44 protein-coding genes and 2 pseudogenes (2 of these 46 only partly in view) are annotated in these 57671 nt (G+C 66.3%); 20 read left to right on the top strand and 26 right to left on the bottom strand.

Going from position 1 to position 57671, the window contains the following annotated elements:
• From cheD to ICJ04_RS10105, 3 genes are all read left to right on the top strand, one after another.
• Positions 1–64: the 3' end of a chemoreceptor glutamine deamidase CheD gene (gene cheD / locus ICJ04_RS10095; RefSeq protein WP_188324143.1), read on the top strand. 536 nt of this gene lie to the left of the window's left edge; only the last 64 of its 600 coding nucleotides appear in the window; the start codon falls outside the window, past its left edge; the stop codon is at positions 62–64.
• Positions 61–1134 (top strand): chemotaxis response regulator protein-glutamate methylesterase, encoded by a 1074-nt coding sequence (locus ICJ04_RS10100; protein ID WP_188324144.1) that lies wholly within the window; start codon positions 61–63, stop codon positions 1132–1134. Before cheD ends, ICJ04_RS10100 begins: the two co-directional genes overlap by 4 nt.
• A 381-nt stretch (positions 1135–1515) precedes the next feature.
• On the top strand, positions 1516–2001 hold the full coding sequence (locus ICJ04_RS10105; protein WP_188324145.1) for a hypothetical protein: 486 nt from the start codon (positions 1516–1518) through the stop codon (positions 1999–2001).
• A gap of 67 nt (positions 2002–2068) precedes the next feature.
• Here the strand turns inward: ICJ04_RS10105 and ICJ04_RS10110 are convergent, their stop codons facing one another.
• From ICJ04_RS10110 to ICJ04_RS10125, 4 genes are all read right to left on the bottom strand, one after another.
• Positions 2069–2344, bottom strand: coding sequence for a hypothetical protein (locus ICJ04_RS10110; RefSeq protein WP_188324146.1), 276 nt, complete (start codon positions 2342–2344; stop codon positions 2069–2071).
• A 478-nt stretch (positions 2345–2822) separates the two neighbouring features.
• Entirely contained in the window at positions 2823–5414 is a 2592-nt protein-coding gene (gene acnB / locus ICJ04_RS10115) for a bifunctional aconitate hydratase 2/2-methylisocitrate dehydratase (protein ID WP_188324147.1), read from the bottom strand.
• A 61-nt stretch (positions 5415–5475) separates the two neighbouring features.
• On the bottom strand, positions 5476–5874 hold the full coding sequence (locus tag ICJ04_RS10120; RefSeq protein WP_188327288.1) for a type II toxin-antitoxin system VapC family toxin: 399 nt from the start codon (positions 5872–5874) through the stop codon (positions 5476–5478).
• Positions 5875–5881: 7 nt separating this feature from the next.
• Positions 5882–6106: an AbrB/MazE/SpoVT family DNA-binding domain-containing protein gene (locus ICJ04_RS10125; RefSeq protein WP_057687522.1), complete on the bottom strand. Its 225-nt coding sequence runs from the start codon at positions 6104–6106 to the stop codon at positions 5882–5884.
• A 230-nt stretch (positions 6107–6336) separates the two neighbouring features.
• On the opposite strand from ICJ04_RS10125, the gene acnA reads away from it, so the two are divergent.
• Complete coding sequence (acnA, locus tag ICJ04_RS10130) at positions 6337–9090, top strand: aconitate hydratase AcnA (protein ID WP_188324148.1); 2754 nt, start codon at positions 6337–6339, stop codon at positions 9088–9090.
• Between the two features lie 49 nt (positions 9091–9139).
• Here acnA and ICJ04_RS10135 read toward each other — a convergent pair whose 3' ends face one another.
• A complete protein-coding gene (locus ICJ04_RS10135) occupies positions 9140–10099 on the bottom strand; it encodes a Fic family protein (protein WP_223202849.1) in 960 nt (319 codons plus the stop codon).
• A gap of 530 nt (positions 10100–10629) precedes the next feature.
• On the opposite strand from ICJ04_RS10135, the gene ICJ04_RS10140 reads away from it, so the two are divergent.
• Both ICJ04_RS10140 and ICJ04_RS10145 read left to right on the top strand, forming a co-directional pair.
• Positions 10630–11004, top strand: a complete 375-nt coding sequence (locus ICJ04_RS10140) for a type II toxin-antitoxin system prevent-host-death family antitoxin (RefSeq protein WP_188324149.1) — start codon at positions 10630–10632, stop codon at positions 11002–11004.
• Positions 11004–11651: a hypothetical protein gene (locus tag ICJ04_RS10145; protein ID WP_188324150.1), complete on the top strand. Its 648-nt coding sequence runs from the start codon at positions 11004–11006 to the stop codon at positions 11649–11651. Before ICJ04_RS10140 ends, ICJ04_RS10145 begins: the two co-directional genes overlap by 1 nt.
• Positions 11652–11739: 88 nt before the next feature.
• On the opposite strand, the pseudogene ICJ04_RS10150 reads toward ICJ04_RS10145, so the two are convergent.
• Positions 11740–13293: pseudogene (locus ICJ04_RS10150) on the bottom strand (BCCT family transporter).
• 174 nt (positions 13294–13467) lie between these two features.
• On the opposite strand from ICJ04_RS10150, the gene betI reads away from it, so the two are divergent.
• From betI to ICJ04_RS10175, 5 genes are all read left to right on the top strand, one after another.
• Entirely contained in the window at positions 13468–14058 is a 591-nt protein-coding gene (betI, locus tag ICJ04_RS10155) for a transcriptional regulator BetI (RefSeq protein WP_188324151.1), read from the top strand.
• 46 nt (positions 14059–14104) lie between these two features.
• On the top strand, positions 14105–15577 hold the full coding sequence (gene betB, locus ICJ04_RS10160) for a betaine-aldehyde dehydrogenase (RefSeq protein WP_188324152.1): 1473 nt from the start codon (positions 14105–14107) through the stop codon (positions 15575–15577).
• A 108-nt stretch (positions 15578–15685) separates the two neighbouring features.
• Positions 15686–17365: a choline dehydrogenase gene (gene betA, locus ICJ04_RS10165; protein WP_188324153.1), complete on the top strand. Its 1680-nt coding sequence runs from the start codon at positions 15686–15688 to the stop codon at positions 17363–17365.
• 229 nt (positions 17366–17594) lie between these two features.
• Positions 17595–19271: a long-chain fatty acid--CoA ligase gene (locus tag ICJ04_RS10170; protein ID WP_188324154.1), complete on the top strand. Its 1677-nt coding sequence runs from the start codon at positions 17595–17597 to the stop codon at positions 19269–19271.
• A 282-nt stretch (positions 19272–19553) separates the two neighbouring features.
• The gene (locus ICJ04_RS10175; RefSeq protein ID WP_188324155.1) at positions 19554–20423 is read left to right on the top strand and encodes a crotonase/enoyl-CoA hydratase family protein; all 870 of its coding nucleotides are present in this window, start codon (positions 19554–19556) and stop codon (positions 20421–20423) included.
• Positions 20424–20546: 123 nt separating this feature from the next.
• On the opposite strand, the gene ICJ04_RS10180 is transcribed toward ICJ04_RS10175, so the two are convergent.
• From ICJ04_RS10180 to ICJ04_RS10200, 5 genes are all read right to left on the bottom strand, one after another.
• Positions 20547–22721 carry an ATP-binding protein gene (locus tag ICJ04_RS10180; protein ID WP_188324156.1) on the bottom strand — a complete coding sequence of 725 codons (2175 nt, stop codon included), beginning with the start codon at positions 22719–22721 and terminating at the stop codon, positions 20547–20549.
• Between the two features lie 2 nt (positions 22722–22723).
• The gene (locus ICJ04_RS10185) at positions 22724–23863 is read right to left on the bottom strand and encodes a two-component system response regulator (protein ID WP_188327289.1); all 1140 of its coding nucleotides are present in this window, start codon (positions 23861–23863) and stop codon (positions 22724–22726) included.
• Between the two features lie 190 nt (positions 23864–24053).
• The gene (lysS, locus tag ICJ04_RS10190) at positions 24054–25571 is read right to left on the bottom strand and encodes a lysine--tRNA ligase (protein WP_188324157.1); all 1518 of its coding nucleotides are present in this window, start codon (positions 25569–25571) and stop codon (positions 24054–24056) included.
• 123 nt (positions 25572–25694) lie between these two features.
• A protein-coding gene (gene prfB / locus ICJ04_RS10195; RefSeq protein ID WP_188324158.1) for a peptide chain release factor 2 occupies positions 25695–26820 on the bottom strand; the annotation gives its coding sequence in 2 pieces (ribosomal slippage) (positions 25695–26744 and positions 26746–26820; 1125 coding nt in all).
• A gap of 93 nt (positions 26821–26913) precedes the next feature.
• Positions 26914–27810 (bottom strand): LytTR family DNA-binding domain-containing protein, encoded by an 897-nt coding sequence (locus ICJ04_RS10200; RefSeq protein WP_188324159.1) that lies wholly within the window; start codon positions 27808–27810, stop codon positions 26914–26916.
• Positions 27811–27967: 157 nt separating this feature from the next.
• Here ICJ04_RS10200 and ICJ04_RS10205 point away from each other — a divergent pair, with 157 nt between their 5' ends.
• Positions 27968–29230, top strand: a complete 1263-nt coding sequence (locus ICJ04_RS10205) for an acyltransferase family protein (protein ID WP_188324160.1) — start codon at positions 27968–27970, stop codon at positions 29228–29230.
• On the opposite strand, the gene ICJ04_RS10210 is transcribed toward ICJ04_RS10205, so the two are convergent.
• Positions 29169–32081: a VIT domain-containing protein gene (locus tag ICJ04_RS10210; RefSeq protein WP_188324161.1), complete on the bottom strand. Its 2913-nt coding sequence runs from the start codon at positions 32079–32081 to the stop codon at positions 29169–29171. The genes ICJ04_RS10205 and ICJ04_RS10210 overlap by 62 nt on opposite strands.
• Before the next feature lie 135 nt (positions 32082–32216).
• Here ICJ04_RS10210 and ICJ04_RS10215 point away from each other — a divergent pair, with 135 nt between their 5' ends.
• Positions 32217–33272, top strand: coding sequence for a DUF1176 domain-containing protein (locus ICJ04_RS10215; protein WP_188324162.1), 1056 nt, complete (start codon positions 32217–32219; stop codon positions 33270–33272).
• Between the two features lie 69 nt (positions 33273–33341).
• Here the strand turns inward: ICJ04_RS10215 and recJ are convergent, their stop codons facing one another.
• The 7 genes from recJ to ICJ04_RS10250 form a co-directional block, all read right to left on the bottom strand.
• Positions 33342–35081, bottom strand: coding sequence for a single-stranded-DNA-specific exonuclease RecJ (recJ, locus tag ICJ04_RS10220; RefSeq protein ID WP_188324163.1), 1740 nt, complete (start codon positions 35079–35081; stop codon positions 33342–33344).
• A gap of 199 nt (positions 35082–35280) precedes the next feature.
• Entirely contained in the window at positions 35281–36204 is a 924-nt protein-coding gene (locus tag ICJ04_RS10225) for a phosphoglycerate mutase (RefSeq protein ID WP_223203065.1), read from the bottom strand.
• 18 nt (positions 36205–36222) lie between these two features.
• A complete protein-coding gene (gene greA, locus ICJ04_RS10230; protein WP_188327290.1) occupies positions 36223–36687 on the bottom strand; it encodes a transcription elongation factor GreA in 465 nt (154 codons plus the stop codon).
• An 8-nt stretch (positions 36688–36695) separates the two neighbouring features.
• Positions 36696–39938: a carbamoyl-phosphate synthase large subunit gene (carB, locus tag ICJ04_RS10235; RefSeq protein WP_188324165.1), complete on the bottom strand. Its 3243-nt coding sequence runs from the start codon at positions 39936–39938 to the stop codon at positions 36696–36698.
• Positions 39939–39992: 54 nt separating this feature from the next.
• A complete protein-coding gene (locus ICJ04_RS10240) occupies positions 39993–40547 on the bottom strand; it encodes a hypothetical protein (protein ID WP_188324166.1) in 555 nt (184 codons plus the stop codon).
• Positions 40547–41677, bottom strand: a complete 1131-nt coding sequence (gene carA / locus ICJ04_RS10245; protein ID WP_188324167.1) for a glutamine-hydrolyzing carbamoyl-phosphate synthase small subunit — start codon at positions 41675–41677, stop codon at positions 40547–40549. The genes ICJ04_RS10240 and carA overlap by 1 nt, the downstream gene beginning before the upstream one ends.
• A gap of 280 nt (positions 41678–41957) precedes the next feature.
• Positions 41958–42680: a dihydrodipicolinate reductase C-terminal domain-containing protein gene (locus ICJ04_RS10250; protein ID WP_188324168.1), complete on the bottom strand. Its 723-nt coding sequence runs from the start codon at positions 42678–42680 to the stop codon at positions 41958–41960.
• 125 nt (positions 42681–42805) lie between these two features.
• Between ICJ04_RS10250 and ICJ04_RS10255 the strand changes: the two genes are divergently transcribed.
• Complete coding sequence (locus ICJ04_RS10255; RefSeq protein ID WP_188324169.1) at positions 42806–43567, top strand: 3-oxoacyl-ACP reductase; 762 nt, start codon at positions 42806–42808, stop codon at positions 43565–43567.
• Between the two features lie 134 nt (positions 43568–43701).
• Here the strand turns inward: ICJ04_RS10255 and ICJ04_RS10260 are convergent, their stop codons facing one another.
• Genes ICJ04_RS10260 through ICJ04_RS10270 form a run of 3 tightly spaced genes read right to left on the bottom strand, consistent with a single transcriptional unit; the run spans position 43702 to position 46066 of the window.
• Positions 43702–43956, bottom strand: coding sequence for a DUF6587 family protein (locus ICJ04_RS10260; RefSeq protein WP_188324170.1), 255 nt, complete (start codon positions 43954–43956; stop codon positions 43702–43704).
• Complete coding sequence (locus ICJ04_RS10265; protein ID WP_188324171.1) at positions 43956–45818, bottom strand: ferrous iron transporter B; 1863 nt, start codon at positions 45816–45818, stop codon at positions 43956–43958. Before ICJ04_RS10265 ends, ICJ04_RS10260 begins: the two co-directional genes overlap by 1 nt.
• Entirely contained in the window at positions 45815–46066 is a 252-nt protein-coding gene (locus ICJ04_RS10270) for a FeoA family protein (protein WP_188324172.1), read from the bottom strand. The genes ICJ04_RS10265 and ICJ04_RS10270 overlap by 4 nt, the downstream gene beginning before the upstream one ends.
• Positions 46067–46180: 114 nt before the next feature.
• Here ICJ04_RS10270 and ICJ04_RS10275 point away from each other — a divergent pair, with 114 nt between their 5' ends.
• The 5 genes from ICJ04_RS10275 to yeiP all read left to right on the top strand — a co-directional run bounded on the left by ICJ04_RS10275 (position 46181) and on the right by yeiP (position 52433).
• Positions 46181–46969: an enoyl-CoA hydratase/isomerase family protein gene (locus tag ICJ04_RS10275; protein ID WP_188324173.1), complete on the top strand. Its 789-nt coding sequence runs from the start codon at positions 46181–46183 to the stop codon at positions 46967–46969.
• Positions 46970–47211: 242 nt separating this feature from the next.
• Positions 47212–48105 (top strand): hydroxymethylglutaryl-CoA lyase, encoded by an 894-nt coding sequence (locus ICJ04_RS10280; protein WP_188324174.1) that lies wholly within the window; start codon positions 47212–47214, stop codon positions 48103–48105.
• Complete coding sequence (locus tag ICJ04_RS10285; protein ID WP_188324175.1) at positions 48102–50657, top strand: EAL domain-containing protein; 2556 nt, start codon at positions 48102–48104, stop codon at positions 50655–50657. Before ICJ04_RS10280 ends, ICJ04_RS10285 begins: the two co-directional genes overlap by 4 nt.
• 386 nt (positions 50658–51043) lie before the next feature.
• Complete coding sequence (locus tag ICJ04_RS10290) at positions 51044–51814, top strand: SDR family oxidoreductase (protein ID WP_188324176.1); 771 nt, start codon at positions 51044–51046, stop codon at positions 51812–51814.
• A 52-nt stretch (positions 51815–51866) separates the two neighbouring features.
• Positions 51867–52433, top strand: coding sequence for an elongation factor P-like protein YeiP (yeiP, locus tag ICJ04_RS10295; RefSeq protein ID WP_188324177.1), 567 nt, complete (start codon positions 51867–51869; stop codon positions 52431–52433).
• Between the two features lie 90 nt (positions 52434–52523).
• On the opposite strand, the pseudogene ICJ04_RS10300 reads toward yeiP, so the two are convergent.
• The 4 genes and pseudogenes from ICJ04_RS10300 to ICJ04_RS10315 all read right to left on the bottom strand — a co-directional run.
• A pseudogene (locus ICJ04_RS10300) lies at positions 52524–52841 on the bottom strand (hypothetical protein); the annotation flags it as partial.
• A 187-nt stretch (positions 52842–53028) separates the two neighbouring features.
• Complete coding sequence (locus ICJ04_RS10305) at positions 53029–54840, bottom strand: DUF4105 domain-containing protein (protein WP_188324179.1); 1812 nt, start codon at positions 54838–54840, stop codon at positions 53029–53031.
• Positions 54840–55145, bottom strand: a complete 306-nt coding sequence (locus tag ICJ04_RS10310) for a DUF2388 domain-containing protein (RefSeq protein WP_188327291.1) — start codon at positions 55143–55145, stop codon at positions 54840–54842. Before ICJ04_RS10310 ends, ICJ04_RS10305 begins: the two co-directional genes overlap by 1 nt.
• Before the next feature lie 70 nt (positions 55146–55215).
• Complete coding sequence (locus ICJ04_RS10315) at positions 55216–56604, bottom strand: FAD-binding oxidoreductase (protein WP_188324180.1); 1389 nt, start codon at positions 56602–56604, stop codon at positions 55216–55218.
• A 171-nt stretch (positions 56605–56775) separates the two neighbouring features.
• Here ICJ04_RS10315 and serA point away from each other — a divergent pair, with 171 nt between their 5' ends.
• A protein-coding gene (gene serA, locus ICJ04_RS10320) for a phosphoglycerate dehydrogenase (protein ID WP_188324181.1) crosses the window boundary here: on the top strand, positions 56776–57671 show its 5' portion. The gene runs 346 nt beyond the window's last position; the window shows 896 of its 1242 coding nt (coding positions 1–896); the start codon lies at positions 56776–56778; its stop codon lies off the right edge, out of view.

A 57671-nucleotide genomic window follows, 5' to 3' on the forward strand; every position in this document is an offset into this window, starting at 1 on the left:
ATCGGCGGTGCGTGCCCGTCTGTCGAAGGCACCGGTCACCGGTGGTGTGGAGCTGTTCGAATGAGCTTGGAACAACCGTGCCGCGTGTTGATCGTGGACGACTCTGCGGTGGTGCGGCAGATACTGACTGAGATCCTCGCCAGCGATCCGGGCATCGAAGTGGTGGGCACCGCGGCCGATCCGCTGCTGGCGCGCGAGAAGATCAAGCGGCTGGCGCCGGACGTGATTACGCTGGACGTGGAAATGCCGCGCATGGACGGCCTGGCCTTCCTGGAAAACCTGATGCGTCTGCACCCGCTGCCGGTGGTGATGATCTCATCGCTGACCGAACGCGGCGCGGACACCACTCTGCAGGCCCTGGCGCTGGGCGCAGTGGATTTCGTGTCCAAACCGAAACTCGACGTCACCCGCGGTCTGCAGGGGTATGCGGATGAAATCATCGAGAAGGTGAAGACCGCCTCGCGCTCGCGGGTGCGCGCACTGGTGCGTGCACCGGTGGCGCCGAAACTCACGTTGGCGTCCACGGGCACGCCCACCGCGCCGCGGCCGTCACAGTTCCGCACCACGGACCGGCTGATCGCCATCGGTGCCTCCGCCGGCGGCACCGAGGCACTGCGCGTGGTGCTGGAAGGCCTGCCCGCCGATGCCCCGGCCGTGGTGATGACCCAGCACCTGCCGGCTACGTTCAGCACCGCATTCGCCGAACGGCTGGACCGCCACTCGGCCATGGCCGTGCGCGAGGCCACCGACGGCGAAGCGGTACTGCCGGGCCACGCCTACCTGCCGCCGGGCGGCAAGCACCTGCGGGTGATCCGCGACGGTGCCCGCTGGCGCTGCCGCATCGACGACGGCCCGCCCGTGAACCGGCACAAGCCGGCGGTGGACGTGCTGTTCCAGTCGGTGGCACAGAGCGCCGGCGCCAATGCGATCGGGGTGATCCTGACCGGCATGGGCGATGACGGCGCACGTGGCCTGCTGCAGCTGCGGCAGGCCGGCGCGCCGACATTGGTGCAGGACGAAGCCACGTCCGTGGTCTGGGGCATGCCGGGCGCCGCGTTCAAGCTCGGCGCGGCCGAAGAGCAGCTGCCGCTGGAGAAGATCGCCGAACGCCTGCTGGCGCTGTCGCGCACGTGATCCGGTAGCGCCGACCCATGGTCGGCGGCTGTTTGAGGATGCGCCCGGACAGATTCCCGGCTTCGGAAAGGTAGTGACGGCCGCTGGCCGTCCGCGCCCTGTAGCGCCGATCCATGGTCGGCGGCTCTTTGCCGAAGCACCCGGATGCTTTCCGCCGAGCACGGCTCGGCGCTATCCGTACCTGCATTCCTCACAGGTCCGCACTGCTTTGGCCCAACCGGTCTCGCGTTACGAAACAGCCGGGCCATACACAATCGGCTCGCCAGTGAACCGCGTGCCGCCAACCAGCGTTCGCAAAGTGGATGGCGGAGGGGTGAGAATGCTCCGTGGTCACGACGTGGCCGCTGCACCTTACACACCGCCACAGACAGGAGCAGGCACATGCATGGCGATGACTCACTGCTGTTCCGGACGCACGTAGTGAACCGGGACAATGTCATCTTCCCCTGGTCACTTTCCATCGTGGATTGCTTCTTCATCAGCAACGCGTTCAAAGCGCTGGCGGATGCGGAATTGGAATCGGTAGCATTGCTGCGGCTCTCTGCGGATGGGACGGAAGCGGAGCCCATCGACGTGCGCGATGCGTACGATCTCTACGACGTAGACACCTTTGCCGGCGGTAGCGAAGTGGTACTGCTCCATCAGCCAACGAGCTCGGCCTGCTACTGGGATCCACACGAGCGCTTCGTTGTAGTCGTTGGACCAAAGGCCTTCCTCGACGCGGCAAGGCCCTATCCCGCTGATATCGAAAAGCACTTCTACGTCGAAGCCATGTCGCATTCATCGGCTTGCAGTGACGTCGATTCTCCCGAAGCAGTCTACACAGCGCTCTGCCGTCAGCGCGCTGCATACCCGAGCAACCTGTAGCGCCGACCCATGGTCGGCGGCTCTTTGCTGATGTGCCCGGGCTCATTCCGCCGAGCACGGCTCGGCGCTACCGGACCTGCACTTGCAGTTGCCAACCTAGCGACTGCAGCACGCGCAGCACCGTGGACAACGGCAACCCGCGGGCATTGCGGAACTGCCGCCGGAACGTGCCGTTGCTCATGCCACAGCTGCGCGCCACGCCGCTGATTCCGCGCTGCTCTGCCATCAGCAGCAGCGCCGCCACCAGGCAGTCGCCATCCACAGGATGTGCATGCAGCCGGGCGTTGAGCTCATCGGCGATGGCGGATTCTGCTTCCTGCGTCGTGGGAGATGCGGTATTCAACGTTGGACCTCACATGCATGGAGGCCGCCTGCGCAGATGCGCAAGGCGGCGGGCGATGCGGGTTGCCGTACCGGAACACACTCTCAAAACCGGTGGATCAAAGGATCCCCACGCATCACCCGCCATATGACCGGCAGAGCAATGCATGCTCCGCGTTTCCCAAGGGAATCAACAGAGCTGTTTGAGAGTGTTTTCCAGGACGGCAATCCCGACGGGTGCGATGGCGCACCAGCACGTCCAGCGTGACCACACGACGACGCACCGTACATGGGCGGAGTTGCAATCGAGCCGCTCGGTGCATCGTTGGAATGATGCGGTTCGCGTCAGTATCACGGGGTAGCGGGAAAAGGCAGCCGACTGAAGTCGGCTCTACCGCCGCCCCCCGGCCCCCGCCCCGCTCTGCACGCAATAAAAAACCCCCGGCTTGCACCGGGGGTTCTGTATCAGCAGGCGCCGACCGACGTCGGCGCTACCGCAATCAGGCAGCGACCGACTTGCCGGCTTCCTGATACTCCTCGATCTGATCGAAGTTCATGTAACGGTAGATCTCCGCGCCGCTGGCTTCCAGCACGCCCACGTCCGCCATGTACTCTTCCTTGGTCGGAATACGGCCCAGGCGCGAGCAGATCGCCGCCAGTTCCGCCGAACCCAGGTACACGTTCGAGTTGCGGCCCAGACGGTTCGGGAAGTTGCGGGTCGACGTCGAGAACACCGTCGCGCCCTCACGCACCTGTGCCTGGTTGCCCATGCACAGCGAGCAGCCCGGCATTTCCATGCGCGCACCGGCGCTGCCGAAGGTGCCGTAGTGGCCCTCGCGGGTCAGCTCGGACGCGTCCATCTTGGTCGGCGGGGCCACCCACAGCTTGGTCGGGATGTCACGCTTGCCTTCCAGCAGCTTGGCCGCCGCGCGGAAGTGACCGATGTTGGTCATGCACGAACCGATGAACACTTCATCGATCTTGGCACCGGCCACTTCGGACAGCGTCTTGACGTCGTCCGGGTCGTTCGGGCACGCCACGATCGGCTCGTGGATGTCGGCCAGGTCGATGTCGATCACCGCCGCGTACTCGGCATCGGCGTCCGGTGCCAGCAGCTGCGGATCGGCCAGCCAGGCTTCCATCTTGTCGATGCGACGCTGCAGCGAACGCGGGTCCTGGTATCCCTCGGTGATCATCCACTTCAGCAGGGTGATGTTGCTGGTCAGGTACTCGATGATCGGTGCCTTGTCCAGGTGCACCGAGCAACCGGCGGCCGAACGCTCGGCCGAGGCATCGGACAGTTCGAACGCCTGCTCGACCTTCAGGTCCGGCAGACCTTCGATTTCCAGGATGCGGCCGGAGAAGATGTTCTTCTTGCCGGCCTTGGCGACGGTCAGCAGGCCCGACTTGATCGCGTACAGCGGGATCGCGTTGACCAGATCGCGCAGGGTCACGCCCGGCTGCATCTTGCCCTTGAAGCGCACCAGCACCGATTCCGGCATGTCCAGCGGCATCACGCCCGTGGCAGCAGCGAAGGCGACCAGGCCCGAACCGGCCGGGAACGAAATGCCCACCGGGAAACGGGTGTGCGAGTCGCCGCCGGTGCCGACGGTGTCGGGCAGCAGCATGCGGTTGAGCCAGCTGTGGATCACGCCATCGCCCGGACGCAGCGAGATGCCACCGCGGGTGGAGATGAACTCCGGCAGGGTGTGGTGGGTCTTGACGTCGACCGGCTTCGGATAGGCCGCGGTGTGGCAGAACGACTGCATCACCAGGTCGGCGGAGAAGCCCAGGCAGGCCAGGTCTTTCAGCTCGTCACGGGTCATCGGACCGGTGGTGTCCTGCGAACCCACCGAGGTCATCTTCGGTTCGCAGTAGGTGCCCGGGCGCATGCCCTGGCCTTCCGGCAGACCGCACGCGCGGCCGACCATCTTCTGCGCCAGCGAGAACCCCTTGCCGGTGTCGGCCGGCTGCACCGGCAGGCGGAACAGATCGGTGACCGGCATGCCCAGCGCTTCGCGCGCCTTGGCGGTCAGGCCACGACCGACGATCAGCGGGATGCGGCCACCGGCACGTACTTCGTCGAACAGCACGTCCGACTTCACCTGGAACTCAGCAATCACTTCGCCGTTCTTCAGCGCCTTGCCGTCGTACGGGCGCAGCTCGATGACATCACCGTGCTCCATCTGCGTGACGTCCAGCTCGATCGGCAGCGCGCCGGCATCTTCCATGGTGTTGTAGAAGATCGGGGCGATCTTCGACCCCAGGCAGACACCGCCGAATCGCTTGTTCGGGATGAACGGAATGTCTTCACCGGTGAACCACAGCACGCTGTTGGTGGCTGACTTGCGCGAGGAACCGGTTCCCACCACGTCGCCCACGTAGGCGACCAGGTGGCCCTTGTCCTTCAGCGACAGGATTTCCTGGATCGGACCGCGCTTGCCGTCTTCTTCCGGCACGAAGGCCGCATCGGGACGCTTGTTCTTCAGCATCGCCAGGGCGTGCAGCGGGATGTCCGGGCGCGTGGTCGCATCCGGTGCCGGCGACAGGTCGTCGGTATTGGTTTCGCCCGGCACCTTGAACACGGTCAGGGTCATGCTCTGCGCGACTTCCGGACGGCTGGTGAACCATTCGGCGTCGGCCCAGCTCTGCAGCACGGACTTCGCGTTGGCATTGCCGGCGTTGGCCTTTTCCTGCACGTCGTGGAAGGCATCGAACACCAGCAGGGTGTTCTTCAGCGCCGTGGCGGCGATGCCACCGACCGCGGTGTCGTCCAGCAGCTGGACCAGCGGGGCGACGTTGTAACCGCCGAGCATGGTGCCCAGCAGTTCGGTGGCGCGCTCGCGGCTGATCAGCGGAGTCTGCTCGCTGCCAAAGGCGATGGCCGCCAGGTACGACGCCTTGACCTTGGCGGCGTCATCAACGCCGGCCGGCACGCGGTGGGTCAGCAGCTCGACCAGGAATTCGGCTTCGCCAGCGGGCGGGTTCTTCAACAGTTCAATGACATCGGCCGTCTGCTGCGCGGTCAGCGGCAGGGGCGGGATGCCAAGCGCAGCGCGCTCGGCGACGTGGTGGCGGTAGGCTTCCAACATGACAACTCCCGGGGTAATGCGGTGAATACAACGAATGGATGAAGCGGTAAAACGGTTTCGCTCAGGCCTGCGGCACGATCAGCTTCAGGCCCTTGAAGTAATCTCGGTAAAACGTGTCGTTCCAGGTGATCAGGCCATCGCACTGCAGCAGGGCATGGGCGCCGACCATGAAGCCATCAAGGCTGCGGCGCTCGTTGCCGCGCTGCCGATGACGGCGCTGCATTTCGCCGGCGCGCAGGGCGGACTTGGCTTCCAGCGCATTGAAATGCACACCCATCTCTTCCAGCGCCTCCAGCACTTCGGCACCGCCACGCAGCGCGGCGCAGACCTCGGCCAGCGTCGCCCCGCAGACCACCACGCGGCCACCGACCAGGCTCTGGCGGAGGCAGGCCTCTACGGCATCGGCCTGCGCGCCATTGCTGAGCAGCTCGATCAGCACCGGCGAATCCACGGCGATCATGGCGGGCTTACTGTTCGTCACGGACGGCCTTCACCGCGGCGTCGGTGCTGTCAAAGCCATCCAGCGCGAACTTGCCACGGGCACGCGAGATGGCGTCATCCACGCTCTTGCGCAGGATGATCCGGCCGCCCTCCAGCTCCACGGTGAGCTGGGTGCCCTTGGTCAGGCCCAGCGCATCGCGGACCGCCTTCGGCAAGGTGATCTGTCCGCGTTCAGCTACGGTGGCTTCCATGGGTAGGCCCTCTTCGGTATGCATGAATTATACATACTTTTCAAAAAGGGGATGGAGGGGATTAAGTCGTTTTCAGCCCGACTGGGGCCATAAACGACTTAATCCCCTCCGTCCCCTTTTTGGCCGTGATGACATCGGCGCTACATCTGAATGTGTAAGCTTCTGCGCTGAGCAAGCAGGCGCGCCTGGTGCGCGGCCGTTGCAAGCCATTCGCAAAGGAGTCATCTGCAATGAGTGATTCGTTCTCCACCCGCAGCCAGCTGGACGTCGGCGGCAAGCGCTACGATTACTTCAGCCTGCCCGCGCTGGGCCAGCGCTTCGACATCTCCCACCTGCCCTACTCCATGAAGATCCTGCTGGAGAACCTGCTCCGGCATGAGGACGGTGGGGTCACCGTCGGCAAGGATCACATCGAAGCGGTCGCCAAGTGGGATCCGAAGGCCGAGCCGGACATCGAGATTGCGTTCATGCCCGCCCGCGTGGTGCTGCAGGACTTCACCGGCGTGCCGTGCGTGGTCGATCTGGCTGCGATGCGCGACGCCGTGGTCAAACTGGGCGGCAGCCCGGAACAGATCAATCCGCAGATCCCGTCCGAGCTGGTCATCGATCACTCGGTGCAGGTGGATGTGTTCGGCAAGCCCGAAGCGCTGGACCTCAACGGCAAGATCGAATTCCAGCGCAATCAGGAACGCTACGGCTTCCTGCGCTGGGGCCAGAAGGCCTTCCACAACTTCAAGGTGGTGCCGCCCAACACCGGCATCGTCCACCAGGTGAACCTGGAAAACCTCGCCCGTGTAGTGATGGCAGCGGACAAGGATGGCGTGACGGTCGCGTATCCGGACACGGTGTTCGGCACCGACAGCCACACCACCATGATCAATGGCATCGGCGTACTAGGCTGGGGCGTAGGCGGCATCGAAGCGGAAGCGGCGATGCTGGGCCAGCCTTCCTCGATGCTGATCCCGCAGGTGGTCGGCTTCAAGCTGACCGGGCAGATGCCCGAAGGGGCCACCGCCACGGATCTGGTGCTCACCGTCACCCAGCAGTTGCGCAAGCACGGGGTGGTCGGCAAGTTCGTCGAGTTCTTCGGCGACGGCCTGCAGCATCTGCCGCTGGCCGACCGCGCGACCATCGGCAACATGGCGCCGGAGTACGGTGCCACCTGTGGCATCTTCCCGATCGACAATGAATCACTGAATTACCTGCGCCTGTCCGGCCGTCCTGAAGAGCAGATCGCGCTGGTCGAGGCCTATGCCAAGGCCCAGGGCCTGTGGCACGACGCCGACACCGCACCGGCCCAGTACAGCACCACGCTGGAACTGGACATGGGCACCGTCAAGCCGTCGCTCGCCGGACCCAAGCGCCCGCAGGACCGCGTGCTGCTGGAAGACGTGCAGGCCAACTACCGCGATGCGCTGGTCGGACTGACCACCAACCGTGACAAGAAAGACGTGGACGTGTCCACCTTCATCAACGAAGGCGGCGGCACGGCCGTGGGCAACGAGCAGCTGGCCAAGGGCCAGGCCGACGTGGAACTGGATGGCAAGGCGTTCCGGCTGAAGGACGGCGCGGTGGTCATCGCCGCCATCACCTCGTGCACCAACACCTCCAATCCGGCGGTGATGATCGGGGCAGGCCTGCTGGCCCGCAACGCGGCCGCGCGTGGTCTCAATCGCCAGCCGTGGGTGAAGACCTCGCTCGGCCCAGGCTCGCGCGTCGTCACCGATTACCTCGAAAAAGCCGGCGTGCTGACCGAGCTGGAAAAGCTCGGCTTCTACGTGGTGGGCTACGGCTGCACCACCTGCATCGGCAACTCCGGCCCGTTGCCGGCGGAAGTCAGCGCGGGCATTGCCCAGGGCGACCTGGTGGTGACCTCGGTGCTGTCGGGCAACCGCAACTTCGAAGGCCGCGTACACCCCGAAGTGAAGATGAATTACCTGGCCAGTCCGCCGCTGGTGGTGGCCTACGCCATCGCCGGCACCACCGACATCGACCTGACCACCGAACCGCTGGGTACCGGCAGCGATGGCCAGCCGGTGTACCTGCGTGACATCTGGCCGAGCAACAAGGAGATCGGCGATGTGATCGCCGCTACCCTCGGGCCGGAGATGTTCAAGCAGAACTACGCCGACGTGTTCAAGGGCGATTCGCGCTGGAACACCATCGCCTCGCCGGATGGCGATCTGTACGAGTGGGATGACGGCTCGACCTACATCAAGAACCCGCCCTACTTCGACGGCATGACCATGCAGGTCGGCACCATCGACGATGTGCACGGTGCGCGGATCATGGGCGTGTTTGGCGACTCGATCACCACCGACCACATTTCGCCTGCGGGCAACATCAAGAAGGAATCGCCGGCCGGTCGCTTCCTGCAGGACCGCGGCGTGCAGCCAGCGGACTTCAACAGCTACGGCAGCCGCCGCGGCAATGATGACGTGATGGTGCGCGGCACCTTCGCCAACATCCGCATCAAGAACCTGATGTTCGACGGCGAGGAAGGTGGCAACACGCTGTACTACCCCGCCAGCGGTGGTGAGCCGGAGAAGCTGGCCATCTACGATGCGGCGATCAAGTACAAGGCCGACGGCGTGCCGCTGGTCGTGCTGGCCGGCAAGGAGTACGGCACCGGCTCGTCGCGCGACTGGGCGGCCAAGGGCACGCTGCTGTTGGGCGTCAAGGCCGTGATTGCGGAGAGTTTCGAGCGCATCCATCGCTCCAACCTGGTCGGCATGGGCGTGCTGCCGCTGCAGTTCCGCAATGGCGAAAACGCGCAGTCGCTGGGCCTGGATGGGTCCGAAACGCTGGACATCACCGGCCTGCAGGACGGCGCCAGCAAGCGCGCCACGGTCACCGCAACCAAGGCGGATGGCAGCAGCCAGACGTTTGAGGCTTCGGTGATGCTGCTGACCCCGAAGGAAGTGGAGTATTTCCGCCACGGCGGGCTGCTGCAGTACGTGCTGCGGCAGTTGGCGGGGAGGTAAGGGTGAGGCCACGGTGCCCGGAATAACCGGTCACCGTGGTCTGGAAGCATCAGTCCCTGAGAAGATCCATGTACGCCAGATACGCGTAGGTCTGCCGACGACTGCGCCCCGATGTCTCACTAAGGATGCCAAGTGATTCCAGGGACACCACTGCGGCGCGTGCAGTTGGCGCACTGACACGCAGTGCGTACTGTGCGCGTTCAACAGTCAGTTTCGGCATTGTCGGAAGCATCTCGAACAGCCGCATGGTCTGCAGCGTGCTGTTCCCTGCGCCCAGCACCAGCTTGCGATCGCTGGCGATCCGCGTGGCCAAGGCGACAATATTTCGCTGGGCATCGTCAGCCGATCGCTCCACGGCCTCAAGGAAGAACGATACCCACCCTTCCCAATCACCGTAGAGCCGGACGGCGGAGAGTCTGCGGTAGTACTCGGCCTGATGTGCCTTGAGATAGCTTGAAACACAGAGCAGTGGCTCGGGTAGCAGCATCCAGTGCTCAAGCAGCATGGCGATGAGCAGCCTTCCTATACGTCCATTGCCATCGAGAAATGGGTGGATGGTCTCGAACTGGGCGTGTATCAGCGCAATGCGCACCAAAGGGGGAAGCTCCTGTTCTCCCTCATGATGGATATAACGCTCCAGAGCCCCCAGCAGCGCATGAACCTCGCCCGATGGAGGGGGGACAAACGCTGCATTGCCGGGCCGGGTGCCGCCAATCCAGTTCTGGGTAGTACGTATCGTGCCAGGCTGGCGCGAGGCGCCCCGCACTCCAGAAAGAAGTATGCAATGCGCTTCGGTGAGCAACCGGGTGGACAGAGGCAGTCCCGTTGGCGATCCAAGCTGCTCCCGTACGTAGCGAAACGCTTGAAGGTAGTTGGTCACTTCCTCCACGTCATCAGCGTTGTTGACCCGGATGCCGGCTTCGTCATCGAAGACATCGGTAAGAGTCGCCTGCGTGCCTTCAAGCTGTGAGGTGAGCAGTGCCTCTTTTCTGATCGCGCTGTAAATCAACCATTCGCCCGATGCCCAGCCCGGACATGGCGGCCAGGCGCGAGAGTGCCAGCTCAGCCCTCCGACCTTGCTGCATAGCTTCGAGGATCAAGCAGCGGCTCGATGGGGGGCAGCGGCAGTGGCACGAAGGCACGCACCGCTTCTCCATGCGTGGTGGTCACCACAAAAGATCCAGAGCTGCGCGCCATGAAAAGTCCTCTTTCCATCCTGTGACTGTAATGAAAGATATCTTTCTTTAGCGGTCACCCAGTGCAAGCTTTTTGCTCCTCCCACCCTCCGCTGGCGCAGCGATGCCAGCCGAGAGGGCGGTTGAAGCCATTGCGCGCAGGACGCTTGGCGCCCTGAATGGGCGGAAAGCAGGGCCCCATGGATTGGTTTACGACGTGTCCTGCGCAAGGGCTTCAACCGCTCTCCCTCGCACCAATCAGACGTCACTCGAAAAAATGATTTATTCCTATTTTAGACAATTCATATAAATAGGACGAAACAGGAGTAATCTCGACCCCAAGGCACACCCCGTGGAGTCCACCATGCTGCACACCCCGATCAGCTTCGAGCCCATCACCGAGCTCACCCGCACCACCGCCTCGTCGGTGAAAGAGCACTGGCGCAAGGTGATGCAGGAGGTGCGTGACCAGCGCATGGTGGTGGTCACCAACCACAACGAGCCGCAGGCGGTGATCATCTCCGCCGACCAGTACCGTGCGTTGCAGGCCAAGGTTGAGGCGCTGGAACAGTCGCTGGATGAACTGCGCAGCCAGACCCCTGCCCTGACCGAGCTCCGTCAGGGCTTCGACGAGCGCTTGGCGGTGCTGCAGCAGGCGCAGGCCGGTGCGCGCGCACGTGACCTGCTGCAGCGCCCTGCCCGCCTGCAGGGCAAGGTCAAGGCCGGTTCCGGCTACTGATGGCGCGTCCGTTCCTGTACGTGCTGGCCGGCGTCAACGGTGCCGGCAAGAGCTCCATCGGCGGTCACCTGCTGCGTGAAGCCGGGCTGGACTGGTTCAATCCGGATACCTATGCGCGCGCACTGGTGCAGCAGCTCGGCACGCCACAGGCGCAAGCCAATGGGCAGGCTTGGCAGGAAGGCGTACGCCGCTTGCAGGCCGCACTGGCCGAGGGCCACAACCATGCCTTTGAAACCACGCTGGGGGGTACGTCGATAACGGCGATGCTGCATGAGGCCAGCGCAACGCATGACGTGCTGATGTGGTTCTGCGGGCTGTCCAGTCCAGAGCAGCACATCGCCCGGGTGAAGGCGCGCGTGCAGGCCGGCGGGCACCCCATCAATGAAGCCGACATCCGCCGCCGCTGGCCGCTGGCGCAGCAGAATCTGATCGGCCTGATGCCGGTGTTGGCGGCGCTGCAGGTCTATGACAACAGTGCCGATGCCGCGGCGGGTGAGGCGGTGGCCGACCCGGTGCTGGTTCTGCAGCTGCAGGAGGGCGTGCTGGAGTGGCCGCAGGCGGATGACCTGGAGCAGCTGCGTGGCACGCCGGAATGGGCCGTGCCGCTGCTGGAGGCGGCGCTACGCCTCGGTAGCACACCGGCTTGAAAGCAACGGCCCCGCTGCGCTCGCCGAGCGTGGCTCGGCGCTACCCACTTCGGGCGTCCCGGTAGCGCCGAGCCGTGCTCGGCGGTTTTCAGCGCCGATGCGGGGCATCCGGATCGGTGCGCAACGCGCGCAGCAGGCCCACCATGTAGAACACCAGGATGAACGAGAACGGCAGGCCGCACAGCACCACGGCCGTCTGCATCGCGCCGAAGTTGCCGGCCAGCAGCAGGCCGATGCTCACTACGGTGATCACCGCGGCCCAGAACACCCGCAGCCAGATCGGGGCGTCGTGGCCGTCTTCCACCCCGCCGTCCACGCGCCGGGTACACAGGTTGGCGATCATCAGCGTGCCCGAGTCCACCGGCGTCAGAAACAGCACGAAGCCGATCACCACCGCCGCACCGGCCACGTAGGGCGCCCACGGCAGGTACTCCAGCAGCTTGAACAGGGTCATCGCCGCATCCGCCTTGGCCACCTCACCCAGCACCGCCTGGCCGTGGTTCAACACCAGGTCGATGGCGGTGTTGCCGAAGATCGACAGCCACGCCAACGTGAATCCCAAGGGGATCAGCAGGACGCCAAGGATCACTTCGCGGATGGTGCGCCCGCGCGAAATACGCGCCACGAACAGGCCCACGAACGGCGCCCAGGCAATCCACCACGCCCAGTAGAACAGCGTCCAGCTGCCCAGCCACTCGCGGCCCTGAGGCTGGTTGAGGTAGATATCGAAGCTCTTGCGCACGAACGAGGCAAGGTAGTCGCCGGTGTTCTGCACCAGCCCGTCCAGCAGATGCAGCGTCGGCCCGGTCACCAGCACGAACAGCAGCAACACGCACAGCAGGCGCACATTGAGATTGGACAGCCAGGCGATCCCCTTCTCCACACCGGCCACCACGCCGATCGTGGCCACCGCCATCATCACCAGCACGATCAGCACCAGCGTCTGCGGCGTATCGGGCATGCCGAACAGATAGGTCAGCCCGGATTGCACCACCAGCGCGCCGATGCCCAGGTTGGTCACCATCGATATCAGCGTCGCCAGGATGCCGAATCCGTCAACCATGTCCCCGATGCGACCATGGATGCGCTCGCCGAAGATCGGGTACAGCGCAGACCGCAACGCCAGCGGCAGGTCCCGGCGATAGGCGAAGTAGGCAAGTGCGACACCCACAAGCGCATACAGCGCCCAGCCGTGCAGTCCCCAATGCAGGAAGGTCAGCGCCATTGCCTCGCGACTCGCCTACACGGTGCTGCCCGGCTGGTCCGGCGGGGCCAGGAAGTGGTCCAGCGGCTCATAGGCGCCGTAATACAGCAGCGCGATGCCGATGCCTGCGGAAAACAGCATCGAGACCCACGGGACGTACGCGAACGCGGGCGCTTCTTCGTTGTGGCCCAGCCGGATCGCGCCGTAGCGCGACAGCGCCAGCCACAGCACGAAGCACAGGCAGATGACCATCAGCACCATGTACCACCAGCCGAACGCGGCGGACACTTCGGCCTGCGCGACCTTGAGCCAGTGTTCGCTGGCATCGGGATGCAGCACGGTGAGCAGACCCAGCACGCCGATGGAAAGGGCGGAGCTGAAGAACACGAAGCCGTTCAAACGCAGCGGCGACGGAGCAGAGGAAGCCTTGGAAGACATGGGGTTGTCTCTTCGATCCAGGAAGCACGTACGTGGGGCCGGATCGGGGGGCCAGACGCAGGGCGCGGGGGACGCAGGCGCATCCTACGCCTTTATTGATTGAACGTTCAATCAATAAAAAGTATAGTGACTCCTCTACCCGGTCCCGTACCGGTTGCCGCGCATGGAGAAACGATGCCAAAGAAAGGAATTGAGCCGGTCCGCCGTGAACAGCTGATCCGCGCCACCTTCGAGACGATCGACGAGATCGGCCTGGCCGATGCGACGGTGGCCACGATCGCGCGCAAGGCAGGCCTGTCCACGGGCATCGTGGCCCATTACTTCGGTGACAAGGATGGGCTGCTCAATGCATCGATGCGGCAGATCCTGCGCGAACTGAAAGCCGCCGTCGCACGCTTCCGCGACACCTGCGCCGACGACGCGCGCGCCCAGCTGCGGGCCATCGTCGACGGCAACTTCGACGACAGCCAGACCAACGGCACGGCCATGCGCGTCTGGTTGACGTTTTGGGCCGCCAGCATGCACCAGCCGGAACTGGCTCGACTGCAGCGCGCAAACGATCAACGCCTGTTCTCCAACCTGTGCCACCAGTTCAAACGTGCGTTGCCGGCGCCGCAGGCCATCCTGGCCGCACGCGGGCTGGCCGCGATGATCGATGGCCTGTGGCTGCGCGGCAGTCTGGTCGGCGGTGAGTTCAATGCCGACAAGGCGCGCCGTATCGCTTACGGCTATATCGACTTCCAGTTACAGGCAAACGCGCTATAAGCGCTGGGTGCCCTCCCCCCTCCCCCTTCCCCTTCCAGGAGTTCCCATGTCCACCCTGCCCCTGCAGCAGCTTTACATCCACGGCAAGCTGGTCGACGCCACCAGTGGCAAGACCTTCCAGACCGTCAACCCGGCCACTGGCGAGGTGATCGCCGAGGTCCAGGTCGCCAACAAGGCCGACGTCGAGCGCGCCGTGGCCAGCGCCGCGGAAGGCCAGAAGGTGTGGGCGGCCATGACCGCGATGGAGCGTTCGCGCATCCTGCGCCGTGCGGTGGACCTACTGCGCGAGCGCAACGATGACCTGGCGCGGCTGGAAACGCTGGACACTGGCAAGGCAGTGAGCGAGACCACCACGGTGGACATCGTCACCGGTGCCGATGTGCTGGAGTACTACGCCGGCCTGGCCACCGCGATCGAAGGCAGCCAGGTGCCGCTGCGCGAGTCGAGCTTCTTCTACACCCGCCGCGAACCACTGGGTGTGGTCGCCGGCATCGGCGCCTGGAATTACCCGGTGCAGATCGCGCTGTGGAAGTCCGCCCCGGCGCTGGCCGCTGGCAACGCGATGGTGTTCAAGCCCTCCGAAGTGACCCCGCTGACCGTTATTGAACTGGCCAAGATCTACACCGAAGCGGGCGTGCCGGACGGTGTCTTCAACGTGGTGCAGGGACCGGGCCGCGACGTCGGCACGTGGCTGACCGAACACCCGGTGATCGAGAAGATCTCCTTCACCGGCGGCGTGGAAACCGGCAAGAAAGTCATGGCGTCGGCCGCGTCGTCGTCGCTGAAGGAAGTGACCATGGAACTGGGCGGCAAGTCGCCGCTGGTGATCTGTGATGACGCCAACCTGGACCGCGCGGCCGATATCGCGGTGATGGCCAACTTCTTCAGCTCCGGTCAGGTCTGCACCAACGGCACCCGCGTTTTCGTGCCGCGCAGCATGCTGGCCGCGTTCGAAGCGGCGGTGGTGGAACGCGTGAAGCGCATCCGCATCGGTGACCCCACCCAGGCTGACACCAACTTCGGCCCGATGGTGAGCTTCGCGCACATGGACAACGTGCTGCGCCTGATCGAAACCGGCAAGACCGAGGGCGCACGTCTGCTGACCGGCGGTGGCCGCGTGACCGACGCGGCGCTGGCCAACGGCGCCTACGTGCAGCCGACCGTCTTCAGCGACTGCCGCGATGACATGACCATCGTGCGCGAAGAAATCTTCGGGCCGGTGATGAGCATCCTGGCCTACGACGACGAAGAGGAAGTGATCCGCCGCGCCAACGACACGCATTTCGGCCTGGCCGCGGGCGTGGTCAGCAACGATATCGCGCGTGCGCACCGCATCATCCATCGCCTGGAAGCGGGCATCTGCTGGATCAACACCTGGGGCGAATCGCCGGCGGAAATGCCGGTCGGTGGCTACAAGCAGTCCGGTGTCGGCCGTGAGAACGGCATCTCCACCCTGGCCCACTACACGCGCATCAAGTCGGTGCAGGTGGAGCTGGGCGACTACGCCAGCATCTTCTGATTGCCCCTTCCCGGTAACGACCGACGCGCCCCTCCCCCCGCGTCCGGTCGTTCCTTCATCCCGCCAGCCGGTCGCGCGTGCGCACCGGCCAGCCTGCAGGAGAACGACATGAGCACCCTCAACGAATACGACTACATCATCATCGGCGCAGGGTCGGCCGGCAACGTGCTGGCCACGCGGCTGACCGAAGACGCCGACGTCACGGTGTTGCTGCTGGAAGCCGGTGGTCCGGATTACCGCCTCGACTTCCGCACGCAGATGCCGGCCGCGCTGGCCTTCCCGCTGCAGGGCAAGCGCTACAACTGGGCGTACAAGACCGATCCCGAGCCGCATATGAACAATCGGCGCATGGATTGCGGCCGCGGCAAGGGCCTGGGCGGTTCGTCGCTGATCAACGGCATGTGCTACATCCGCGGCAATGCGATGGACTATGACAACTGGGCCAGCATGCCGGGCCTGGACGACTGGACCTACGCCGATTGCCTGCCGTACTTCCGCAAGGCCGAAACGCGCGACATCGGCGCGAATGATTACCACGGCGGCGATGGCCCCTTGCGGGTCACCACGCCGAAGGCCGGCAACAACGTCCTGTTCAAGGCGATGATCGAAGCCGGTACGCAGGCGGGCTACCCGCACACCGACGACCTCAACGGCTACCAGCAGGAAGGGTTCGGCCCGATGGACCGCACCGTGACCCCGCGCGGCCGCCGTTCGAGCACCGCGCGTGGCTATCTGGATCTGTCCCGCCCGCGCCCCAACCTGACCATCGTGACCCACGCGCTGACCGATCGCATCCTGTTCTCGGGCAAGCGTGCGGTGGGCGTGGCATGGCTGCGCAACGATGAACCGCAGAAGGCGCGTGCGCGCCGCGAAGTGCTGCTGTGTGGCGGGGCGATCGCTTCGCCGCAGGTGCTGCAGCGTTCCGGCGTGGGCCCGGCCGACCTGCTGCGTGGCCTGGGCATCGACGTGGTGCACGACCTGCCGGGCGTCGGCGCGAACCTGCAGGATCACCTGGAGATGTACCTGCAGTACGAGTGCAAGCAGCCGGTATCGCTGGCACCGGCGTTGAAGCTGTACAACCAGCCGGCGATCGGCGCGGAGTGGCTGTTCCTGGGCACCGGCACCGGCGCCAGCAACCAGTTCGAAGGCGGCGGCTTCATCCGCAGCAACGAGGAATTCGACTGGCCGAACCTGCAGTACCACTTCCTGCCGGTGGCCATCAATTACAACGGCTCCAACCCGATCAAGGAGCACAGCTTCCAGATGCATGTCGGCTCGATGCGCTCACCGAGCCGCGGCCGCGTCCATGTCCGCTCCACTGATCCGCGCGAACATCCCAGCATCCTGTTCAACTACATGTCGCATGATCAGGACTGGCGCGAATTCCGCGATGCGATCCGCATCACCCGCGAGATCTTCGCCCGGCCCGCGCTGTCACCGTACACCGGCCGTGAGATTTCGCCCGGCAACCAGATGCAGACCGATGCGGAGATCGATGCCTTCGTCCGCGAGCATGCCGAGACGGCTTACCATCCGTCGTGCTCGAACAAGATGGGCAGCGCCTCGGATCCGATGGCGGTGGTGGACGGCCAGGGCCGCGTGCATGGCATGGAAGGCTTGCGCATCATCGATGCGTCGATCATGCCGCAGGTGGTCACCGGCAATCTCAACGCGCCGACGATCATGATCGCCGAGAAGCTGGCCGACGTGCTGCGCGGGCGCACCCCGCTGCCGCGCAGCACCGCGCCGTACTACAGGGCCAACGGCGCCCCGCCGCGCCAGCGTTGAGGTAGTGACGGCCGCTGGCCGTCAATCCCTCCGCCGTCGTTCCCTCGGCGGCGACCTTTGATATGACACGCGTGACGGCCAGGGGCCGTCACTACCGCGCAGGACACAGAGGCCCGCCATTGGCGGGCCTCTTCGCGTTTTCCATCCGGGACGGTATGCTGCCAAGGCTGGATCTGCATGATACTGGCTACCGCAACACTCAAATTCTAAGTTTCCTGGAGGGGGAATCATGAGCCTGGAACGTCCCTGGTTGCAGAGTTATCCGACCGGCGTACCCGCCGAGATCGACATCAACGAGTTCCACTCGGTCTCCTCCGTCTTCGACGCTTCGGTAGCCAAGTACCGGGATCGCCCCGCCTACTCCAGCTTCGGCAAGGTGCTCACCTACGGTGAAACCGATGCACTGGTCGAACAGTTCGCTGCCTACCTGCTGGGCGAGCTGCAACTGAAGAAAGGCGACCGCGTCGCGCTGATGATGCCCAACTGCCTGCAGTATCCGATCGCGACCTTCGGCGTGCTGCGCGCCGGCCTGACCGTGGTCAACGTCAACCCGCTGTACACCGCGCGCGAGCTGAAGCATCAGCTGGTCGATGCCGGCGTCACCGCCCTGGTGGTGGTCGACAACTTCGGTGACACCGTGCAGCAGGTCATCGCCGATACGCAGGTCAAGCATGTCATCACCACCGGCCTGGGCGACATGCTGGGCGCCAAGGGCGTGGTGGTGAACTTCGTGCTGAAGTACATCAAGAAGATGGTACCCAACTACACCCTGAAGGGCGCCGTGCGCTTCCGTCATGCGTTGAAGCTGGGCAGCCGCCATGAGCTGCCGAAGGTGGAGATCGACCACGACGACATCGCCTTCCTGCAGTACACCGGTGGCACCACCGGCGTCGCCAAGGGCGCGATGCTGACCAATCGCAACCTGGTCGCGAACATGCAGCAGGCCTCGGCCTGGATCGGCGCCTCCGGCATCGAACCGGGCAAGGAATGGATCATCACGGCCCTGCCGCTGTACCACATCTTCGCCTTGACGGCGAACGGCCTGGTCTTCATGAAGTTCGGTGGCTGCAACCACCTGATCACCAATCCGCGCGACATGAAGGGCTTCGTCAAGGAGCTGAAGGGCGTGCGCTTCACCGCCATCACGGGCGTCAACACGCTGTTCAATGGTCTGCTCAACACACCCGGCTTCGACACGGTGGATTTCTCTTCGATGAAGGTCACCCTGGGGGGCGGCATGGCCGTGCAGCGATCGGTCGCCGAGCGCTGGAAGAAGGTCACCGGCGTTACCCTCGTGGAGGCCTATGGCCTGACCGAAACCTCGCCGGCCGCGTGCATCAACCCGCTGACCCTGGCCGAGTACAACGGCTCGATCGGCCTGCCGATTCCCTCCACCGACGCCTGCATCAAGGATGACAACGGCAACATCGTCGGCGGTGACGACGTGGGCGAACTGTGCATCAAGGGTCCGCAGGTGATGAAGGGCTACTGGCAGCGGCCTGAAGACACCGCCGGCGCCATCGATGCCGACGGTTGGCTGCACACCGGCGACATGGCCAAGATGGATGCGCAGGGCTTCTTCTACATCGTGGACCGCAAGAAGGACATGATCCTGGTGTCCGGCTTCAACGTCTATCCGAACGAAGTCGAGGACGTGATCGCGATGATGCCCGGCGTGTTGGAAGTGGCCGCGGTGGGCGTGCCGGATGACAAGTCCGGTGAGATCGTGAAAGTGGTCATCGTCAAGAAGGACCCGAACCTGACCGCCGAACAGGTCAAGGAACACGCACGCGCCAACCTGACCGGTTACAAGCATCCGAAGATCGTCGAGTTCCGCAAGGAACTGCCGAAGACCAACGTCGGCAAGATCCTGCGCCGCGAACTGCGCGACGCCCCGGCCCCCTGAGCCGCCCCCGCTAGCGCCGACCCACGGTCGGCGACCGCAGCAGCGGGCACGATCCCGGCACCCCGGTAGCGCCGACCCATGGTCGGCGAGCGCAGCGGCCCGCACGATCCCGCATTCCGCCGCTCGACTCTCACGATGACCGGAACCTGAAAGGGCCGGCGTCGCGAATGACTCTGGCTTTTCCATTCGGGGCAGTTGCGTCGGTGTAGCATCGCCGCGAGTGGACCCGTCGGCCCGCCGACCACCGATCCTCCCGCGGGCCAGCCATGCCGAGGAACTGCCATGAGCACCATTGAAAAGCTGCCCGTCACCCGCCCCTACACCACCATCCGCACCGAAGACAGCACCGATGGCGCCGCCCATTGGCTGTATATGCACGCCGATGCCAGCACCGGTATCCGCCCCTGCTGCCGCAAAGACATGCTCGACGAAATGTGGAGCTACATGAGCGCCATCACCCGCGGACCGGCGGCGCGGCATGACGGGCGACTGCGCCATTTCGTGCTGGCCTCCGATGCCAGTGCCTACAACCTCGGCGGCGATCTGGACCTGTTCACGCGGTTGATCCGGGAAGGCAACAGGGACCGCCTGCTGGCGTACGCCCAGCGCTGCGTGGAAGGCGTGCACCACCTGCACACCGGCTTCGGCGGTGATGTGCGGTCCATCGCGCTGATCCAAGGCGATGCGCTCGGCGGCGGCCTGGAAATGGCGCTGGCCTGCCACACCATCGTGGCCGAGGAAGGCGCGGGCATGGGCCTGCCGGAGGTGCTGTTCGGGCTGTTCCCGGGCATGGGCGCGTACTCGTTCCTGTGCCGTCGGGTGGCCCCGCAGCAGGCCGAGAAGATCATCCTTGACGGCCGGATCTACAGCGCCGAAGAGATGCATGCGATGGGCGTGGTGGATCTGCTGGTAAAGAAGGGCGAAGGGCGCAAGGCGGTAGAAGACCTGATCCGCCAGCATCAGCGCATCCCACAGTCCTACCTGGCCATGAACGCTGCGCGCAACCTGGCGCAGGCCGTGAGCTACGACGAACTGCTGGAAATCACCAAGGTCTGGGTGGATTCGGCGCTGGCGCTGGGCGACCGTTCGCTGCGCACGATGGATCGGCTGATCAAGGCGCAGACGCGCCGTGCCGGCCTTGACGCGGCCTGAGTGCGCTCCCTCCCCCACGCGTACATTCGGCAGGTGCCGGCCATGAGCCGGCACACTGCGTTCCGACCGGGATCGGGCGATGGCGGGCATCCCGCCGCGCATCGCGCGGCGCCACCCCGTCACTCAACGCGGATCAGCCTCGTCGACGCCGGGCTGGCTGCGATGGACGGCACGTGCATTCAATGCCAGGCGTCCTTCTTTCACGGTATCGGCCAGCACGGACAGACGCTGCCGCCACTCCGCCTTCAACTGCCAGTCGGCCATGCGCATCAGTTCACCCGCGCGGTTGGCAGCACGAACCAGCCCAAGGTTGCTGGCCACGCCCTTGATGGCGTGTGACTGTTCACGGAACTGCACCCAGTTCATTGCGTCGCCGTCCTGCTGCGCCTTGCGCATGCAGGTCTCAGCATCGGCCAGGCATTGGCGGATGAACTCCCGCTCGAAGCCCTCGCCCATGCCCAGCGACGCCAGTTCGTCCAGTACGGCCGAATCCAGCACCCCGTCGGTGCCCGCCGTAAGCGTGCGTACGATCGGCGCAGATGGCTTGAGGTCACGATTGGACGCGATCTCGGCCAGGGTATCCAGCAGGCGCACGGCCACTACGGGCTTGGCCAGGAACGTATGCGCGCCCGCCTGCATGCAGCGCTGGATCGCATCCGGGGTCACATCCGCACTGAGCACCAGCACCGGCGTGCGCGGTGCACCGCCGGCCTGCAGGACCCGCAGCTCTTTGAGCATGTCCAGGCCACTCATGCCCGGCATGTGCAGGTCGACGATGGCCGCATCGAAATCGTTGTCGGCCATCGCATCGAGCACGGGCTCGCCGCCGTCCACGCACAGCACGCGATGACCGGCCTTCTGCAGCAGGCGCTGCAGCACCATGCGGTTGGCTTCGTGGTCATCAGCGACCAGGATGCTCATGCTGCGCACCCGCGCGCGGTGGCGCAGGAAGGGATCGGCGAAGGCGATCACGTTGCCGCCCTCGCCTTGCAGTGGATTTCCCACCAGGGCGGGCGTAACAACATGGGACTGCGGTTGCGGCGGTGCGAATGGCACCTCGATCCAGAAGCAGCTGCCCTGCGGCAGGTTCTCCTGGTAGCCGATCTCGCCTCCCATCGCTTCCACCAGCCCCTTGGCGATGGTGGTGCCCAGCCCGGTGCCTTCGTGGCGGCGCGCCATGCTTACGTCGGCCTGCTCGAACGCCTCGAACAGCCGCGGTCGCATGGCCGGCGCCACGCCGATGCCGGTATCGATGATGTCGAAGCGCAGCCGCACGCCCCCATCGGTCTCGGCGCGGACCACGCCGACGCGCAGCTCCACTTTGCCGTGATCGGTGAACTTCACCGCGTTGCCGGCCAGGTTCAGCAGGATCTGCCGCAGGTGGCCGGTGTCACCGCGCAACCGCGGCGGCACGGTCTCGTCGATCTTCACCCGATAGTCCAGCCGCTTGGCCTTCGCCTGCGGCAGCAGGATCAGGCCGATGGCCTGGATCACGTCGCCCAAGGCGAAATCTTCCGCCGCCACGCGCAGTTTGCCGGCCTCGATCGCCGAGATGTCCAGTACCTCTTCCACCAGCGCCAGCAGGCTGCGCGATGACGCCTGGATGGTGTTGAGGCATTCGCGTTGTTCTTCGTCCAGGCGCGTGGTGGCCAGCACTTCGGTCATCCCCGCCAGCCCGTTCAACGGCGTGCGGAACTCATGGCTCATGTTGGCCAGGAACCGGCTCTTGGCCTCGCTCGCCCGGCGCGCCTCGTCCATCGCCTGGGTGAGCTGGCGCAGCAGCGTGGAGAAATACAACGGCACCGCCGCAAGTCCCAACCAGAGGCCTATCGCCAGGCGCGCGTTATCCACCCAGTAATCGGTATACAGCGCGGTGCAGCCGAAGCTGACCATGGCCATCGCCACGGCCAGGTAGAGGTAGTTGTTGCCGAAACGCATGCCGTTGCCCACGGTCACCCACATCACCACGATGTAGACCCACGACAACGGCTCGCCCATCTGGATCATGCCGGCGGCAATCAGTCCGTAGTCGGCCAGCATGCCAAGCACACGGCGCGGATCGGACCGTTGCGGCCGCCACAGCAGCCAGGCGAAGGCCAGCACCGACAGCCCCAACCCGCCCAGCACGATCGCCAGCACGCCGACGTACTGCGCGTGCGGCAGGTCGTTGCGAACGCCCGGCATCAACACGTACGCCAGGATGACGCTGATCAGGGCGATGCGGACGATCTGCTGCCCGTGCTCGGAATCCTGGCGGAGGGCCAGTCGCTGGCGCAGGCGGGGCAGCAGGGCGGTCATGGTCAGAAGCCGGGTCGGACCGAAGCGGTGGAGTGTTCGGCGCAGATCTGTTCCAGCTGCTCGCGCCCCTGCAGCAGCGCGTCCACGATACGGGGGTCGAACAAGCGTCCCCGCTGCGCGTATAGATACGCCAACGTGGCATCCATCGTCCACGCCTCCTTGTACGGTCGTGGCGATATCAGCGCGTCGAACACATCGGCGACCGCGACAATGCGTGCCTCCAACGGGATCGCATCGCCAACCAGACCGTCCGGGTAGCCGCTGCCGTCGTAGCGTTCGTGGTGGCGCAGGGCGATCAAGGCACCGACCTGGATGAAACGGTTCTGGCTGCCGCTGAGCAGCTCGTGGCCGATCCGCGGATGCCGGCGCATGATCGCCAGCTCTTCGTCGTTGAGCTTGCCCGGCTTCAGCAGCACCGCATCGGGAATCGCGATCTTGCCCATGTCATGCAGCGGGGCCGCCATTTCGATCAGCTTCACTTCCTCTTCGGGAAGCCCCAACTGTTCGGCGATCAATCCCGCCACCCGGGCCATCCGCTCGAGGTACGCGCTGGTGCCCGCATCGCGGAACTCGATGGCGCGCGCCAGCCGTGACAGCGTCTCGCGCTCGCGCTCTTCCACCTCGTGCATGCTGGCCAGCAGGCGCTGCTCCAGCGACAACGCACGCTGCTTCACGTTCTCGGATTGTTTGCGCAGCTGCAGCAGGTTGTAACAGCGCGCGCGCAGCTCGCGTGGCCGGATCGGCTTGACCAGGAAATCGATGACACCCGCTTCGAGCGCCGCCTGGCGGATCGGCTCATCGCCGACCACGGTGATCAGGATCACCGGAATGTCGCGGTGCTTGGGCAGGCGACGGAAGCGGCGGGCAAATTCCAGCCCGTCCATCTCCGGCATGCGGTAGTCCAGCAGCAGCAGGTCGACCGGCTGCGACTCGCACCAGTTCAGCGCCGACAGCGGGTCGCCGAAATCGTACACAGCCAGTTCCGGCGCGATGTCTTCGATGACATGGCGCAGCATCGTCCGGGCAGACGTCTGATCGTCAACGATCACAATATTCAATGCTGCTTCTGCCTGCTTGTTCGACCACCCTGGAATCAGGGTTGGCGAGGATAACCTGCCATCCTGCGTGCCCGCACCCTGCATCAGTCCGATATCCGCCATGCGCTCCCCGGATCTTGATCGCCGTCACATTGTGGCGGCACTCTGGACGCGGCCTGCCGCCTCCCCCCAGGAATTGCAGGCCATATCGGCCATCACAGGCCTCGCTGACACGATACTCCAGACATCGCAGCTTAGGTAGGTGCAGGCCTTCGCCCACACCCGGCCCCCGGACTCAGGCTTCCGGGCGCATGTACGGGAACAGCAGCACGTCACGGATCGAACTGCTGCCGGTCAGCAGCATGACCAGGCGGTCGATGCCGATGCCCAGGCCGCCGGTCGGGGCCATGCCGTATTCCAGCGCGCGGATGTAGTCGGCGTCGTAGTGCATCGCCTCGTCGTCGCCACCGTCCTTGGCCTCGACCTGCGCCTGGAACCGGGCCGCCTGGTCTTCCGGGTCATTGAGCTCGGAGAAGCCGTTGGCCAGCTCCTTGCCGTTGATGAACAGCTCGAAGCGGTCGGTGTAGCCCGGTGCATCGTCGTTCGCGCGGGCCAGCGGGGACACTTCCACCGGGTGATCGGTGATGAAGGTCGGCTGGATCAGCGTGTGTTCGACGGTGGCCTCGAAGATCTCCAGCAGCAGCTTGCCCCAACCGTAGGAGGGCTTGATGCGGATCTTCAGACGTTCGCAGTGGGCCGCCAGTGCGTCGCGGTCGGTGCAGTCGGCCAGGCTGATGTCCGGGTTGTGGTGGCGCACGGCCTCGTCCATCCGCCAGCGACGGAACGCCGGTGCCAGGTCGATGCGCGCCCCATCCCACTCCACTTCGGTGGTGCCCAACACCTTCTGCGCCACGTCACGGATCACGCCCTCGGTGAGGTCCATCACTTCGTTGTACGTGGCATACGCCTCGTACAGCTCCATCATCGTGAACTCGGGGTTGTGGCGGGTGCTGACGCCCTCGTTGCGGAAGTTGCGGTTGATCTCGTACACGCGCTCCAGGCCACCCACGACCAGGCGCTTGAGATACAGCTCCGGCGCCACGCGCAGGTACAGGTCCAGGTCCAGCGCATTGTGGTGGGTGGTGAACGGCTTGGCCGTAGCGCCGCCGGGGATGTAATGCATCATCGGCGTTTCGACTTCCAGGAAGTCGCGGTTGTCCAGCCACGCGCGCATGGCGCGGATGATCTTCGAGCGCTTGATGAAGACCTCGCGCGATTCCGGGGTGACGATCAGGTCGACATAGCGCTGGCGATAGCGCTGCTCCACGTCGGCCAGACCGTGCCACTTGTCCGGCAGCGGACGCAGCGACTTGGTCAGCAGGCGGATCGCGTCGGCCTTCACCGACAGTTCGCCGGTACGGGTGCGGGTCAGACCGCCTTCCACGGCGATGATGTCGCCGACGTCCCAGCCCTTGAAGGCGGTGTAGGCGTCGCCCAGCACGTTGCCCTGCAGGAACACCTGGATGCGGCCGGATTCGTCCTGGATCTGCGCGAAACTGGCCTTGCCCATCACCCGCTTGGCCATCAGCCGGCCCGCCATCCGCACCCGCCGCTCGCCGGCTTCCAGCGCCTCGGCCGTCCACTGGTCGGCGTCGATGAAGTCGGCCTGCAGCGTGCCGGCGAAATCCTCGCGGCGGAAATCATTCGGATAGGCGATGCCCTGGGCGCGCAGCGCGTTCAGTTTGGCGCGACGCTCAGCGATAAGGCTGTTTTCGTCGACGGGGGGCTGCGGCGCGGCGGTCTGCTCGTTCATGGGCGTGGGGGTCGTGTCATTGGGGAGGGGAATCAGGGATTCCAGCCCGCCGAGGATACGACGGACCGGGGGTGGCTGCGCTTGCAGCCACCGGACGGGTCACCGCACCGGTGACCCGCAGGCTCAGGCGTCGCTGCGTTTGGCGCCCGCTTCCAGGCCGGATTTCAGGCTGGCCTCGATGAACTCGTCGAGGTCGCCATCGAGCACCTTCTGCGTGTCCGTACGCTCGATGCCGGTGCGCAGATCCTTGATACGGCTCTGGTCGAGCACGTAGTTGCGGATCTGGCTGCCCCAGCCGATGTCGGACTTGGTCGCTTCCAGCGCATCGCGCTCGGTGTTGCGCTTCTGCACCTCCAGCTCGTACAGCTTGGCGGCCAGCATCTTCATCGCGGTGTCGCGGTTCTGGTGCTGGCTGCGGCCGGTCTGGCAGGCCACGACCGTATTGGTCGGGATGTGCGTGATGCGCACCGCCGATTCGGTCTTGTTGACGTGCTGACCACCGGCGCCGGAGGAGCGATAGACGTCAGTACGCAGATCAGCTGGATTGATGTCGATCTCGATGTTGTCGTCCACTTCCGGCGACACGAACACCGAGGTGAAGCTGGTGTGGCGGCGATTGTCCGAATCGAACGGCGACTTGCGCACCAGACGGTGCACGCCGATCTCGGTCTTCAGCCAGCCGTAGGCGAAGTCGCCCTCCACGCGGAACGTCGCCGACTTGATGCCGGCCACGTCGCCACCGGAGACTTCCATCAGTTCGGTTTTCCAGCCACGCGCTTCGCACCAGCGCAGGTACATGCGCAACATCATCTCGGCCCAGTCCTGGGCTTCGGTGCCACCGGCACCGGCCTGGATGTCGACGAAGGCGTTGCAGTTGTCCATTTCGCCGGAGAACATGCGCTGGAACTCCAGCTGTTCCACGTGCTTCTGGTACTTGTCCAGGTCGGCGACCACCGCGTCGGCGGTTTCCTCGTCCTGCTCGCTCTCTGCCAGCTCCAGCAGGTCGGTCGATTCGGCCAGGCCATCCAGGATGCTGGCGATGCCGCCCACGGTCTTTTCCAGCAGCGAGCGCTCACGCCCCAGGTTCTGGGCGTACTCCGGCTTGTTCCAGATATCGGGGTTTTCGAGTTCCCGGGTTACTTCTTCCAGGCGCTCTTTCTTGACGTCGTAGTCAAAGATACCCCCTGAGCGACAGCACGCGATCGGTCAGATCGGTGATGCGCTGGCGGACAGGATTCAGCTCGAGCATGTCGGCGGTTTCTGTTCGAAAGATGACCTGCAATGATAGCAAACTGCGGCCAGCCGGTCGGCCGACCCGGCACCTGCCCGGCGCCGTGGCCGATCACGCGCCCAGCGCCTGGCGCAGCACCGGCAGCTGCCGCCGGCTGCACGGCACCCGACCGCCATCGGCCATGTGCAGCAGGGCTTCGCCCCCTTCGGTGGGTTCGATCGAGCGCAGGCAGGCACGGTTGACCAGCCAGCTGCGGTGGCTGCGCAGGAACAGCTGCGGATCCAGCCGCTGCTCCAGCGCGGCCATGGTGGTCCGCAGCGGATAGTCGCGTCCGCGCACCCGCAGGTTGACGTAGTTGCTGGCCGCCTGCGCGTACTCGATATCAGCCGTTGCGACGAGGAACTCCTTGCCCAGCGTGCGCACCAGGAAATGCGCCGGGCGATCCACCGGCTCCACCGGCGGCGCATCGTCCGGTGCCGCCAACAGGGCCGCCTCGCCCTGCCGCCGCCGCCCGAACCACGCCACCGCATGCACCGCACAGACAAGGATCGCGTAGGTCTGCACATCCTTGAACAGTTCGTACAGCCACTGGGTAGGCCAGGGCCCGTACTGATAGGTGCTGCCCACCACCGCGTGCGCTGCCTGGCGCAGGGCCACCATGCCGGTGACATGCAGCAGCCACCACGCCACCCCGCCCAGCACATAGACCGGCAATCGCCTCCGCCACGTATCGGCATGCAATGGCCAGCGCCACGCCAGCCGGCTCAGCACGGCCAGCAACAGCAGCGACACCACCCCACTGCTGGCTTCATCCACGCTGGTGGAAAACCAGTCGAAGGCCTCGTGGTCGCGGGCAGCACGCATCCAGCCGACCAGCACATTGGCCGCTGCCGTGCCCATGAATACGGCCAGCCAGAACAGGGCCACCGCGCGCGCCGTGCGCCGTGGTGACCGGGGAACGTGTGGCGTCGTTGCCGCGGCCTGCGGCGTTGGGTGGGGGCTGTCCATCCGGCGCATTATGGCGTGCGACGACGGTTTCAGCCGCCCCGTTGGTCCCTCCCCGCCCGCCATCGGTCCCTGTCGTTCGCCCACACGGCCCCTGCCCTGCACCGCCTCCACCCGACGACGGCACGCTTCGGACTTCCTTCCCGGGCTGCCCGTCACCATGCACCGCCGACATGATCTCGACGCCCTGCGCGTCCTCGCCCTCATGCTGCTCATCCCGTACCACGTCGGCATGGCCTACGTGGACGACTGGGGCTTTCATCTGAAGAGCGCGTACACGGTTGAATGGCTGCAGTGGCCGATGATCGCGCTCAACCGCTGGCGCATGCCCTTGCTGTTCGCCATCTCCGGCATCGCACTTGGACTGGCTGTTCCTGCGGCGGGACGCATGGGCTTTGCGCTGCGGCGCAGTGGGCGGTTGCTGCTGCCGCTGGTGTTCGGCATCGTCGCGGTGGTCAGCCTGCAGGCCTATTGCGAAGCGGTGGATACCGGCGACGTTGCCCCCGGACTGGGCGCCTTCCTGATGCGTTACTGGCAATTCCGCCCCTGGCCCGGCGCCCACTTCACCGGCGCGGCCTTCGGCTTCACCTGGAACCATCTCTGGTACCTGGCCTATCTGGTTCCGTATTCGCTGCTGATGATCGGGCTGGCGTCGCTGCTGCGGCCCTTGCGCGCGCTGTTGCCCAGCGGGTCGCTGTCGAACCGGGTGATCGCCACGGCCGGCCTGCTGCTGCCGGTGTCCTGGCTGGCCTGGAACATTCTGGTGGTGCTGCCCGACCATCCGCCCACCCATGCCCTGATCGGCGATCCGTTCGTCCATGCCGAGTCGTTGCCGTTGTTCGCGCTGGGTTTCATCGGTGCCCGTTGGCAGCGCGGCTGGGACCTGCTGCTGCGCTGGCGCTGGCCCACGCTGTGGCTGGCCCTGGTGGGCCTGTGCCTCGAGTTGGGCATCCGCGCGCTGGGCCGGATGCCGGGCCTGGACGGAAGCGAGGCGTGGATGCTCGCACTGCCGTGGGCGCAGACCGAGCGCATCGCACGCGCGCTGTACACGTGGACCGCGCTGCTGGCCCTGTTCGGCTGGGCACGGGCATGGCTGGACCGGCCGTTCCGATGGCTGCCCTATGCGCGCGAGGCGGTGTTCTGCCTCTATATCCTGCACCAGACCGTGCTGATCGTGCTGTTGTACTGGCTGCGTCCACTGGCCCTGGGGCCTTGGCTGGAACCGATGCTGGTGCTGGCCGGCACGTTCGCCGGCAGCCTGCTGCTGCACGAGCTGTTGATCCGCCGCGTGCCCCTGCTGCGGCCGCTGTTCGGCCTGCCGCGCCGGCATCCCGCTCGGAATCCAGCCAGTCCGTCTGCCGTCAACGCACCTCGAACTCGCCCACCAGCACCGTATCCGCCTGATCCTTCAGCCGCAGGGTGACCTGCTGGTCCTGCTGCCGGGCAGTCCCCCAGTGCGTGCTCAGGCGCAGAGTAAGCGTGGTCGCACCGGTCACCAGCTGCTCGCGGCTGCCGAAGAAATTGGCTTCCACCTTGTACACGCCGGGTTTGGCCTCGCGCAGTGAAAACTGCTCGGGCCCATACCCGCCGGTGAAATCCTCCGACATCGCCCCGCCCTGGTAGGTCAATCGATTGCCGTAGTACGCGCGCTCGCCATTCGGGTCGGTCACCCACAGGTCCATGTCACTGTTGTCGCTGTCCCAGCCCAGCACCACGCGCAGGTCCAGTGGCATGGGGGCGCGCAGCCGCGGATCGATCAGACCGGCATCCAGCTGTTCGCGGGCCGCCAGGGTCGTGGCTTCATCCAGCGCGATCAGCGAAATGCCGCTGAAGCGTGCATCCCACGGCCGCAGCACCACTTCGTACAGCGCACTCAATGCGGCCGGATACTGGCCGTCCGCTTCCAACGCCAGCCCCAGGTCGCGGAAACTCTGCGGCTCCTCCTCGCCCAGTGCCAGCACGTCACGGAACACCGGCACCGCCTGCGCTGCGGCCCCTGCCTGCATCAGGCGATAGCCCAATACGCGCAGCACATGGCGGTTCTCCAGCTGCATCTCCGCCAGGTTGGACAGCACCCGCAGGGCCAATGCACGCTGGTCCTTGGCCAGCAGCAGATCAGCCACGTCCAGGTAGAACGCACTGCTGTCGGCATGCGCGGCACGTTCCTGCAGATAGGTGCGGTAGAGCTCTCCCGCACTGGCGGCACGCAGGCGCCGGGCGTAGTCGGAATCCGGTGCCCAGGGCGCAAGCGAAATGGCGATGGCGCCGCTATTGCTCGCGCGATCCCCAGCCACGTCCATCGCCGGACGCCCGGCCGGAGCCGCTGCTGTCACCGCGATGGGCACCGGCGCCGGCGCCGGCGCCCTCATTTCATCGGCGGCACGCGGTTCGGCGAATGCCTGCAGCGCCGCCACGGGGGCGCTCTCCCGCAGTGCCACCGGGCGGCTTTTCTGCTGCTCGACACGCGGGGGTGCCTGCTTCGGCCAGCGCGTCTCCCACCACCGGCGGCGTGCGGCCAGCTGCCCCGCGATCTGCTCCAGCCTGGCGCTGCGTGCGTGCGCGGCGTCGTCCACACCCAGTGCGTGCAGGCGGTCATAGTCGGCACGCAGCGGTGCCGGCGGGCGAATGCCGTTGGCCAGGTAGTCGTCCAGTGTTTCCAGCACGATCAAGGACGTATCTGCGCCGACCAGACCGAACTGCTGCGACAGCGAACGGATGCGCGCATCATGACGCGACGGATCGCCCGCCCAGTCGGCCAGCTTCGCCCTGGCCCACGCATGGGCAACAAGACCTCCGGCCACGTCGCGGGCGGCACTGACCGCAATGCGCTCGGTCACGATGCCACCGTCCGCCCCGCGCAGGCGCAGGATCACGGTCCCATTGTCATCGCGCACGGCACCGTGCACGCGCACCCACCCCTGCGCTGCATCGCTCACCTCGGCGACCAGTTGATCCACGCCGTGTCCTTCAAGCGACATCACCTGCACCCCCTGTTGCAGCAACTGCGGTGCCACGGTTGCGGCGTCGGCGGCACCGGTCAGTACCAGCACGCGCCCGGCGTGCGCCGACGTCCATGCGCGCAGGCGCGGCACGTCGGTGTTCTCGCCTGCGCCACTGATCGCGTACAACCGCTGGCCGGCCCGTAGTGCCGGCAGCGCACGTGCACCGTAGTTGGCCAGGCCATCGCTCACCAGCACGTATTCCTCGATGTCCGCGCGCGGCGTCCACGCCCCCAGTGCGCTGGCACCGTCCAGCGGCAACGCCTGCAGGTACGCGCGCAGTGCCGACCAGTCGCCGCCGCGGATGGCAAAGTCACGCACGGGCTCGGCCTCGTCGCGCAGCACGGTCAGCTGCACCCGCCCCGTGCCGATGGCGCGGAAGTACGCATCCAGGACCGCCAGCTCCGCCTCGCGGTTGCGCCGCACCGCAGACCCCGATGCATCCCACAACAGGCCGACGCGTGACGGCATCGTGCGCGCGCGGACCTGGCTGGCGACGGGCACCTGTGCCAGCAGATAACGCTGGCCCTCATGCGTTCCCGTCACTACATCGGCCTGGCGCACCTGCGGCACGGTCCATTGGGCCAGCGACGGCAACGCGGCCCCCGCGCCCTGCCAACGGGCGTGATAGCGACCATCGTGCAGGACGAAGGCCCAGTCCGCTGCGGACACCGGACGCGGTGTGCCGCCACCACTTGCCTGCAGGTGCACGTCCACCTGCTGCGCATTCCGGGCGAACTGTAGCGGCAGGCTCCAGCGCAGGCCCTGCGCATCGGCCGGCAACGTCTGCCGCACCACCAGCGCAACGCGTCGGCTGCCGCGCGCGGGAATAGGATAGATGCGCAGGCGGAACTGATTGCCGGCGGTCTGCTCCAGCAGACCCGGGTCCACCCGGCGTCGTTCGATGGCCTCGAACACCTGCCGACCTTTGTCCTTCGCCACCGGCACCGCGTCACGCAACGTCCCGTCGATGTCCAACGCAAAGCCGGCCACCTGCTGACCATCCGCGAGCGGAAACGCCAGCTGCCCTTCCAGTACGCGCGCGCTGGGGTTGAAGAACTCCATCTCGATACGGGTTTCGCCGAGGCCGCCGGCGACCTGGCTGTCCACGCTGACCCGACGCAGCTGCACCGGCACCTCCGCGCCCTTTACCTGCAGCACCGGCGCGGTTACGGCGGCCACGGGCGGCAAGGGCGCGCGTGCGGCAACCGCTCCGCCGTGCAGGCCCGCGGCCAGACAGCAGAGCAGACCGATGCGGCGATGAAGAGATTCCATGGGGCGCTCCTGCGTAGTGGATGCTCCATTGAACGGCTGGTTGCGAGGAACGGGGTTGAGTGGATGCATGATGGGCCTGTACATCCGCATGAGCGACCATGTCGCTCCCTGATCGCCCTCCGGAACCTCCTTCCCATGCGCCTACTCTGCCTGCTGCCGTCGTTGCTGCTCGCGCCGTTCACCGCAATCGCCGCACCTGCCATCGTGCCTGGCGTGGACTTCACCCATAACGACTGGACCCTGGCCTGCGACAACACCCGTACCTGCCGCGCGTCGGGCTACCAGAATGAAGAGCTGCCAGACAGCTTGCCGGTATCGGTGCTGTTGACCCGCTTGGGTGGGCCGGACCAACCGGTGACCGCCGAACTGATGCTGGGCCAGTACGAAGAGATCAAGCTGCCCGCGCGCCTCAGCCTGCAGATCGACGGGGTCGACCAAGGCCGCGTGGACTATGCCGGCCAGGAAGGCACGGCACGGTTTTCACCCAAGCAGGTGGCTGCACTGCTCACCGCGCTCAGCGGTCAGGGCCGCATCGTGTTCACCGGCAACGAGGGCACGCAGTGGACGCTGTCCGGGCGCGGCGCGTCTGCAGTGCTGCTGAAGATGGATGAGTTCCAGGGTCGCCTGGGCACGCCGGGTGCGCTCATGCGCAAGGGCAAGCGGGCCGAATCGTCGGTGCTGCCTGCGCTGCCGGTGCCGGTGGTGGTGCTGGGAACGCTGCCTGCCGCGCGCCCGTCCGATGCCGCGCTGGGCAGCTCAGCCGCGCTGCGTGCCGCATTGGTGGCGGCCACGCCGGCCGAGGACTGCGATGGTATCCAACCGGACCAGACCGTCGTGCTGGACGATCCGGCACCGCCGTTGAACGTGCGGCGACTGAGCGCGGACAAGCTGCTGGTGTCGACGGTGTGCTGGCGCGGCGCCTACAACGAGGGCAGCGGCTATTGGGTGGTCAACGACCGCGCCCCGTATGCGCCCACGCTGGTGACGAATCTGGGCAACGATGACGACGGGCGCAGCATCAGCGGCGCACACAAGGGGCGCGGACTGGGTGATTGCTGGTCGATGAACGGCTGGGGCTGGGATGGACGCCGGTTCGTTGCCACGGCGGTGTCCACCAGCGGCATGTGCCGGTTGGTGGCCGCAGGCGGTGCGTGGGATCTGCCGACGCTGGTGACCCACGTCAAGGAATAAGAGTACGCGGAGGGTATCGCGCGGCCTGATGCAGTATCTGTAGCGCCGAGCCCCGCTCGGCGGACTCCATCAGGCCGCGCTGCAATGCTCGACGATCAACTGGATCGCGGTGCCGCCGCGATAGTCGTCACAGGCCAGCCGATAGGCCAGGTGTACGTTGCGCGCGGGCGCATTGCCGGTCCAGCCGCCGAACTGGATTGCGTTCACCACACCGCTCACGCCCGGTCGACGCAGTTCCAGCTTCAGGTGGCGCTCCTTCAGCACGCGCCAGTTCGTCACCTCGAAGTGCCCATCGAACAGCGGCTCGGGAAAGCCCTGCCCCCACGGGCCGGCAAGGCGCAGCGCATCAGCGTGCTGATGGTCCAGTTCGTCACTGCCGAGTTCGCCGTCACTGAGCAGTTGCTGTTGCAGCATCACCGGGTCCAGCATCTGTTGTACGGCGGCGCAGAACGCGACATGAAACGCGGCCAGATGCGCATGCGGCATGCTCATGCCCGCCGCCATGGCATGGCCACCGAAACGCTCGATCAGCCCGGGGTGCCGTGCATCCACCAGGGCCAGCGCGTCGCGGATATGCAGGCCGGGGATCGAACGGGCCGATCCGCGCATCGCATCGCTCCCGGGCTCGGCCGGTGCGAACGCCACGACCGGCCGATGCAGACGATCCTTCATCTTCGACGCCACCAATCCCACCACGCCCGGGTGCCAGTCCGCATCGAACAGCACCGCCGCGATCGGCCGCTGGCCGTCATCATCCAGCACGACCTTGGCGACGGCTTTTTCGGCATCGTCGGTCATGGTCTGCTGCACGGCACGTCGTTCGGTGTTGATCTGTTCCAGTGTCTGCGCGATCTCGCGCGCCTGTCGCGGCTCGTCCGTCAGCAGCAACGCGATGCCGAGCGCCATGTCCTCCAGGCGACCGGCGGCGTTGAGCCGTGGCCCCAAGGCAAAGCCGATGTCCGTCGCGGTGAGCCGTGCGGCATCGCGACCGCTGGCTTCAATCAGGGCTTTTAGGCCGACGCAGCCCTGCCCCGCACGCAGCCGGCGCAGGCCGGCGCTGACCAGCGCACGGTTGTTGGCGTCCAGCGCGACCAGATCGGCGACGGTACCCACCGCGACCAGGTCCAGCAGGACGGCAAGGTCCGGCCCCTTGCCATCGGCGAACACCTTCATTTCGCGCAGATGGCGGCGCAGCGCCAGCAGCACGTAGAAAATCACGCCCACGCCCGCAAGCGACTTGCTGGGGAAGGCATCGTCCTGCAGGTTGGGGTCCACGATCACATCGGCAGGCGGCAACTGCGGCCCTGGCAGATGGTGGTCGGTGACCAGTACCTGCCAGCCCTTCGCCTTGGCCGCCGCAACGCCGGCATGGCAGGCGATGCCATGGTCGACGGTCACCAGCAGGTCCGGCTGCAGTGCGGCGAGTTCTTCCACCAGCGCGGGCGACAGGCCGTAGCCGTGCACCATGCGATTGGGCACCGCATGGGCCACGTGTCGCGCGCCGAGCATGCGCAGGCCGCGCACGCCGACCGCACAGGCGGTGGCCCCGTCGCAGTCGAAATCGCCGACCACCACGATGCGCTTGTCGTGCGCGATGGCCGCCGTCAGCAACGCGACTGCGCCGTCGATGCCGCCCAGCAGTTCGGGCGCATGCAGGCTGCCCAGCTTGGGCAACGCCAGCTCCGGTGTCGTCGCGCCGCGGCTGGAATACAGCCGTGCCAACAAAGGGAGCGTGCCGTCGGGCCACGATCCCACCTCGGTGTGCTCACGGCGACGGATAAGCAGTGCAGGTTCGGCGGCAGGGGACATCGGCGACGCCGGTTGCAGGAAGACAGCGCATGATACCGCGCTGGCAGCGCCCCGCCGAACGAACGGGCCACAGTTGTGACCTCGGTAGAGCCGACTTCAGTCGGCTCTACCTTGTCGGCCGTCTTTCATGAAGCCGACGGACGTTGTCCCGTCAGCCGTTCTACATGAAGCAGACGAAAGTCATCCCGTCGCCCGTTCTTCATCCAGCCGACGAACGTTCGTCGTGCAGTTGGCGCGGTTTCTTCCAGAAGCTCCAGCGCTGCGAGCGCATGAAGACAAACTGCGTGCCATCTTCGAAATCCAGTACCAGTTGGCGCAGTTCACCGCGCTGCAGGGCAGCCAGCAACGGGGTGATCGCATCGCGACCCAACTGCTCCAGCGAGCGCAGCTGGCGCAGGTCCACCAGCGCATCCACGGTCTGTTCGCCATCGATCTGCACGCCCGCGGCCTGCGCCAGCGCGCGCAGCAGGGCATCGCGGCTGCGCACCTGGGCATGCGGCGTAGTCACCGTGGCGGGGAGGGCGCCCGCTCCCCAGAACCACAGCGAATTGATCGGAGAACTGCCGGCAGCGATGCGCTCGGCGTTCCACGGGTGAGTGTGCAGCACGACCTGCGTTTCCGTCAGCAGGGCACGCCAACGGCGTCCCTCCCCGCCAGATGGCAGATGCGAGAACAGATCATCCCCCAGCACGACCTCCGGGCTGGCGAAGCGCGGCAGCGGCATGTCGGCGGGCACCTGCAGATACCACCGCGATGCAACGGGTGCGTCCAGTACCAGGCCATGATCGGCGAACAGTGGCTGCAGGGCAGGCAGCAGCGCCACCACATCATCGTGGCCGGGCCGCAGCGTGTCGCCATGGCCCATCATGCGGGCGCCGTGCATGTCCGGCACCACATGGGCCGGATCGGCGCGCAGCCAGAGGTGTCCTTGCGCATCCCCGGCATCGAGTTGCCGCGTCAGGGCGGCGGCGGGCATCTCGCCCGCCGGCGTCACGGTGAAGTGGCGCTGCAGTTGCGCCGCCTCCCCTGGCTCGCGAACGTGGTGCTGGGCACGGCCCAGCGCACGTGCGACGTCATCGGGCAACGCTGCCGCGGGAAACCGGCTCCGCGCTGGCAGCAGCAGCGTTGCGTTGGCCACCGATCAGCCTTCGTAGCTGACGCTGACGATTTCGTACTCGCGCTGGCCAGCAGGCGCATCGATGGTGATGCTGTCGCCCTCCAGCTTGCCGATCATCGCGCGCGCGACAGGCGAGGAGATGGCGATCAGGCCCAGCTTGATGTCCGCTTCGAGGTCACCGACGATCTGGTACTTCTTCTCTTCGTCGGTTTCCACGTCGGCCAGCGTCACCGATGCGCCGAACACCACCTTCGAGCCCGCGTTGAGCTTGGACACGTCGATGATCTCGGCATGGGAAAGCTCACCTTCAAGCTGCTTGATGCGGCCTTCGATGAAGCCCTGCTCCTCGCGCGCGGCGTGGTACTCGGCGTTCTCCTTCAAGTCGCCGTGTTCACGTGCTTCGGCGATCGCCGCGATGACCTTCGGGCGCTTGACCGACTTCAGGTGGTCCAGCTCGTCGCGCAGACGCTGCGCGCCCTTCATCGTGATGGGAGCTCTCATGCGTTCAGTTCCTTGTGCAGTTCCTGCAGCGACCAGACCGGGCCGGTACCGCGGAATTCCAGCGAATGCACCAGTGCCTTGGCACCGGCGATGGTGGTCGAATAGGTCACGCGATGCTGCAGCGCTTCACGACGGATCGAGAACGAGTCATTGATCGCCGCGCGGCCTTCGGTGGTGTTGACGATGTAGACGATCTCGCCGTTCTTGATCCGGTCCACGATGTGCGGACGACCCTCCACGACTTTGTTGACGATCTCGCATTCCATGCCGTGCTGCTGCAGCCATGCAGCGGTGCCGCGGGTGGCGACCAGGGTGTAGCCCTTGGACAGCAGCGCCTCGGCGACCGGCAGCACGCGCTGCTTGTCCGGGTCACGCACCGACACGAAGGCCTTGCCCACCGGCGGCGCCTTGATGCCACCAGCTTCCTGGGCACGCGCGAACGCGGCACTGAAGCTGCGGCCCACGCCCATCACTTCGCCGGTCGAACGCATCTCCGGCCCGAGGATCGGATCGACGCCCTGGAACTTGGCGAACGGGAAGATCGCCTCTTTCACCGAGTAGTAATCCGGCACGATTTCCTTGGTCGCACCCTGCTCTGCCAGCGTCTTGCCGGCCATGCAGCGGGCGGCGATCTTGGCCAGCGCCATGCCGGTCGCCTTGGACACGAACGGCACGGTGCGTGAAGCGCGCGGATTCACTTCCAGCAGGTAGACGATGTCTTCGCCGTTCTCACCGGCCTGGATGGCGAACTGGGTGTTCATCAGCCCGACCACGTTCAGCGCCTTTGCCAGCTCGACGACCTGGCGACGCAGCTCGGCCTGGGTTTCGGCGGACAGCGAATACGGCGGCAGCGAGCAGGATGAATCGCCCGAATGCACGCCGGCTTCTTCGATGTGCTCCATCAGGCCACCGATGAGCACGTTGCCCTGGTTGTCGGCGATGATGTCCACGTCCACTTCCACGGCATTGTCGAGGAAGCGGTCCAGCAGCACCGGCGAATCATTGGACACCTTGACGGCGTCGCGCACGTAGCGGGCCAGGTCGGACTCGCCGTAGACGATTTCCATCGCGCGGCCGCCCAGCACGTAACTCGGGCGCACCACCAGCGGGTAACCGATCTCGCGCGCCAGCAGCAGCGCTTCCTGGTCGTTGCGGGCGATGCGGTTCGGCGGCTGCTTCAGGCCCAGCTTGTCGACCAGCTGCTGGAAACGCTCGCGGTCTTCGGCCAGGTCGATGGAGTCCGGCGAGGTGCCGATCACCGGCACGCCGTTGGCTTCCAGCGCACGCGCCAGCTTCAGCGGCGTCTGCCCACCGTACTGCACGATCACGCCCTTCGGCTGCTCCAGCTCGACGATCTCCAGCACGTCTTCCAGCGTCAGCGGCTCGAAGTACAGGCGGTCGGAGGTGTCGTAGTCGGTCGAAACCGTTTCCGGGTTGCAGTTGACCATGATGGTTTCATAGCCATCTTCGCGCAGCGCCAGTGCGGCGTGCACGCAGCAGTAGTCGAACTCGATGCCCTGGCCGATGCGGTTCGGACCACCGCCCAGGATCATGATCTTGTCGCGGTTGGTCGGTGCGGCCTCGCATTCGTCCTCGTAGGTCGAATACAGATACGCCGTGCCGGTGGCGAATTCGCCCGCGCAGGAGTCAACCCGCTTGTACACCGGGCGCACCTTGTGCGCACGGCGCAAGGCGCGCACGGCGGCTTCATTGGTGCCGGTCAGCTGGGCCAGGCGCGCATCGGAGAAGCCGGTACGCTTGAGCTTGCGCAGGCGCGCAGCATCCAGCCCGTCGATGCCGCTGGCGGCGACTTCGCCCTCAGCGGTGATGATCTCTTCGATCTGGTCCAGGAACCACGGATCGATGAAGGACAGCGCATGGATGTCTTCCACGCTCAGGCCGGCGCGGAACGCATCGGCCACGTAGAACAGGCGCTCCGGGCCCGGCGCCTTGAGCTCGCGGCGCATGGTCTGCAGATCGTCTTCGTTGCTCAGGTCCAGCTCGGTCGGGTCGAAGCCCACCTTGCCGGTTTCCAGGCCACGCAGCGCTTTCTGCATCGATTCCTGGAAGGTGCGACCCATCGCCATCACCTCGCCCACCGACTTCATCTGGGTGGTCAAGCGGGCATCGGCGGCCGGGAACTTCTCGAAGGCGAAGCGCGGAATCTTGGTCACCACGTAATCGATGGACGGCTCGAACGACGCCGGGGTCAGGCCGCCGGTGATTTCGTTCTTCAGTTCGTCCAGCGTGTAGCCGACGGCCAGCTTGGCGGCGACCTTGGCGATCGGGAAGCCGGTGGCCTTGGACGCCAGTGCGGACGACCGCGACACGCGCGGGTTCATCTCGATCACCACCACGCGGCCGGTTTCCGGGTTGATGCCGAACTGCACGTTGGAGCCGCCGGTGTCCACGCCGATCTTGCGCAGCACGGCGATGGAGGCATCGCGCAGGCGCTGGTATTCCTTGTCGGTCAGGGTCTGCGCCGGGGCCACGGTGATCGAGTCGCCGGTGTGCACGCCCATCGGGTCCAGGTTCTCGATGGAGCAGACGATGATGCAGTTGTCCGCGGTATCGCGGACCACTTCCATCTCGAACTCCTTCCAGCCGAGCACCGACTCTTCCACCAGCACTTCGGTGGTCGGCGACAGTTCCAGGCCCCGGGTGACGATGTCGATCAGCTCTTCGCGGTTGTACGCGATGCCGCCGCCGCTGCCGCCCAGGGTGAAGCTGGGACGGATGATGGTCGGATAGCCCACGCGCGTCTGGATATCCAGCGCTTCTTCCAGCGTGTGCGCGACGGCCGCCGACGGGCATTCCAGGCCGATTTCGCCCATCGCCACGCGGAACAGCTCGCGGTCTTCGGCCATGCGGATCGCTTCGCGCTTGGCACCGATCAGCTCGACGTTGTACTTCTCCAGCACGCCATTGTCCGCCAGGTCCAGCGCGCAGTTCAGCGCGGTCTGGCCGCCCATGGTCGGCAGCAGGGCGTCGGGCTTCTCCTTGGCGATGATCTTCTCGACCGTCTGCCAGTTGATCGGCTCGATGTAGACGGCATCCGCCATCTCCGGGTCGGTCATGATCGTGGCCGGGTTGCTGTTGACCAGCACCACGCGGTAGCCCTCGTCGCGCAGCGCCTTGCAGGCCTGCGCGCCAGAGTAGTCGAACTCACAGGCCTGGCCGATGACGATCGGGCCAGCACCGATGATGAGGATGGTTTTCAGGTCAGTGCGCTTTGCCATTTTCTTCTCTAGGTCGGTACAGCGTGACAAGGGGGAGTGATCGCACGCTGACGATCAGGACATCTGTTCCGGGTCGAAATCGATGCGGCATTCGCGCTTCAGCGCGCCGGACATCGCTTCGCCGATGTTCTCCGGCATCCCGCCGTCGGCACTGATTCCTTCGATGAAACGTTGAAATGCAGGCGTGCCCATGAACCGGGCGATTTCCACCTTGTTCGCTTCGCTTACCTGCGGTGCTTCGGCGTTCGCACCCTGTTGCGCCGCGGCGCTGGCCTGGAAGGTGCGACCCATGTCCTTGCCGGCAGGCGTGGCCAGGAACTGCGTGAACTCAACGACCAGTGCCGCGCCGTCGTCACCCAGGTTGCCGGCGATCTGCTGCTGGAAATGCGCATCCAGCAGCTTGCCGATCTGTGTGGCGGCGCAGTCGCGTCCGCTGTCGTCGAGCGCCTGCAACGTGGGCGACACACTGAACAGCACGTCCGCGCTGTTCCGGCCCAGGCCTTCCATGCCGAGCTGATGCATGATGACCGCCACCTCGGCCGGGGTGGCCGGCTGTGCGCTGGCGGCGCCGGCCAGCAACAGCCCGGCCAGCAGTGCAGGAACGCGCATCAGGCGCGGGCTCCCGCCATCAGGGTCACGAAACGATCGAACAGCGGGCCGACATCGGTCGGGCCGGGCGACGCTTCGGGATGGCCCTGGAACGAGAACGCCGGCACGTCGGTGCGCGCGATGCCTTGGTTGGTACCGTCGAACAGCGACCGGTGGGTGACCCGCAACGTGGCCGGCAGGGTCGCCTCATCCACCGCGAAACCGTGGTTCTGCGAGGTGATCATCACCCGGCCCGTGTCCAGATCCTGCACCGGGTGGTTGGCACCGTGGTGGCCAAGGCCCATCTTCATCGTGCTGGCACCAGAGGCCAGCGCGAGCAGCTGGTGGCCCAGGCAGATGCCGAAGGTCGGCACCTTGGCGTCCAGTACGGTCTTGATCGCCGCAATCGCGTAGTCGCACGGTTCCGGATCACCCGGGCCGTTGGACAGGAACACGCCGTCGGGCTTCATCGCCAGCACATCGGCCGCCGGCGTCTGTGCAGGCACCACGGTGACCTCGCAGCCGCGCTCGGCCAGCATGCGCAGGATATTGGTCTTCACGCCGTAGTCGTAGGCCACGACCTTGTACTGCGACGGCACGCTGACGAACGTGTTGGCGTCCAGGTCCAGCTGGCCTTCGGTCCACGTATAGGTCGTTTCGGTCGACACGACCTTGGCCAGGTCCATGCCCTTCAAACCGGGGAAGCTGCGCGCCGCCTCCAGTGCCTTTTCCACGCTGAGGCCTTCACCAGCCATCAGCGCGCCGTTCTGCGCACCCTTCTCGCGCAGGATGCGGGTCAGCTTGCGGGTGTCGATGCCGGAGATGGCCACCACGCCGCGCTGCAGCAGCCAGTCCTGCAGCGAAACCTGGCTGCGCCAGCTGCTGGGCCGGCGCGGCACATCGCGCACGATCAGGCCGGCGGACCACACCTTGGACGCTTCATTGTCCTGATCGGTCATGCCGGTGTTGCCGATGTGCGGGTAGGTCAGCGTGACCATCTGCCGGGCGTAGGACGGGTCGGTCAGGACTTCCTGATAACCGGTCATGGCGGTGTTGAACACCACTTCGCCAACGGACAGGCCGGGCGCGCCTACGGATTCGCCCTCGAATACGGTGCCGTCTTCGAGGACGAGGATTGCGGCTTGGGTCACGGAAATCTCACTTTGGCTACCGATGGGGTACCGAAGGTCACGCCTGCGCTCACGGTAAAAACCGGTTGCAAAAAAGCGCGGACGTACGGTTCTGGACCGGTCCGGCTATCGTGTTTCGGCGAGTGCGAATTGTAGACGCATGTGGGCGCGCGCGCCAGCGCTGCGTTGCGGAAAGGCGGGCCGGTCGCGCGGGCCCACCGGCATCGCAGGCCCACCGGTAGCGCCGAGCCATGCTCGGCGAGCGCAGCGGGCCGTCCGGCCCGGATCCCCGCCCTCCCGTTCAGCCGTTCAGCAGATCCCGCACGCGATAGCTGCCCGGGGCCTTGCCGGCCAACTGCCCGGCGGCGAACAACGCGCCCCGGGCGAAGATGTCCCGGTTGCTCGCGCGATGCACCAGTTCGATGCGCTCGCCCAGGCCGGTGAACTGCACCAGGTGCTCGCCGATGATGTCGCCGGCACGCAGGCTGGCGTAATGGGGGTGTGCCCCACCCCGCTCCGCTGCGGCGCCCAGTGTCAGCGCGGTCCCCGAGGGGGCATCCAGCTTGCGGATATGGTGGGATTCGACGATATCGCAGTCCCAGCCAGCCACCGCCTGCGCCGCGCGCTCGACCAGCTCATCCAGCACCGCCACGCCGAGGCTGAAATTGGAGGCCCACACCAGCGGGATGGCCTGCCCAGCCTTCGCCAACGTGTCCTGTTGGACGTCGCTGATCCCGGTCGTGCCCGACACCAATCCAGCACCGCGCTGTACGCACAGTGCCAGGATCGCATCGAACCCGGCCGGCAGGCTGAAATCGATGGCCACGTCGAACGGCGGTGCACCCGCCAGTTCGCTGGCGGCGAAGTGCGGGACGCCCTCGATGACACGCTGGGCCGGCGAGCGCCCGGTGAAGGCAGCCACCACCTGCACGTGCTGGGAGTTCTCGGCGGCGAGACGCAACAGGGCCTGGCCCATGCGGCCAGAGGCGCCGTGGATAAGCAAACGTAGCGGAGTCGGATTCATGCACAGAGGCTAGCGGTTGGCCACCTGTTTGCACAGGGGGCTGGAGACCCGATCCGGTCACTGCACGCGCCCTCACGCAGCAGCTTGCTAGTCTGCGCGCCCGCCTCACGATCCTGCGCCCTACCATGAAGATTGAAGAACAGCTGGTGCTGGTCACCGGCGCAGCACGCGGCCTGGGCCAGCACATCGCCCGCGCGTTCGCCGTGCAGGGTGCGCAGGTGATCATCAACTACCACCGCAGCAGCGACGCCGCCCGCGCGCTGGCGCAGGAGCTTGGTGACCAGGGACTGGCCGTACAGGCCGATGTCACCGACCGCCACCAGGTGGACACCCTGATGACGCTGGCACAGGCACATTTCGGCCGCCCGGTGACCACTGTCGTCAACAATGCGCTGGCGAACTTTTCTTTCAACGGCGAAGCACGCGAGAAGGCCGACACCATCAGCTGGAGCAGCTTCCAGACGCAGTTCGACGGCAGCGTCCGCGGCGCGCTGAACACGGTGCAGGCCGCCATTCCGGGCATGCGCAGCCAGCAGTTCGGACGCATCATCAACATCGGGACCAACCTCTTCCAGCTTCCGGTCGTGCCTTATCACGATTACACCGCCGCCAAAGCGGCATTGCTGGCACTCACGCGCACCCTGGCAGGTGACCTGGGGCCCGACGGCATAACGGTGAACATGCTATCCGGCGGACTGCTGCGCATGACCGATGCCAGCGCGGCCACGCCGGAGGCCGTGTTCGATTACATCGCCAGTGCCACCCCGCTGCGCCGCGTCACCACCCCGGCAGAGTTCGCCGATGCGGTGCTGTTCTTCGCGTCACCGTGGTCGCGCGCCGTTACCGGCCAGAACCTGGTGGTGGATGGCGGGTTGGTGCGGAACTGACTGCGGGCAAGTGAGGGGTAGAGGCGACTTCAGTCGGCCGCATCCAGCCGACTGAAGTCGGCTCTACCTGCTGCAAGGAGCAGCCGACTGAAGTCGGCTCTACCGGTCCGAGGGAGGAGCCGCCACGTCACTGGTCAGTGCGCCTTCGGCGGGGTGGGCCCGCAGCTGTCACAACCGCCGCAGGCGCCAGCGCTGCCAGTGGCCGGCGGGGCGATGCGCCGCCCCAGCGACTGACGCCAGCCCTCCGTTCCGGGCCGCAACAGGCGCACGGCAATCGCGCCGCGTGCCTTGCGCACGACGCCCGGGAACTGCTTCTTCAGCACCACCCACGCGCTGACCAGCACGGCCACGGCGATGATCAGGTACTGCAGCAGCAGGCCGGCCTCCATCAGCCGCCCCCCAGCGCCACGGTCACCTGGTAGGTGATGAGCGCCGCGATGTACGCGGCCGCGAACAGATACACCGTCGCGAAGCTCACCTGCTTCCACGAGTTGGTCTCGCGCTTGATGGTGGCCAGCGTGGAAATGCACATCGGCGCGTAGATGAACCACACCAGCAACGACAGACCGGTCGCCAACGACCAGCCATCGCTGACGATCGGCGTCAGTGCCGAGATGGCGGCATCGTCATCCGCCGCGGACAGCGCATAGATGGTCGCCAGCGAAGACACCGCCACTTCGCGCGCGCCCATGCCCGGGATCAACGCGATACAGATCTGCCAGTTGAAACCCAGCGGGGCGAAGATCGCCGTCATCGCGTGGCCCAGCTGGCCGGCGTAGCTGTAATCGATGGCCGGCATGGTCGCGTTCGCCGGCGCACCTGGGAACGACAACAGGAACCACAGCAGGATGGTCAGCGACAGGATGATGCCGCCCACGCGCTTCAGGAAGATCATGCCGCGCTCGTACAGGCCCACCGCCAGGTCACGCGGATGCGGGATCCGGTAGGACGGCAGCTCCAGCATCAGCGGATGCTCGCTCTTGTCGCGGCGCCACTTCTTCATCACCCACGACATCAGCAGCGCGCTGAGGATGCCGGCAATGTACAGGCCGAACAGGACCAGGCCCTGCTGGTTGAAGATGCCGACTTTTTCATCCGGGATGAACGCGCCGATCAGCAAGGCATACACCGGCAGGCGCGCTGAACAGGTCATCAGCGGCGCGACCAGAATGGTCGCCAGGCGGTCGCGCGGGTCCTGGATGCTGCGCGTGGCCATGATCCCGGGCACCGCGCAGGCAAAGCTCGACAGCAGCGGAATGAACGACCGTCCGGACAGGCCGGCCGATGCCATCATGCGATCCAGCAGGAACGCCGCGCGCGGCAGGTAGCCGGATTCTTCCAGCGCCAGGATGAAGGCGAACAGGATCAGGATCTGCGGCAGGAACACCACCACACCGCCCAGGCCGGCAATGATGCCGTCGGTGATCAGGCTGGCCAGCGGGCCTTCCGGCAGCACCGCACCGGCCTGCTCCCCCAGCCAACCGAACAACGCTTCGATGCCGTCCATCATCGGCGTGGCCCAGGCAAACACCGCCTGGAAAATCAGGAACATCACCACGACCAGGGTCACCAGGCCGAACACCGGATGCAGCAGCCAGCGGTCCAGCGTGTCGTCGATCTTCGCGGTGCGGGTGGGCATGCTGACCGAGGCGTCGAGGATGGCGCGCACCTGCGCGTGGTAATCCGCGCCCTGCCCATCCACGGCAACGACCGGTGCCCCGAGGTGCGGCACCATCGCGTCCAGCCGCTCCACCAGGGCCTGCGCACCGTGCTTGCGCACGGCGACCGTTTCCACCACGGGTACGCCCAGCGCGCGCTCCAGCGCCGCCACGTCGATCTGGATGCCACGACGCTGCGCGGCATCCACCATGTTCAGCGCGACCACCATCGGCTTGCCCAGCTCGCGCAGTTCCAGCGCGAAGCGCAGGTGCAGCCGCAGGTTGGTGGCATCGATCACGCACAGCAGCACGTCCGGCGCGGCCTCACCGGGGTAGAAACCGCGGCACAGGTCGCGGGTGATCGCCTCGTCCAGGCTGGCCGGCTGCAGGCTGTAGGCACCCGGCAGATCGAGGATGGCGAACTCGCGACCGGACGGCGCACGCATGCGGCCTTCTTTCCGTTCCACGGTCACGCCGGTGTAGTTGGCCACCTTCTGCCGACTGCCGGTCAGCTGGTTGAACAGTGCCGTCTTGCCGCTGTTCGGGTTACCGACCAGAGCAACGCGCAGCGGCAGGTCCGCAGCAGGGCTCATGCCAACGCTCCCGGCTGGGCGCTCAGCTGCACGCGTGCTGCCTCGCTGCGGCGCAGGGCGAAACGGGTAAACCCGACCTGCACCAGCAACGGCTCACCGCCGATGGGGCCGCGCGCGACCAGGCGCACGGACTCGCCCTTGACGAAGCCCAGCTCCCTCAGACGACGGGCGATGGTGTCATTGGCATGCGTGTCATGGACAGTTTCGACCACGGCATTGGTTTGCAAGGGCAGATCGGACAGCGTCACTCGCGCACGTCTCAGTGATAAGAATGGTTCTCAATTCTACCATCGCCGCGCCGCGTCATGGCCCATGACCTTCGGCCCGCTATGATCCATACAGGTATGTACCCACGGCTGAAAATGACCGATTCCCTGCTGATCGAGCGCTCCGGCGCCACCCTTACCCTGCGCCTGAACCGGCCGGAGCTGCACAACGCCTTCGATGCCGGCCTGATTGCCGACCTGACCGCCGCCCTGCGTCAGGCCGGCAATGACCCCGACGTGCGCGTTGTCGTGCTGGCCGGCGAAGGCCGCTCTTTCTCCGCCGGTGCCGACCTGCACTGGATGCGCGGGATGGCTGCGGCCAGCGAGGCGGACAACCGCGTCGATGCACTGGCACTGGCGGCCCTGATGCGCACCCTGGATGAACTGCCCAAGCCGACCATCGCCCGCGTGCAGGGCGCCGCCTTCGGGGGCGGGGTCGGTCTGGTGGCCTGCTGCGACATCGCCATCGGCGTCGACACGGCACGCTTCGGCCTGACCGAGAGCCGGTTGGGCCTGCTGCCGGCGGTCATATCACCGTATGTCGTGGCCGCCATCGGCCCGCGCCAGTCGCGTCGATGGTTCGCCACCGCCGAGCAGTTCGATGCCGCCGCGGCCCTGCAGATGGGCTTGCTGCACCAGGTGGTCACCGCCGGGCAGCTGGATGCGGCTGTGGCCGGACAGGTCAGCCTGCTGCAGAAAGCCGGACCCATCGCCGCAGCCAGCGCCAAGCGCTTGGTAAGCCAGGTGCTGGCCAGCCATGACCGCGACGCACTGGATGCGGCCAACGCGGACCTGATCGCACGCCTGCGGGTGTCGGCCGAGGGCCAGGAAGGCCTGGGGGCTTTTCTGGAAAAACGGTCGCCGAGCTGGGCCGCAGACGCCTGATCCGCGCATTCTTCACGCATTGCCGCCCGGTACGCGCGGATCCTACGCTGCAACGCGGCGGGCCGGGCCTGAAACCAAACGATTCATTCCCCACGCTGGCCGTTTGTCACCGTGGCCCGCGTGTATTTCCCTCGTGGCTGCCGCGCTGCGCGCCACCTCGCTGACAGGACGTTCCGTGATCGCTGATTTCCGCCCCTCATTCCGCTGTTCCCTCTCCTTCCCGAACCGCGGGAGGCTGTGCGATGTCTGATGCCGTCCGCATCGTCGAGGTCGGTCCACGCGATGGACTGCAGAATGAAAAACAGCCGGTCAGCACCGCCGACAAGATCACCCTGATCGACCGCCTGTCCGCTACGGGGCTGCGCAGCATCGAGGCCACCAGCTTCGTCAGCCCGCGCTGGGTACCGCAGCTGGCCGACGCCGCCGAGGTCTACGCCGGCATCACCCGCCATGCGGGCGTGGCCTATCCGGTACTGGTGCCCAACGAGCAGGGCTACGACCGTGCATTGGCTGCCGGCGTACAGGAAGTGGCCGTGTTCACCGCCGCCTCGGAAACCTTCAACCGCACCAACACCAACGCCGGCATCGACGAGTCGCTGGCACGATTCCAGCCCATCCTGCAGCGTGCTGCACACGATGGCGTGCGCGTGCGCGGCTACGTCTCCACCGTGCTCGGCTGCCCCTATCAGGGGGAGGTGCCGGTCAGCGAAGTGGTCCGCGTGGCAAAGGCGCTGCACGCGATGGGCTGTTATGAGATCTCGCTGGGTGACACGATCGGGGTCGGCACGCCGCTGAAGGCGCGCGCGATGCTGCTGGCCGTGGCGGCCGAGGTGCCGATGCAGGCGTTGGCCGTGCATTTCCACGACACCTACGGCCAGGCCATCGCCAACATCGCCAGCTGCGTGGAAGCGGGCGTGCGGGTGGTGGACAGTGCGGTTTCCGGTGCCGGCGGCTGCCCCTACGCGAAGGGCGCAAGCGGCAACGTCGCCAGCGAAGACGTGGTGTACCTGATGCGCGGCCTGGGCCTGGAGACCGGCGTGGACCTGGACGAACTGGCCGCGATCGGCCGCTGGCTGGCGGAGCGGCTTGGCCGAACGACCGGCAGCCGCACCGGCAAAGCCCTGGCGCCTGCATGAGCAGCCGCGGCCCGTGCGACGATCTGGCCGCTGGCGGACACCCCGCCACGCAGAACGACGCACTGGCCGCTCTGGACCATGCACTCGCGCAGCCCCATCGGGCCGAGCATCACGCCCTGCTGCAGCAGGCACGCCACGCGCTGACCGAGTCCATGCAACACCGCCAGGACGCCGAGCAGCGCTATGCCGCCCTGTTCGACGCGGTGCCCGACCCGGTCAGCATCCTCAGCTCGGCCGGGGTGGTGCTGGACCTCAACCGTGCCGGCGTGCGTGCTTACGGCCGTCCGCGCGAGGCGATCATCGGCCAGCCCATCGAACTGTTGAACCCCGACCTGCCCAGTGACCACCTCGAACCGGTGTGGGCCGCCTTCCAACGCGGCGATACCTATGTCATCGAAGTCACCAACATGCGTGGTGACGGCAGCCGGTTTCCCGTCGAAGTGCACTCGGCCGGCTTCGAACTGCAGGGCGCGCCGTGCATCGTAGCCGTAGCCCGTGACCTGAGCGGGCGCTGGCAGGCCGAGTCGCGCTATCGCCTGCTGATGGAGTCGATCGACAAGGGCGTGATCCTCTTCGACCGGGAACTGCACGTCGTGTCGGCCAATCCGGCGGCGCACCGCATCCTCGGCACGGCCGGTACCGGTGCCAGCCTGCAGACCCTGCTCGATCCGCAGGACTGGATCGTGGTCGACGAACATGGCCACCTGCTCAGTCGTGAGCACTGGCCGGCGAACCGGTGCTTCCAGGCCGGTCGGGTCATCCGCAGCACCATCATCGGCCTGTACCACCGCCCGCGTGGCCGGATGTTGTGGCTGTCGATGACCAACGTACCTGTGTTCGGCAATGGCCGGGACCACGCCGATCATGTGTTCGCGATGTTCAGCGACATCACCGAGCTGAAGCGCAACAACGCCCTGTTCGACCGTGCGCAATCGCTGGCCCACATCGGCGGATGGGAGTGGGACCGTGGGCTGGCACGGTTGTACCTGACCGAAGAGGCGCGCCGCATCCTCGGCCAGGACCTGCCGATGGACGACATGCCCGACCTGATGGACTGCCTGCGCAACGAAGATCGACTGGCCCTGCAGCAGGCGCTGGCGAACTCGGTGGACGCCCGCAGCGGCTTCACGCTGGAACTGCGCGGCCAGCGCGCGGATGGGCACAGCTTCTGGATCCGGATGATCGGCGAGGTATCCGAGGGCGATGTCGAGGCCGCGCGCATCGCCGGCACCGTGCAGGACATCACCGAGCGCAAGCAGGCCGAAGAGACGTTGCGCATCCAGGCCCGGACCGACCCGCTGACCGGCATCATGAACCGCGACGCCGTGCTCAGCGACCTCGGCGTGCGCCTGGCCAACCCGACCCACTGCAAGGCCGCGGTGCTGTACATCGACCTGGACCGCTTCAAGACCGTCAACGACCTGCTGGGCCACAACGCCGGTGACGAACTGCTGGTGGAAGCCACACGCCGCATCGGCGGCGCCATCGGCACCGAGGGCCTGCTTGCGCGCTTCGGCGGTGACGAGTTCCTTGTGGTCTGTGATACCCGCGACCAGGCCGACCAACCCGAGCAGTTGGCCGAGCGCATCACCGCCGCGTTCGTGCCGCCCTTCGTGTTCGGCAACGATGAGTTCGTCGTGACCGCGAGCATCGGCATCGCCTGCGCACCGCGCGACGGCGTACGTCCGCAGCAGCTCATCCAGAATGCCGACACCGCGATGTATGACTGCAAGCGACGCACGCGCAACGGCTGGCAGGTGTTTTCGCCCGAACTGGCACAGCGCCAGAACGACCGCCTGCAGATCGAAAGCCGCCTGCATCGCGCCCTTGAAGGCGACGAGTTCCGCCTGGTGTACCAGCCGCAGGTCAACCTGCGCACCGGCGAGGTGATCGCCGCCGAGGCGCTGATCCGTTGGCAGAACGAACAGTTGGGCGAAATGCGGCCGGACCTGTTCATCGCCCATGCCGAGAGCACCGGCGACATCGTGCGCATCGGCCAATGGGCACTGCGCGAGGCCTGCCGCCAGGTGCGGGAGTGGCAGAACCAGGGGCTGGGTCTGGTACGCGTGGCGGTGAACGTGTCCTATCGCCAGTTCACCGGCGATGACCTGGCACTGAAGGTGCGCCAGGCACTGGATGAGTTCCATCTGCCGGGTACCGCGCTGGAACTGGAGTTTACCGAGCGCGTACTGATCGAGGATGCGCCGGACACCCTGCGCACCTTCGCCCGCCTGCGCGAGATGGGGGTGATGCTGGCCATCGACGATTTCGGCGAAGGCTACAGCGCCCTCAACTACCTGCGCCGGCTACCCATCGACGGGCTGAAGCTGAGCCAGCTGTTCACCGAAGGCGTCCCCGGTGACCGCTCCGACACCGCGATCTGCGAAGCCGTCTGCGGAATCGCCCGCAGCCTCGGGCTCGGCGTTGTCGCCGAAGGCATCGAATCCGAAGCCCAGCGCCGCTACCTGATCGGACTGGGCGTCAACGTCGGCCAAGGTTTCCTGTTCGCCCCCGGCCTCACCCCCGAAGAATTCGTGCGCAAACTACGGTAGCGCCGAGCCATGCTCGGCGGCTCTATGCCTCATGTCCCACCCCACTATTTCCCCTCCCCTGACGCATCCCGCCGACCATGGGTCGGCGCTACCGCTGTGCGCACGCCCGACGATTTCATGGCCACCGTGGACCGGTCGAAGGTGGGGTGGGGCGGGGTGGGCTGGCGGGGGTGTTGAGCGCCATGGATGGCGCGAAACAAGGCACGCAGGAGCGGCTCCTGCCGTCCCCCGCCAGCCCACCCCGCCCCGCCCAACAGGACGCCCTGCCGCTTCGGCTGTTGCTGTTGCCTTTGCTTCGGCCGCGCCGCAGGCGCAACGCACTGCACAACAGCCCTGCCCCCACCATCCGCTAGAATCGCGGGCTCTTGAACCTGCAGGACCGCGCAATGCAGTTGAGCAACGTACGTGCCGTCATCACCGGCGGTGTCTCCGGCCTGGGCCTTGCCGTGGCCGAACATCTGGTGGGCCAGGGCGCGAAGGTCGTCCTGTTCGACCTCAATGACAACAAGGGCGCCGCCGCCGTCGCCGCGCTCGGCGACGAAAACGCCCACTACCTGCAGGTCAACGTCAGCGACGAAGCGGCCGTCACCCAAGCCATCGAACAGGCCCACACCTTCCTCGGCGGCCTCAACGTCGCAGTGAACTGCGCCGGCATCCTCGGCGCCGGCCGCGTGCTCGGCAAGGAAGGCCCGATGCCGCTGGCCGGCTTCCAGGGCACGGTGATGGTCAACCTGGTCGGCAGCTTCAACGTCGCCAAGGCCGCCGCCAACCGCATGCAGCACAACGAGGCCGGCGTCGACGGCGAGCGCGGGGCGATCATCAACACCGCCAGCATCGCCGCCTACGAAGGCCAGATCGGCCAGGCCGCCTACGCGGCCTCCAAGGGCGGCGTCGTCTCGATGACCCTGCCGATGGCACGCGAACTCTCGCGCTTCGGCATCCGGGTCAACACGATTGCGCCGGGTGTCTTCTGGACCCCGATGGTGGATGGCATGCCGCCCGCCGTGCAGGAATCGCTGGCCGCGTCGATCCCGTTCCCTTCGCGCCTGGGCAAACCGGAAGACTTTGCCAGCCTGGTCGCTTACATTCTGGGAAACACCTATCTCAACGGCGAGACCATCCGCCTGGACGGCGCCACCCGGCTCGGTCCGAAGTGATTCCCCCGGGCGCCGGGACGGCGCCCTACCCCCCCAATCAAGCCATACGATCATGAAAGCCAGCGATATCAAGAAGGGCAACGTCGTCGAATACAACAACGGCGTGTACCAGATCCGCGACATCGAGCGCAGCTCGCCGCAGGGACGCGGCGGCAACGTCCGCTTCCGCTTCATCATGTACAGCGTGCCGGGCGGCAACAAGCTCGATGCCAGCTTCGATTCCGACGACAACCTGCCGGAAGTCGAACTGCTGCGCCGGCTGTCCACGTACTCGTACAAGGACGGCGACGCCTTCGTGTTCATGGATGACGAGGACTACACCCCCTACACCCTGGATGCGGACGTGATCGGCGACGACGCCGGCTACATCACCGATGGCGTTACCGGCATCTATGTACAGGTGATCGACGACCAGCCGGTGGCCATCCAACTGCCCACCAGCGTCGTACTGGAAGTGATCGAGACCCCGCCGGAAATGAAGGGCGGCACCGCCACCAAGCGCCCGAAGCCGGCCAAGCTGAGCACCGGCCTGGAGATCATGGTGCCGGAGTACATCGCCAACGGCGAACGCGTGCTGGTCAACACCGCAACCGGTGAATTCGGCGGTCGCGCCGACTGAGTGTGGCGGGCGCGCCGAGCCATGCTCGGCGCAAACCTTCCGACCTCGTCACCAGGCAGCCGCGCCGACCTTGGGCCGGCGCTACCGCGCCTACGGCGCGCTGAAGCTCCCACACCCGTGCAACTGGCGCGCTCCCACCGTCAGCATCGCCTTGGCGTCGAACGAATCGCCGCTCATGGTGTCCTGGCAGGGTACGCGCTCGATGCTCAACTTCACCGGCGTGCCATCCGTCGCGGTACCCGCCCACCCGTCGGCACCCTGCGTGGGTGCCGCCACGTCGTACGTCGTCTGGCCATGATCCACCTCGACGCGCAGGCCGACATGGCCGTCTGTGCCGACCTGGGCCAGCCAACCGGGCTCGTTGCCGGTTGCACGAAAGGCCTGCGGTGCGGTGCCGCTGGCGGTATCCGCTGAAGCGGGTGATGCCACGGGCGCGGCGGCGGGCTGCACCACGGCAGCGGGCGCGGCCGGCTCATTACCGGACTGGCAGGCGACCGCCAAGGCCACTACGGCAAGCGTGGGCAACAAAAAAAGAGAGGGGCGCATGTAAGCTCCTTGTGTTATAGCTACACACAGGACGCTAACATCCGCACCGTCAACGCAAGGGCAATGCCGCGTCCTGCGGTTCAGCCGGCAGCATCGGCACCGCCGCCAGATCACGCAGCCGCGCGCGCAGCGACACCAGGTTCGTTTCCAGCGTATCGAGCTCGGCGCGCTGTGCGTCCGGCAACTGCCTGCGCATCTGCGTGCGCAGCAGTTTCCAGGCGTCAGGTGCGTTTGCGGCGATGTCGTGCAGCGTCGGCTGCAACGCCGTGAGCTCTGCGGCCTGCGGCAGGCCATAGCCGTTTCCGGTCAGCAAGCCCGCCGGTCGCAGCCACTGGCCCGATTCCTCCAACAGCGTCTGCAACTGGCGCGCGCCCTCGCTGTCCGGCTGTTTCAGCAGCGCGTGTTTCAGTTGATCGCGCGCCCGCAGTTCAGCACGCGCGAAGGCTGCCTGCTCCAGCAGCAGCAGGCCCGCCGTGGCCCGCAGGCCGCCACGCTGCAGCCACGGCGTACGCTGATCCGCATCAAGGTCGATCCACGCCCGTGCGTCGCGCGCGGGCAGATTCACCTCCGCGCGGGCGGCAGCAAACAAGGTCGCGAAGTAGCGGTCACTGGACGGGAAGTAGTAGCCGTCACGGATCGCCGCCGCCTGATCGTCCAGCACCGTTTCATCCAGCCGGCCCAGCCGATCCAATCGGCGACGCAGGCCGCGCGGACTGATCCGCTCGATGCCCGGTTCCTGCAGCGCAGGCACGCCGGCCTGCAGCAGCTTGGCGGTCTCGACCGCGCAGTTGTTGCTGATGAAGTAGTAGCGACCGTCATAGCCCCAGTGCACCTGCGCGGTACGCTCGAGCAGGCCGCTGATCTCCGCCGGCGAAAGCTGCAACGGGATCGATGCGAGCCCGCGCAGCTCGACCTTGGTGTATTCGTCGACCACCTGCTGCAGCGGCAGCACGAACAGACGTGACGGATAACCGCCGGTCAATCCGCGCCAGCTGGACAGTTCCACGTCTCCCACGAAGGCGCGGAAAGACAGGACACGGTGCTGGTCCAGGTCCAGCCGGCAGTCGGGCCCCGGCGCCCTGCCTTCGCGGCAGATCACCAAGCGCAGCATGCTGTGCCCCCAGCGGCTCATCGGCACGCGGCCGCCTTCGGCGAACAGGTAATCCACTGCGTACACGCGGGCCGGATCCAGCTGCATCAAGGCGACAGCACCCTCCTCTTCGCTGGCCTGCACCAGCGGCAGCGTGGAAGCGCAGGGCGTCGCCTGCAGCGGCGCCGCACCGAAGGTCGTACTGAACCACGCAGCCAATGCCGGACGCCGGCAGGCAAACTCCGCATCCAGCAGCCAGTGTTCGGCATTGACGGCCAGATACTCCGCCGCACTCTGCCGCTCGTAGGCATCCGGATTTCGATCGGTGAAGTGGTTGGCCCCTCGGCCGAGCTTCCACACCCGGCGCTGCCATCCGGCGAGCTCACGCAGGCGCGGGCTGCGCGACCAGCCGCCACCGGCAGACCGGTCGGCGACGTGCATCAGTTCGTGGATCAACGTGGATCGCAGGGCATCTGCCGCCGCGGGGTCACTGCCGGTGAGCATGCGGCGCGGAAGCAGGATCACGCCGGCAAGCGCCCGCCCGGCCACGTGGGCAGGCAACGTGTCGGAAACGCGCAACGGCACGTCCACCGGCAGTGCGGCCAGCAGCCCGGCCGGCAGACGGGGCACGACATCGGCTATCGCCTGGTCCAGGCGCGCACGTTCTTCGACGCGCAGGCCTGCATCGGTCGGCGTCAGCTGAACCGCCTGAACGGCGGACGACAGGCACAACAGCCCCCACGCCAACCACGCGCGGGGACGGGCCCGCATCAGCGTGCGAGCAGGGACTGCGCCAGGGCCAGGTCGCTGCGCTCACGCGCGGCGGCATCGTGCTCGCGCAGATGTACCAGCGCAGCCTGCAGCCGTGCGCCGCGGATCTGGCCATCGCTGGCCACGAAAGCGGCTGCATCGTCGCGGGCCGCCACGACCACCTTGTCATCGCCGGAGCTGCTGCCCGACGAATTCGACGACGCGCCCGACGCCGAACCGGCCGACGTACCAGCAAAGCTGGAAGCACCCGCTGCCAGCGGCAGGACCAGCAGGGACAGCGCCAAGGGAACCAGCGGCGAAGGCAATCGGGTCATCGTCGGGTTACTCGTGAAGGGTGTGTGCAGAGCGTACCCGACCCATCGCGCGAACGGCGCGTCACAGATCGAAGACCTTGCCGGGGTTCAGCCGCCCTTGCGGATCAAACGCGCGCTTGACCGCTTTCATCAGTGCGATCTCGGCCGGCCCGCGCGTGCTGTCCAGGTACTTCTTCTTGACCAGCCCGATACCGTGTTCGGCGGAGATACTGCCGTCGAAACGCGCAAGCACCTGCGCCAGCAACGTGGTGACGTGCTCGCACTGCTGCACGAATTCCGCGTCGCTGGTGCCTTCCGGCTTGAGCACGTTGATGTGCAGGTTGCCATCGCCGATGTGGCCGAACCACACCACCTCGAACTGCGGGTACGCCTCCCCGATCAGCGCCTGTGTTTCCGCAAGGAAAGCAGGCATCGCCGAGATGCGCACCGATACATCGTTCTTGTAGGGCGTGTAACGCGCCACCGCCTCGGTGATGCCCTCGCGCAAGCGCCACAGCTGCGCCGCCTGCGCGTCGCTGGCACTGACCACGCCATCACTGACCCAGCCATTGCCCATGCAATCCTCGAACGCAGCCATCGCGGCGGCTTCCTGCGCCTCGTCGCCAGCGGCGAACTCGGTCACCACGTAGAACGGATGCACCTCGGCAAAGGGAGCTTGGGCACCATGTGCCAGCACGTGCCGGAGTGCCTTGTCGGTGAAGAATTCAAACGCCTGCAGCTGCAGCCGCGCGCGGAACGCGGAGAACACCTGCATCAGCACGTCGAAGCTGGGCACCGCCAGCAGCATCACGTTGCTCGCCGGTGGCGGGTCGGTCAGCTTGACGGTCGCCTCGACGATCACGCCAAGCGTGCCTTCCGAGCCGATCAGCAGCTGGCGGAAGTCGTAGCCGCTGGAGTTCTTGATCAGACCTTTGTTGAGTTCCAGCAGATCACCCTGCGCGGTCACTACCTTCAGCCCGGCGATCCACTCACGCGTGTTGCCGTAGCGGATCACCCGGATGCCGCCGGCATTGGTGGCGATGTTGCCGCCGATCGAACACGAACCGCGTGCAGCGAAATCCACCGGATAGATCAGCCCGTGCTCCAGCGCCGCGTTGTGCAGCGCCTCCAGCGGCATGCCCGCCTGCACCACCAGCGTGCGATCCACCGCATCGTAGTGCAGCGCCGCGTTCATCCGTTCCAGGCTCAGCACCAACTCGCCGTTGGCGGCGACCGCACCACCCGACAGCCCGGTGCGACCGCCGGATGGCACCACCGCGACGCCTTCGGCCGCACTCCAGCGCATCACCGCCTGCACCTCCTCGACACTGCCCGGCAAGGCAATGGCCAGCGGCGCCGGCGTCCAGCGCCGTGTCCAGTCGCGGCCGTAATGCTCCAGGTCGGCAGCATCGGTCTTCAACCGCAGTCCGGGAACGGCCTGCAGCAGGGAAGCAAGGCGGGAATCGGTCATGTCAGTCCAGCGCGGCGCACGAATAGCACGCAAGCGTGCCAGCGGTCGCGTCCAGCGTCCAGCCCCGCTGGAGCTATCGATTGGCTACGGATGCAACCATTTCCGCAGCGCACCATCGCCTTCGCCATCTGGCATAGTGGACAGCCCTTGCCCCACTGGCCGTGCCGTCCCATGTCGCCGAAGAAGACCTCCTACCCCAAGCAGGATATCCGCGTGCTGTTGCTGGAGGGGGTTAGCCAGACCGCCGTGGATGTGTTCACCGCGGCCGGTTACAGCCAGATCGAACTGCATTCCAAGGCGCTGCCCGAGGCCGAGCTGAAGGCCCGCATCGCCGAAGCGCACATTGTCGGCATCCGCTCACGCAGCCAGTTGTCGGCCGACGTACTGGCCGAGGCCAAGCGGGTGATCGCGGTGGGCTGTTTCTGCATCGGCACCAACCAGGTCGACCTGGACGCCGCCGAGCTGGCCGGCATCCCGGTGTTCAACGCGCCCTACTCCAATACCCGCAGCGTGGCCGAACTGGTGATTGCCGAGGCGATCATGCTGACCCGCGGCATCCCGCAGAAGAACGCCGAGTGCCATCGCGGTGGCTGGTCGAAGTCGGCCGCCGGCAGCCACGAAGTCCGCGGCAAGACGCTGGGCATCATCGGCTATGGTCATATCGGCACCCAGGTCGGCGTGCTGGCCGAATCCCTTGGCCTGCAGGTGATCTTCCATGACGTGGAAGCCAAGCTGGCGCTGGGCAACGCGCGTGCCGCCGCCAGCCTGGATGACCTGCTGGCGCGTTCGGACATCATCACCCTGCACGTGCCGGAAACCGCTGCTACGCAGTGGATGATCGGCGCGACCGAGCTGGCGAAGATGCGCCGCGGCGCGCACGTCATCAATGCCGCGCGCGGCACCATCGTGGACATCGACGCGCTGGACGCAGCACTGCAATCCGGCCATATCGGCGGCGCCGCACTGGATGTGTTCCCGGTGGAGCCCAAGGGCAACGGCGATGCCTTCGAAAGCCCGTTGACCGCGCACGACAACGTGATCCTGACCCCGCACGTGGGCGGCAGCAC

The sequence above is a fragment of the Stenotrophomonas sp. 169 genome (assembly GCF_014621775.1).
Taxonomy (GTDB): domain Bacteria; phylum Pseudomonadota; class Gammaproteobacteria; order Xanthomonadales; family Xanthomonadaceae; genus Stenotrophomonas.

Excerpts from the sequence above, each read along its gene's own strand:
- ICJ04_RS10290 (WP_188324176.1), top strand. The coding sequence starts at position 51,044 with ATGCAGTTGAGCAACGTACGTGCCGTCATCACCGGCGGTGTCTCCGGC.
- ICJ04_RS10125 (WP_057687522.1), bottom strand. The coding sequence starts at position 6,106 with ATGGAAGCCACCGTAGCTGAACGCGGACAGATCACCTTGCCGAAGGCG.
- ICJ04_RS10105 (WP_188324145.1), top strand. The coding sequence starts at position 1,516 with ATGCATGGCGATGACTCACTGCTGTTCCGGACGCACGTAGTGAACCGG.
- recJ (WP_188324163.1), bottom strand. The coding sequence starts at position 35,081 with ATGTCCCCTGCCGCCGAACCTGCACTGCTTATCCGTCGCCGTGAGCAC.
- ICJ04_RS10170 (WP_188324154.1), top strand. The coding sequence starts at position 17,595 with ATGAGCCTGGAACGTCCCTGGTTGCAGAGTTATCCGACCGGCGTACCC.
- ICJ04_RS10185 (WP_188327289.1), bottom strand. The coding sequence starts at position 23,863 with ATGCAGGGTGCGGGCACGCAGGATGGCAGGTTATCCTCGCCAACCCTG.
- acnA (WP_188324148.1), top strand. The coding sequence starts at position 6,337 with ATGAGTGATTCGTTCTCCACCCGCAGCCAGCTGGACGTCGGCGGCAAG.
- ICJ04_RS10280 (WP_188324174.1), top strand. The coding sequence starts at position 47,212 with ATGTCTGATGCCGTCCGCATCGTCGAGGTCGGTCCACGCGATGGACTG.
- ICJ04_RS10210 (WP_188324161.1), bottom strand. The coding sequence starts at position 32,081 with ATGGAATCTCTTCATCGCCGCATCGGTCTGCTCTGCTGTCTGGCCGCG.
- ICJ04_RS10240 (WP_188324166.1), bottom strand. The coding sequence starts at position 40,547 with ATGCGCGTTCCTGCACTGCTGGCCGGGCTGTTGCTGGCCGGCGCCGCC.
- yeiP (WP_188324177.1), top strand. The coding sequence starts at position 51,867 with ATGAAAGCCAGCGATATCAAGAAGGGCAACGTCGTCGAATACAACAAC.
- ICJ04_RS10205 (WP_188324160.1), top strand. The coding sequence starts at position 27,968 with ATGCACCGCCGACATGATCTCGACGCCCTGCGCGTCCTCGCCCTCATG.
- ICJ04_RS10265 (WP_188324171.1), bottom strand. The coding sequence starts at position 45,818 with ATGAGCCCTGCTGCGGACCTGCCGCTGCGCGTTGCTCTGGTCGGTAAC.
- ICJ04_RS10315 (WP_188324180.1), bottom strand. The coding sequence starts at position 56,604 with ATGACCGATTCCCGCCTTGCTTCCCTGCTGCAGGCCGTTCCCGGACTG.
- ICJ04_RS10175 (WP_188324155.1), top strand. The coding sequence starts at position 19,554 with ATGAGCACCATTGAAAAGCTGCCCGTCACCCGCCCCTACACCACCATC.
- ICJ04_RS10215 (WP_188324162.1), top strand. The coding sequence starts at position 32,217 with ATGCGCCTACTCTGCCTGCTGCCGTCGTTGCTGCTCGCGCCGTTCACC.
- ICJ04_RS10250 (WP_188324168.1), bottom strand. The coding sequence starts at position 42,680 with ATGAATCCGACTCCGCTACGTTTGCTTATCCACGGCGCCTCTGGCCGC.
- ICJ04_RS10255 (WP_188324169.1), top strand. The coding sequence starts at position 42,806 with ATGAAGATTGAAGAACAGCTGGTGCTGGTCACCGGCGCAGCACGCGGC.
- ICJ04_RS10140 (WP_188324149.1), top strand. The coding sequence starts at position 10,630 with ATGCTGCACACCCCGATCAGCTTCGAGCCCATCACCGAGCTCACCCGC.
- lysS (WP_188324157.1), bottom strand. The coding sequence starts at position 25,571 with ATGAACGAGCAGACCGCCGCGCCGCAGCCCCCCGTCGACGAAAACAGC.
- betI (WP_188324151.1), top strand. The coding sequence starts at position 13,468 with ATGCCAAAGAAAGGAATTGAGCCGGTCCGCCGTGAACAGCTGATCCGC.
- ICJ04_RS10145 (WP_188324150.1), top strand. The coding sequence starts at position 11,004 with ATGGCGCGTCCGTTCCTGTACGTGCTGGCCGGCGTCAACGGTGCCGGC.
- ICJ04_RS10100 (WP_188324144.1), top strand. The coding sequence starts at position 61 with ATGAGCTTGGAACAACCGTGCCGCGTGTTGATCGTGGACGACTCTGCG.
- ICJ04_RS10285 (WP_188324175.1), top strand. The coding sequence starts at position 48,102 with ATGAGCAGCCGCGGCCCGTGCGACGATCTGGCCGCTGGCGGACACCCC.
- betA (WP_188324153.1), top strand. The coding sequence starts at position 15,686 with ATGAGCACCCTCAACGAATACGACTACATCATCATCGGCGCAGGGTCG.
- acnB (WP_188324147.1), bottom strand. The coding sequence starts at position 5,414 with ATGTTGGAAGCCTACCGCCACCACGTCGCCGAGCGCGCTGCGCTTGGC.
- carB (WP_188324165.1), bottom strand. The coding sequence starts at position 39,938 with ATGGCAAAGCGCACTGACCTGAAAACCATCCTCATCATCGGTGCTGGC.
- ICJ04_RS10120 (WP_188327288.1), bottom strand. The coding sequence starts at position 5,874 with ATGATCGCCGTGGATTCGCCGGTGCTGATCGAGCTGCTCAGCAATGGC.
- ICJ04_RS10275 (WP_188324173.1), top strand. The coding sequence starts at position 46,181 with ATGACCGATTCCCTGCTGATCGAGCGCTCCGGCGCCACCCTTACCCTG.
- ICJ04_RS10180 (WP_188324156.1), bottom strand. The coding sequence starts at position 22,721 with ATGACCGCCCTGCTGCCCCGCCTGCGCCAGCGACTGGCCCTCCGCCAG.
- ICJ04_RS10305 (WP_188324179.1), bottom strand. The coding sequence starts at position 54,840 with ATGCGGGCCCGTCCCCGCGCGTGGTTGGCGTGGGGGCTGTTGTGCCTG.
- ICJ04_RS10200 (WP_188324159.1), bottom strand. The coding sequence starts at position 27,810 with ATGGACAGCCCCCACCCAACGCCGCAGGCCGCGGCAACGACGCCACAC.
- betB (WP_188324152.1), top strand. The coding sequence starts at position 14,105 with ATGTCCACCCTGCCCCTGCAGCAGCTTTACATCCACGGCAAGCTGGTC.
- ICJ04_RS10260 (WP_188324170.1), bottom strand. The coding sequence starts at position 43,956 with ATGGAGGCCGGCCTGCTGCTGCAGTACCTGATCATCGCCGTGGCCGTG.